General features: G+C 35.0%; 51 protein-coding genes, 5 tRNA genes, 3 rRNA genes and 1 pseudogene (2 of these 60 running past the window's edge). 27 read left to right on the top strand and 33 right to left on the bottom strand.

The genetic code is table 11. From position 1 onward, the window contains the following. The 5 genes from G7A72_RS12535 to G7A72_RS12515 all read left to right on the top strand — a co-directional run. Window positions 1–28 carry the end of a hypothetical protein gene (locus G7A72_RS12535; RefSeq protein WP_165152710.1) on the top strand. The gene continues 467 nt to the left of window position 1, outside the view, so 28 of the gene's 495 nt are visible here — the last part of the coding sequence; the start codon falls outside the window, past its left edge; its stop codon occupies window positions 26–28. Between the two features lie 214 nt (window positions 29–242). Then, a complete protein-coding gene (locus tag G7A72_RS12530) occupies window positions 243–590 on the top strand; it encodes a hypothetical protein (RefSeq protein ID WP_165152709.1) in 348 nt (115 codons plus the stop codon). After that, a complete protein-coding gene (locus G7A72_RS12525) occupies window positions 587–1,510 on the top strand; it encodes an MvdC/MvdD family ATP grasp protein (protein WP_165152708.1) in 924 nt (307 codons plus the stop codon). Before G7A72_RS12530 ends, G7A72_RS12525 begins: the two co-directional genes overlap by 4 nt. Further along, the gene (locus tag G7A72_RS12520) at window positions 1,507–2,253 is read left to right on the top strand and encodes a hypothetical protein (RefSeq protein WP_165152707.1); all 747 of its coding nucleotides are present in this window, start codon (window positions 1,507–1,509) and stop codon (window positions 2,251–2,253) included. Before G7A72_RS12525 ends, G7A72_RS12520 begins: the two co-directional genes overlap by 4 nt. A 153-nt stretch (window positions 2,254–2,406) precedes the next feature. Then, window positions 2,407–3,303: a DUF4365 domain-containing protein gene (locus tag G7A72_RS12515; protein ID WP_165152706.1), complete on the top strand. Its 897-nt coding sequence runs from the start codon at window positions 2,407–2,409 to the stop codon at window positions 3,301–3,303. Between the two features lie 252 nt (window positions 3,304–3,555). On the opposite strand, the gene G7A72_RS12510 is transcribed toward G7A72_RS12515, so the two are convergent. From G7A72_RS12510 to G7A72_RS16610, 6 genes are all read right to left on the bottom strand, one after another. Next, window positions 3,556–4,521: a sodium-dependent bicarbonate transport family permease gene (locus G7A72_RS12510; RefSeq protein ID WP_113666444.1), complete on the bottom strand. Its 966-nt coding sequence runs from the start codon at window positions 4,519–4,521 to the stop codon at window positions 3,556–3,558. Window positions 4,522–4,555: 34 nt separating this feature from the next. Further along, entirely contained in the window at window positions 4,556–5,908 is a 1,353-nt protein-coding gene (locus tag G7A72_RS12505; RefSeq protein ID WP_165152705.1) for a dihydroorotase, read from the bottom strand. Window positions 5,909–5,911: 3 nt separating this feature from the next. Beyond that, the gene (locus tag G7A72_RS12500) at window positions 5,912–6,871 is read right to left on the bottom strand and encodes an L-threonylcarbamoyladenylate synthase (protein WP_165152704.1); all 960 of its coding nucleotides are present in this window, start codon (window positions 6,869–6,871) and stop codon (window positions 5,912–5,914) included. A 3-nt stretch (window positions 6,872–6,874) separates the two neighbouring features. Beyond that, complete coding sequence (locus G7A72_RS12495; protein WP_165152703.1) at window positions 6,875–7,711, bottom strand: DUF6671 family protein; 837 nt, start codon at window positions 7,709–7,711, stop codon at window positions 6,875–6,877. Between the two features lie 3 nt (window positions 7,712–7,714). Then, window positions 7,715–8,005 (bottom strand): hypothetical protein, encoded by a 291-nt coding sequence (locus G7A72_RS12490; RefSeq protein WP_165152702.1) that lies wholly within the window; start codon window positions 8,003–8,005, stop codon window positions 7,715–7,717. A gap of 286 nt (window positions 8,006–8,291) precedes the next feature. Further along, on the bottom strand, window positions 8,292–8,390 hold the full coding sequence (locus G7A72_RS16610; RefSeq protein ID WP_241258512.1) for an isocitrate/isopropylmalate family dehydrogenase: 99 nt from the start codon (window positions 8,388–8,390) through the stop codon (window positions 8,292–8,294). Window positions 8,391–8,478: 88 nt separating this feature from the next. Between G7A72_RS16610 and G7A72_RS12485 the strand changes: the two genes are divergently transcribed. Further along, window positions 8,479–9,420 (top strand): LysR family transcriptional regulator, encoded by a 942-nt coding sequence (locus G7A72_RS12485; RefSeq protein WP_165152701.1) that lies wholly within the window; start codon window positions 8,479–8,481, stop codon window positions 9,418–9,420. A gap of 159 nt (window positions 9,421–9,579) precedes the next feature. Here the strand turns inward: G7A72_RS12485 and G7A72_RS12480 are convergent, their stop codons facing one another. Next, window positions 9,580–11,130 carry a DUF2254 family protein gene (locus G7A72_RS12480; protein WP_165152700.1) on the bottom strand — a complete coding sequence of 517 codons (1,551 nt, stop codon included), beginning with the start codon at window positions 11,128–11,130 and terminating at the stop codon, window positions 9,580–9,582. Window positions 11,131–11,392: 262 nt separating this feature from the next. Then, entirely contained in the window at window positions 11,393–13,498 is a 2,106-nt protein-coding gene (locus tag G7A72_RS12475) for a TonB-dependent receptor domain-containing protein (RefSeq protein WP_113666451.1), read from the bottom strand. Between the two features lie 170 nt (window positions 13,499–13,668). Between G7A72_RS12475 and G7A72_RS12470 the strand changes: the two genes are divergently transcribed. From G7A72_RS12470 to G7A72_RS12425, 10 genes are all read left to right on the top strand, one after another. Further along, window positions 13,669–14,070 carry a DUF2721 domain-containing protein gene (locus tag G7A72_RS12470; protein ID WP_113666452.1) on the top strand — a complete coding sequence of 134 codons (402 nt, stop codon included), beginning with the start codon at window positions 13,669–13,671 and terminating at the stop codon, window positions 14,068–14,070. Window positions 14,071–14,227: 157 nt separating this feature from the next. Next, window positions 14,228–15,124 carry a DMT family transporter gene (locus G7A72_RS12465; protein WP_113635259.1) on the top strand — a complete coding sequence of 299 codons (897 nt, stop codon included), beginning with the start codon at window positions 14,228–14,230 and terminating at the stop codon, window positions 15,122–15,124. A 67-nt stretch (window positions 15,125–15,191) separates the two neighbouring features. Next, window positions 15,192–15,545 (top strand): DoxX family protein, encoded by a 354-nt coding sequence (locus G7A72_RS12460; RefSeq protein WP_165152699.1) that lies wholly within the window; start codon window positions 15,192–15,194, stop codon window positions 15,543–15,545. Between the two features lie 4 nt (window positions 15,546–15,549). Continuing rightward, the gene (locus G7A72_RS12455) at window positions 15,550–16,158 is read left to right on the top strand and encodes an alpha-ketoglutarate-dependent dioxygenase AlkB (RefSeq protein ID WP_165152698.1); all 609 of its coding nucleotides are present in this window, start codon (window positions 15,550–15,552) and stop codon (window positions 16,156–16,158) included. 44 nt (window positions 16,159–16,202) lie between these two features. Beyond that, on the top strand, window positions 16,203–17,030 hold the full coding sequence (locus G7A72_RS12450; RefSeq protein WP_165152697.1) for a sterol desaturase family protein: 828 nt from the start codon (window positions 16,203–16,205) through the stop codon (window positions 17,028–17,030). Between the two features lie 119 nt (window positions 17,031–17,149). After that, complete coding sequence (locus tag G7A72_RS12445; protein WP_066081282.1) at window positions 17,150–17,428, top strand: DUF2805 domain-containing protein; 279 nt, start codon at window positions 17,150–17,152, stop codon at window positions 17,426–17,428. A gap of 65 nt (window positions 17,429–17,493) precedes the next feature. Next, window positions 17,494–17,838: a hypothetical protein gene (locus G7A72_RS12440; RefSeq protein WP_165152696.1), complete on the top strand. Its 345-nt coding sequence runs from the start codon at window positions 17,494–17,496 to the stop codon at window positions 17,836–17,838. A gap of 1 nt (window position 17,839) precedes the next feature. Next, on the top strand, window positions 17,840–18,790 hold the full coding sequence (locus tag G7A72_RS12435; RefSeq protein WP_165152695.1) for an alpha/beta hydrolase: 951 nt from the start codon (window positions 17,840–17,842) through the stop codon (window positions 18,788–18,790). Window positions 18,791–18,842: 52 nt separating this feature from the next. After that, a complete protein-coding gene (locus tag G7A72_RS12430; RefSeq protein WP_165152694.1) occupies window positions 18,843–20,705 on the top strand; it encodes a peptidase M61 in 1,863 nt (620 codons plus the stop codon). Between the two features lie 187 nt (window positions 20,706–20,892). Continuing rightward, window positions 20,893–21,603 (top strand): DUF4369 domain-containing protein, encoded by a 711-nt coding sequence (locus G7A72_RS12425; protein WP_165152693.1) that lies wholly within the window; start codon window positions 20,893–20,895, stop codon window positions 21,601–21,603. A gap of 168 nt (window positions 21,604–21,771) precedes the next feature. Here G7A72_RS12425 and G7A72_RS12420 read toward each other — a convergent pair whose 3' ends face one another. The 7 genes from G7A72_RS12420 to idi form a co-directional block, all read right to left on the bottom strand. Then, the gene (locus tag G7A72_RS12420; protein ID WP_113666463.1) at window positions 21,772–22,236 is read right to left on the bottom strand and encodes a hypothetical protein; all 465 of its coding nucleotides are present in this window, start codon (window positions 22,234–22,236) and stop codon (window positions 21,772–21,774) included. A 128-nt stretch (window positions 22,237–22,364) separates the two neighbouring features. Beyond that, window positions 22,365–22,438 (bottom strand) — tRNA-Thr (locus G7A72_RS12415). A 78-nt stretch (window positions 22,439–22,516) separates the two neighbouring features. Beyond that, on the bottom strand, window positions 22,517–22,783 hold the full coding sequence (locus G7A72_RS12410; protein ID WP_073209770.1) for a hypothetical protein: 267 nt from the start codon (window positions 22,781–22,783) through the stop codon (window positions 22,517–22,519). A 68-nt stretch (window positions 22,784–22,851) separates the two neighbouring features. Then, entirely contained in the window at window positions 22,852–23,814 is a 963-nt protein-coding gene (locus G7A72_RS12405; protein WP_165152692.1) for a type I phosphomannose isomerase catalytic subunit, read from the bottom strand. 152 nt (window positions 23,815–23,966) lie between these two features. Further along, window positions 23,967–24,422, bottom strand: a complete 456-nt coding sequence (locus G7A72_RS12400) for a peroxiredoxin (RefSeq protein WP_113666465.1) — start codon at window positions 24,420–24,422, stop codon at window positions 23,967–23,969. Continuing rightward, window positions 24,422–24,832: a 6-carboxytetrahydropterin synthase gene (locus G7A72_RS12395; protein WP_165152691.1), complete on the bottom strand. Its 411-nt coding sequence runs from the start codon at window positions 24,830–24,832 to the stop codon at window positions 24,422–24,424. The genes G7A72_RS12400 and G7A72_RS12395 overlap by 1 nt, the downstream gene beginning before the upstream one ends. Before the next feature lie 12 nt (window positions 24,833–24,844). After that, complete coding sequence (idi, locus tag G7A72_RS12390) at window positions 24,845–25,393, bottom strand: isopentenyl-diphosphate Delta-isomerase (RefSeq protein ID WP_165152690.1); 549 nt, start codon at window positions 25,391–25,393, stop codon at window positions 24,845–24,847. 288 nt (window positions 25,394–25,681) lie between these two features. On the opposite strand from idi, the gene msrB reads away from it, so the two are divergent. From msrB to G7A72_RS12370, 4 genes and pseudogenes are all read left to right on the top strand, one after another. Next, a complete protein-coding gene (msrB, locus tag G7A72_RS12385) occupies window positions 25,682–26,242 on the top strand; it encodes a peptide-methionine (R)-S-oxide reductase MsrB (protein ID WP_165152689.1) in 561 nt (186 codons plus the stop codon). A 1-nt stretch (window position 26,243) separates the two neighbouring features. Continuing rightward, window positions 26,244–26,858 carry a peptide-methionine (S)-S-oxide reductase MsrA gene (gene msrA, locus G7A72_RS12380; protein WP_165152688.1) on the top strand — a complete coding sequence of 205 codons (615 nt, stop codon included), beginning with the start codon at window positions 26,244–26,246 and terminating at the stop codon, window positions 26,856–26,858. Window positions 26,859–27,067: 209 nt separating this feature from the next. Beyond that, a pseudogene (locus G7A72_RS12375) lies at window positions 27,068–28,375 on the top strand (amidohydrolase). 221 nt (window positions 28,376–28,596) lie between these two features. After that, window positions 28,597–29,382: a CHAD domain-containing protein gene (locus tag G7A72_RS12370; protein WP_165152687.1), complete on the top strand. Its 786-nt coding sequence runs from the start codon at window positions 28,597–28,599 to the stop codon at window positions 29,380–29,382. A 357-nt stretch (window positions 29,383–29,739) separates the two neighbouring features. On the opposite strand, the gene G7A72_RS12365 is transcribed toward G7A72_RS12370, so the two are convergent. Together G7A72_RS12365 and G7A72_RS12360 are read right to left on the bottom strand one after the other, a co-directional pair. Continuing rightward, entirely contained in the window at window positions 29,740–29,919 is a 180-nt protein-coding gene (locus G7A72_RS12365; protein ID WP_113666471.1) for a hypothetical protein, read from the bottom strand. Between the two features lie 564 nt (window positions 29,920–30,483). Then, the gene (locus G7A72_RS12360; protein ID WP_165152686.1) at window positions 30,484–32,049 is read right to left on the bottom strand and encodes an NAD(P)/FAD-dependent oxidoreductase; all 1,566 of its coding nucleotides are present in this window, start codon (window positions 32,047–32,049) and stop codon (window positions 30,484–30,486) included. Between the two features lie 212 nt (window positions 32,050–32,261). On the opposite strand from G7A72_RS12360, the gene G7A72_RS12355 reads away from it, so the two are divergent. Next, window positions 32,262–32,501, top strand: coding sequence for a hypothetical protein (locus G7A72_RS12355; RefSeq protein WP_113666473.1), 240 nt, complete (start codon window positions 32,262–32,264; stop codon window positions 32,499–32,501). An 81-nt stretch (window positions 32,502–32,582) separates the two neighbouring features. On the opposite strand, the gene recQ is transcribed toward G7A72_RS12355, so the two are convergent. Further along, entirely contained in the window at window positions 32,583–34,778 is a 2,196-nt protein-coding gene (recQ, locus tag G7A72_RS12350; protein ID WP_165152685.1) for a DNA helicase RecQ, read from the bottom strand. A gap of 85 nt (window positions 34,779–34,863) precedes the next feature. Here recQ and G7A72_RS12345 point away from each other — a divergent pair, with 85 nt between their 5' ends. The 4 genes from G7A72_RS12345 (at window position 34,864) to lptB (ending at window position 37,835) form a co-directional block, all read left to right on the top strand. Beyond that, window positions 34,864–35,829 (top strand): SIS domain-containing protein, encoded by a 966-nt coding sequence (locus G7A72_RS12345; protein ID WP_165152684.1) that lies wholly within the window; start codon window positions 34,864–34,866, stop codon window positions 35,827–35,829. Continuing rightward, entirely contained in the window at window positions 35,829–36,644 is an 816-nt protein-coding gene (gene tatC, locus G7A72_RS12340; RefSeq protein ID WP_165152683.1) for a twin-arginine translocase subunit TatC, read from the top strand. Before G7A72_RS12345 ends, tatC begins: the two co-directional genes overlap by 1 nt. After that, window positions 36,637–36,990: a carboxymuconolactone decarboxylase family protein gene (locus tag G7A72_RS12335; RefSeq protein WP_113635309.1), complete on the top strand. Its 354-nt coding sequence runs from the start codon at window positions 36,637–36,639 to the stop codon at window positions 36,988–36,990. Before tatC ends, G7A72_RS12335 begins: the two co-directional genes overlap by 8 nt. 104 nt (window positions 36,991–37,094) lie before the next feature. Continuing rightward, window positions 37,095–37,835, top strand: coding sequence for an LPS export ABC transporter ATP-binding protein (gene lptB, locus G7A72_RS12330; RefSeq protein WP_113635311.1), 741 nt, complete (start codon window positions 37,095–37,097; stop codon window positions 37,833–37,835). A gap of 2,291 nt (window positions 37,836–40,126) precedes the next feature. Here the strand turns inward: lptB and G7A72_RS12325 are convergent. From G7A72_RS12325 to G7A72_RS12285, 9 genes are all read right to left on the bottom strand, one after another. Continuing rightward, a tRNA-Leu gene (locus tag G7A72_RS12325) sits at window positions 40,127–40,212 on the bottom strand. A gap of 9 nt (window positions 40,213–40,221) precedes the next feature. Next, window positions 40,222–40,294 (bottom strand) — tRNA-Phe (locus G7A72_RS12320). Window positions 40,295–40,361: 67 nt separating this feature from the next. Further along, window positions 40,362–40,471 (bottom strand): 5S ribosomal RNA (rrf, locus tag G7A72_RS12315). Window positions 40,472–40,623: 152 nt separating this feature from the next. Beyond that, a 23S ribosomal RNA gene (locus G7A72_RS12310) occupies window positions 40,624–43,507 on the bottom strand. Between the two features lie 128 nt (window positions 43,508–43,635). Beyond that, a tRNA-Ala gene (locus tag G7A72_RS12305) sits at window positions 43,636–43,709 on the bottom strand. Window positions 43,710–43,800: 91 nt separating this feature from the next. Continuing rightward, window positions 43,801–43,874: transfer RNA gene (locus G7A72_RS12300), tRNA-Ile, on the bottom strand. A 124-nt stretch (window positions 43,875–43,998) separates the two neighbouring features. After that, window positions 43,999–45,512, bottom strand: a 16S ribosomal RNA gene (locus G7A72_RS12295). The 16S, 23S and 5S rRNA genes sit together here with 4 tRNA genes alongside, the layout of an rRNA operon. A gap of 1,226 nt (window positions 45,513–46,738) precedes the next feature. Beyond that, window positions 46,739–47,602 carry a glycoside hydrolase family 25 protein gene (locus tag G7A72_RS12290; RefSeq protein ID WP_165152682.1) on the bottom strand — a complete coding sequence of 288 codons (864 nt, stop codon included), beginning with the start codon at window positions 47,600–47,602 and terminating at the stop codon, window positions 46,739–46,741. An 8-nt stretch (window positions 47,603–47,610) separates the two neighbouring features. Then, on the bottom strand, window positions 47,611–48,327 hold the full coding sequence (locus G7A72_RS12285) for a phosphatidylcholine/phosphatidylserine synthase (protein ID WP_165153759.1): 717 nt from the start codon (window positions 48,325–48,327) through the stop codon (window positions 47,611–47,613). A gap of 465 nt (window positions 48,328–48,792) precedes the next feature. Between G7A72_RS12285 and G7A72_RS12280 the strand changes: the two genes are divergently transcribed. Together G7A72_RS12280 and G7A72_RS12275 are read left to right on the top strand one after the other, a co-directional pair. Further along, window positions 48,793–49,779 carry a PorV/PorQ family protein gene (locus G7A72_RS12280; RefSeq protein WP_165153758.1) on the top strand — a complete coding sequence of 329 codons (987 nt, stop codon included), beginning with the start codon at window positions 48,793–48,795 and terminating at the stop codon, window positions 49,777–49,779. Window positions 49,780–50,008: 229 nt separating this feature from the next. Further along, window positions 50,009–51,148, top strand: coding sequence for a DUF4105 domain-containing protein (locus G7A72_RS12275; protein ID WP_165152681.1), 1,140 nt, complete (start codon window positions 50,009–50,011; stop codon window positions 51,146–51,148). A 218-nt stretch (window positions 51,149–51,366) separates the two neighbouring features. On the opposite strand, the gene G7A72_RS12270 is transcribed toward G7A72_RS12275, so the two are convergent. From G7A72_RS12270 to G7A72_RS12245, 6 genes are all read right to left on the bottom strand, one after another. After that, the gene (locus tag G7A72_RS12270; protein WP_165152680.1) at window positions 51,367–52,761 is read right to left on the bottom strand and encodes an exopolysaccharide biosynthesis polyprenyl glycosylphosphotransferase; all 1,395 of its coding nucleotides are present in this window, start codon (window positions 52,759–52,761) and stop codon (window positions 51,367–51,369) included. A 161-nt stretch (window positions 52,762–52,922) separates the two neighbouring features. Beyond that, complete coding sequence (locus G7A72_RS12265; RefSeq protein WP_113667039.1) at window positions 52,923–54,263, bottom strand: O-antigen ligase; 1,341 nt, start codon at window positions 54,261–54,263, stop codon at window positions 52,923–52,925. 1 nt (window position 54,264) lies between these two features. Next, the gene (locus G7A72_RS12260; RefSeq protein ID WP_165152679.1) at window positions 54,265–55,338 is read right to left on the bottom strand and encodes a glycosyltransferase; all 1,074 of its coding nucleotides are present in this window, start codon (window positions 55,336–55,338) and stop codon (window positions 54,265–54,267) included. Then, window positions 55,335–56,453 (bottom strand): glycosyltransferase family 4 protein, encoded by a 1,119-nt coding sequence (locus tag G7A72_RS12255; protein ID WP_165152678.1) that lies wholly within the window; start codon window positions 56,451–56,453, stop codon window positions 55,335–55,337. Before G7A72_RS12255 ends, G7A72_RS12260 begins: the two co-directional genes overlap by 4 nt. Then, complete coding sequence (locus G7A72_RS12250) at window positions 56,450–57,427, bottom strand: glycosyltransferase (RefSeq protein ID WP_165152677.1); 978 nt, start codon at window positions 57,425–57,427, stop codon at window positions 56,450–56,452. The genes G7A72_RS12255 and G7A72_RS12250 overlap by 4 nt, the downstream gene beginning before the upstream one ends. Beyond that, window positions 57,424–57,671 carry the 3' end of a glycosyltransferase family 2 protein gene (locus G7A72_RS12245; protein WP_165152676.1) on the bottom strand. 763 nt of this gene lie beyond the right edge of the window, so 248 of the gene's 1,011 nt are visible here — the last part of the coding sequence; its start codon lies beyond the right edge, outside the window; its stop codon occupies window positions 57,424–57,426. Before G7A72_RS12245 ends, G7A72_RS12250 begins: the two co-directional genes overlap by 4 nt.

The following is a 57,671-nucleotide window of genomic DNA, read 5'->3' as shown; positions in this document are numbered from 1 at the left end:
TATTGAAAACAAACAGATGATATCTTAAATATATTGCTTGATAACTAGACTGCAAATCAACACCGTATAACAGCTACTACAACGGATTTGGGCAATTGGCTTAATGGAAAGTTGATTTTGTATTTGGGATGATTGGGCAAATCCGAAAATAGGGCTTAATTTAGTCCCAAACCCGCCGTAGTACCAGAACGTTATGCACAAGCTTAAAAAACCGAAGAGAACCGATAAAAAAATCAGAAATTATGAAATCATTTATACTTGGATTCGCAGAAAAGCCGAAAATTAACAATTTAGACTATTCAATAATTGAATATTCAAAAAAGCAAAATTTATCAGTTTTAAAAAATACAGAAATTCCAGCAATAACATATGTTAATATGGGAACTGAAACTTTTACCAAAACAACTAATGAACCTACAGATTCAGATAATGATTATAGATTTAGACTTAAAAGATTATTAGACACTACTTCTGAAACGTTTACTGCAACAGAACCAAGTGATAGTGACCATAATTATTCATCATTAAAATTGCTTATGGATACGCAAACAATTACAGAATCTCAAGAACCAACAGATTCCGATAAATGATTTTAATTATTACACATAAAGAAGATTTTACTGCTGATTTTGTAATTGAAAAACTTAATAAAAGAAATATTAAATACTTCAGACTGAATTGTGAAGATATTCATACTGATATATATAATTTTGAAAATGAAAATGATTTTCATTTTAATATAAATGGTATAAGTAATTTTACTTCCGTTTGGTTTAGAAGAACCAAATTACCTGAAATCATTTCTAATAATGAAGCCGAAAAACTATATTTGTTAAGTGATTATGAAACATTGTTTGATAATATATATAATCTTATCGACACTGAAAAATGGTTAAGTAATCCACAATATATTTTTAAAGCTGAAAATAAACTTCTACAATTAAAAATCGCTAAATCTATTGGCTTTATAATCCCTCAAACATTAATAACCAACTCTCACAAAAAACTTAAAAGTTTTATCGATAAGTTTCAAAATAACATAATAATAAAACCTATCAGACAAGGTAGAATAAGACAAAAAGAAGGTTTTGAAACTATCTTCACTAATAAATTGAGTTTAGATAATATTAAAACAATAAATGAATTTGATTTAACACCTTGTATTTTTCAAGAGTATGTTGATAAAGAATATGAAATTAGAGTGACAGTAATCGGCGAAAAAGTGTTCTCTGCGAAAATTAATTCTCAAATTTCAAATGAAACTAAAATTGATTGGCGTAAAGAAAAAATGCCTTTTGAAAAATATGAACTTCCAAAAGATATATCCGAAAAATGCATATTAATTACAAAGAAATTACAATTGTCATTTGGAGCGATTGACCTTATTAAAAAACTAAACGGCGAATATGTCTTTTTAGAAATTAATCCAAATGGTCAATGGGCTTGGCTAGAAACTGAATTAGATTTAAAAATATCCGATGAAATAATTAACTATTTAACTTTAAAATGATGATAAAAAAATACTTAGATTATATCGGAATTACAAGTTCAAATAATAAAACAGAAAAGGAAAAAAAAATCGAAATTTACAATCCAAGTGGAGATATTAAAATTGCGGAAAGATACTTAACGTACTTAAAAGAAATTGACAACTATCAGAAAGATAGAAGAACAACTATAGAAAACAAAAATTCTCAGTTGGTTGGACAAGCTAGTATTGTTACATCAATTTTCGCCCTATTTGTTCCTCTTTTATTTGATAATTTTAACGGAATTACAAATTCATTTAAAATACTAATTAGTGTAATTTTTTTAGTTGTATTATTTCATTATTTACTAGCAATATTTCACGCTATAAAAACACTGAAAATTAATAAATACAGATATGCTACAAGAAGTACATCTACAATTACTAAACCACAACGTGCAGTAACTGAATTAGACTTCGTGAATGAAGAAATAAATGATTTAATTTTTACCGTTAATCAGACAGCTCCTATTGATAATTTAAAAGGAGAAAATTTAATTCTTGGTTCAAGATGCTTTGAAATAGCAAATATGGGTTTTGGATTAATGACTCTTCTAATAATATTTTCAACATTTTCAATAAAAAAGGAAGTTTCAGAAATTAAAATTAGTAATCCTCAAGAAATAAAGCTTACTATACCCGACACACTGAATACTAAAATTCATTTTATAAATAAAAATAAGGCTTTAAATAATTCTAAAGATTCAATAAAAGCAAATAAATAAAAAGCCAGTGCAGAACAGCCATTTTTAGCTAGCTGGAGTTTAGTGGAATTACCGTTTCGCATCAAGTTTCCGTTAAGCCGATAACTGAGCGATTACGAACTTCCAGCCATCTCAAAGTGGCATAACGTTGGCAGTAAGCTTAAAACCAAAAATATGGAATTACCAAAAAGAACAAAACAACATATTTCAGAATCTGATTCATATAAACTTTTTCAATCAAAAATTCCTAATAATTGGATAATACGAGAAACAACAGAAAGAGATTATGGAATTGATTGTTACTTAGAACTTGTAAATGCAAATAATCAACTTACTGGAGAACTGGTTCTCATACAACTTAAATCAAGAAAATTAATTGATTGGACAACTTCCGACACTTACACAATATCCGATATAAAAATATCAACTGCCAATTACTGGAACCAATTTGCAGTTCCTGTTTTTATATTTTTAGCAGATATTCAAGCACAAGAGATTTATTTTCTTTCGGTAAAATATTGGATAAGAAGAAAATTTATAGAATATAGCAAACAAGGAAGTTTTTCTTTCCAATTTGAGAAAGACTTTGCTTTTAATCTTAAAGGAGGGTTATCAAATTTTAAACTTTATTTTTATTATGAACATAACAGAAAACAATTTGAAAATGAATTAATTTTCTTTTTATCTAACTTAAAATATTATAAAGAATTTTTATCCGAACATACTAACAGAGATTTTCATCTTGGAATTGAGAGTTCTGATTTGATATATTTTGAAGCAATGCATCGCAATTTTGAATTTCTATGCAGTTACCTGTTTATTAGTTTTACTATTCCAAGTTTAAATAATATTAAAACGAAAAGTGAAAAAACATTTGGTGCAGAATTACATTATGAATTATACGAGCACGATATAGCAGAACTAGTTGAAAGCTTCCAACATCTAACTTCAACAATAATTGCTTGTTTAAAAATATTTTTTGATGTTGAAGCAGAATATTGGATTAGAAAAAACCTAACAGTTTTAAATTACCTAAATAATATCGGAGAAGACGAAAGTTTACCTTACTAAAAAGCCTACTGCCAAAAGCCACTACAATGGATTTGGGCATTTGGCTTAATGGAAAAATTGGTTTTGTATTTGGAAGATTTGGCTAATCCCGCTCGCGAACATTCTCAAGAGTAAACAACTCTAAATTAAACCTACAAGCATAAACTTACAGGTTTTTTTGTTTCAAAAACTTTACATTTATAACAATTCATGCTATTACCAATAGTTTCTGAAACAATTAATAAGTACTACTAAATTCCACAAAGCAACTATTTAAAGGTGACACAATACAATTGAGAAATAAATGGGCATCCCAAAAGTAATGTTAAAAGGAAACGTTACTGCTAAAGCCATGGGCAAAAAGATACCTGGATTGGCTTTTGGCACTGCTATTTTCATCGCTGCTGGAACTGCAATGTAAGAAGCGCTTGCCGCCAGTACTGCAAAAATAAAACGGTTCCCAACATCATCTGTAATAAATTGACTCAAAAAAGCGACGATACAACCGTTGATCAGCGGAAAAACAACTGCAAAGAAAATGCTGAACCAGCCACTCTTGAAAAAATCATTTAATTTTCGGCCACTTACAATTCCCATATCCAATAAAAACAAAGCTAAAAACCCTTTGAAAATATCAGTCGTAAAAGGCTTAATTCCTAAGGCTTGTTGTTCGCTCGCTAAAAACCCAATAACCAAGCTTCCTAAAATCAAAAGCACACTTCCATTAGTGAACGAATGTTTAATAATAGAACTCATCTTGGTTTTTTGAACGTCTTCTTTACTAAACAAACGAATTAAGATTACCCCTATAATAATCGCCGGAGCTTCCATAAGCGCCATTACTGCAACCATGTGACCACTGAAAGTATAGTTTTGAATTTCTAAAAAAGAAACGGCTGTCACAAAAGTCACCGCACTCACGGATCCATAAGCTGCAGCAATAGCCCCAGAATTCTCGATACTAAACTTCCTCTTCAAAATAAAAAAAGTATACAGTGGAATTAATCCTGCAATCAAAACCCCAAAGAGTATCGACCAAATTATATCAATGGTAAAATGACTATGAGCCAACTCCTGTCCGCCTTTGAAACCAATTGAAAAAAGAAGGTATAGCGATATAAATTTAGAAGTGTTTTCCGGAATTTCTAAGTCACTTTTTACATAGACGGCTACAATTCCCAAAACAAAAAATAACAAGGCTGGATTGGTTAAATTCTCGAACAATAAACTGAAATTCATATTTGATTATATTTAATTTTATTTTATTTTTTGATTATCGAATTTTTTCAAACCGCAATCTTTTGCCTTTTATATCGGCCTTAACACTTCCTTTCTCATACACTAAATTTCCATTTACAAAAGTAGCATTGATGCTGCTTTTAAAAACTTGCCCTAAAAAAGGAGACCACTCGCATTTATACAACAGAGAATTAGTCGTTATTTCCTGTTCATTATTTAAATCGACTAATACCAAATCTGCAAAATAGCCCTCCCGAATATAGCCCCGTTCTTTGATTCGATATATTTCGGCTACATTATGGCTCATTTTCTCCACTACTTTCTCCAAAGGAATTTCACCCCGATGAAATAATTCTAAGATTGCTAAAAGGGCGTGTTGTACCAAAGGTCCGCCGGAATGTGCCTGAAAATAATTCCCTGCTTTTTCCGCAATAGTATGTGGAGCATGATCCGTAGCAATTATATCAATGGAATTATTTAACAGTGCTTGCATTAAAGCTTTTCGATCCTGATTCTTTTTAATAGAAGGATTCCATTTAATCTTGGAACCCAGTCTTTCATAATCGGCATCAGAGAACCAAAGATGATGCACACAGGCTTCGGCCGTGATTCTTTTTTCTCGAACTTGGATTTTATTATCGAATAATTGAGCTTCCGCCAACGTTGAAATATGAAAGAGATGCAAGCGTGTATTGTATTTTTCAGCAATTTTCAATACCCGTTCAGTAGCACTTAAGCAAGCTTGCGTATCGCGGATTAGCGAATGATAAAAAAAAGGAATATCATCCCCATATTGAAGTTGAAACTTCTGTGTATTCGCTTTTATAATTGCGTCATCTTCGCTATGCAAGGCGACAAGCGTATCCGTTCTTGAAAAAAGCTGTTCTAAAAAGTCTGGATAATTAGCTAAAATACCGTCATCATTATTAAAATAAAGACCATCATCCGTGATCCCACATACATTTTCAGTATCTGTTTTTAAAGCTTCCTCTAAATTGTTTTTAGAAATTCCCATGAAAAAAGAGTAATTAGCTACTGATTTCTCAGCTGCCATCCGGTACTTTTCTTCTAATAATTCCTGAGTAAGCGTATTTGGAATCGTGTTAGGCATATCCATAAAGGAGGTGATACCACCAGCCACAGCTGCTACAGATTCCGTGAGAAGAGAACCTTTGTGGGTTAATCCAGGATCTCTAAAATGAACTTGATCATCAATCACGCCGGGCAATAGGTAAAGTCCGATTGCGTCAATCTCCTTGTATTTTTTTTGGGGGTCTAACACCCCAGGAGGTTTTATTCTTTGAATCCTTTCATCAGATATGAGTACATCTAATTCAAGTATCTGTCCCTCGTTTACAACTTTTGCATTTCTTATTATGACATCCATATTTTATTTTTGAGTGGCTCTTTTTAATCGGTCATTTATTGTTTTACCCAAGCCAAAATCTGGAAATCGTTCGGCAATAATGCAATCGAGATTGCAATGATCCAATCGATGCAAGGCAGCATACAGTTGTGAAGCTGCTTCTACTAAATTTCCTGTCGGGGATAAAACTTCTTGTTGTACAATTTTGGGATCATTTACCTTGTTTTGGAATACGACAACTCCTATTTTTTGATTCGGAATCGATATCAGTTTCTTTTTTACATTAGCTGCCAAAAAAGTCGTTGTCAAAGGAGCATAATGTTTCGAAAGCATGCCTGGCGCCGCTGGAGCAATATCATCATGGGTAATCATTTTTACTGACCCTACAACTGCTTCTATATCCTCTACAGCCAAAGAACCCATACGATATAAAATAGGCTCCCCATTTTCAAATCCTATGATAGTTGACTCTATTCCTCTTTGACAAGCTCCCCCATCTAAAACCATCGGCAATACCTCTTCAAAATAGTCCGCGACATGTGTTGCCGTAGTGGGACTTATAGAGCCAAAAGGATTGGCACTTGGAGCCGCTAAAGGATAGGCTAACTGATTCAGCAGGGCTAAGATTACTGGGTGATTTGGAACTCTCACCGCCACTGTATCTTTACCACCAGTAACTAAATCCGGAATGGCAATTTGCTTTTTTAAAACTAAAGTTAAAGGTCCTGGCCAGAAAGCTTTCGCTAACAAGGCAGCTTTTTCAGGAATGTCTCTCGCTATTTCAGAAAGCGCAGCTGCGGATTTTATATGAACAATCAAAGGATTAAAAAATGGTCTTTGTTTCATCGTAAAAATACTCTCGATGGCTTTTGGACTATATATATTCCCTGCTAATCCATAAACCGTTTCAGTAGGAATACCTATGATTTGATCTTGATCTAACAGCGCTACGGCCTTGTGAATCGAATTACTAATTGTACTCATATATTAAGGGTTACAGGAATCGCAAAATCCTGGATCTTCGGTTGTTTTTTGATGGGGAAACATTTTTTCGGAACTAAAAGAACACTTCTTGCAACTATAAATAAAACTCAATGTGGAACGAGTGGGTGCTGCACACCAAGAACAAGGCAAGCCTTGTTTCGCATCTGTCACACAAAAACCAGGTGTTTTACAACTTGGGCATTCGCTTTTTATCACGTCTACTAATTTTTGTGCAGCAATTTTGATTACACCCATTCGTGTGGGATTATACATCGCACGCATATCCGTTTCTGCATAGACACTTCCATGAGCAGACATTAAAAGGTGGAACGAATCCTCCAAATGACTGTTTGTCTTAATTCCTTTAACTAGTCCTGTGATGTCATCTGGCTTGGTTCTTAATAGAATGGCATGAGACGGGAATTGTACTTTATTTGCAAAATCCAAGAGCATTTCTGTATTGAGGATGTTTTCTCCGTAAAAATTAGTATTTAGACTCAGTTTGCGGACCACTATTTCCAAATCATTTTTTTTATCGATAAAAATTAAAAATTCGTCATCTGCTTGTGCAAAAAAAATAGAAGGATGTGAACCAAAAGAACCTTCACTGGCAATGCCCAGATCACAATCAAATTGTTCCATAGCTGCCATACACTTTGCTCTTACGGTTTCCAATGCTGTATCTTTTCGATCTATTTCTCCGGAAAAAGTTCCAAAAATATCCGATTCATAGTTCTCAGGTACAAAGCACTGTACTCCTAGTCCTTCCTCCAGAATCGGAGCGATCACTTGTTCTTTTTTATGCTTCGTTGCAATCAATAATCGTCTGCCTTCAAACATTGCTTAATCCTTATTTTTTGGTTTAAGCACTACTTGAATAACACCTTCAATTTGCAAATCCATATCATTTACTGCCGCTTCCTTTATAAGCTCCTTAATGTACGCTGATGCATCTAAAAGTGTCTCTTGCCTTATTTTTGAATGCGGATTCTCTTTATTAAACCGAATCTGATTGCTAAATATTTCTAAATTATGATAGTTAATCTTACTGTTTATCAAAGAAAACAGTACTTTTCCTGCTTCTGATGGTGAAAACTCCCCTTCAACCAACTTAAATTGATATTCTTTTTTCATAGCGCTTTATAATAAAATTTTATTTTTTTGTAATGTATAGGTCGTGAAAAATATTCCTAAACCTAAAAACAGTGTAAAAATCAAGTTGTTAGGTTCTAGGATTGTCAATAGTATTCCAACAATTAGCCAAATCACCGCAAGGAGTAAACTAATTTTTATTTTTTTATTTTTCATAGGGATTAATTTTTTTGTTTCTACTTAATAGAGCGCGTTAGGAATACCCCTCCTCCATTAATTTCTTTTCTGAATCAATTCCAGAGGTCTTTTTTTTAAATAAACTTTTTCACTAAATCCGATTGGCACCCGCTGCTTTGATAATTTTCAGAGTAGCATCCATGATTTCAGGACCTATTACGTCTCCTTTTGCGATTGTTATTCTTTGCATCTGTTTATGGTTTATTTTTTGACAAAGGTATATGGGGCTATTCATAAATTTTTATTTATATTTGTAATGATATGTATAAAAAATATTTATGAACTATACACTCCATCAATTACAGGTATTCTTAAAAATAGCACAAAACGAGAGCATTACTAAGGCTGCGGCAGAACTTCATCTTACGCAACCCGCAGTTTCCATTCAATTAAGAAATCTTCAAGATCAATTTGACGTTCCGTTAACGGAAGTAATCGGAAGAAAGCTTTATGTGACCGATTTTGGAAAAGAAATTGCCATGGCAGCTGAAAAGATTCTTAATGAAGTTCATGCCATCAATTATAAAACAATGGCATTTAAGGGGCAACTTACCGGAAAATTGAAAATTTCAGTCGTATCCACAGGCAAGTATGTTATACCCTATTTTTTATCTGATTTTCTAAAAAAGAATCAAGGTGTCGAATTAAGTTTGGATGTAACGAATAAAATTAAAGTACTGAAAAATTTAGAAAGAAATGAAGTAGATTTCTCCTTAGTATCTGTACTGCCTGATTCTCTGCAAATTGAAAAAGTGGAGTTAATGCCTAATTCGCTGTACCTTATTGCTAATAGTGATCAAAAAATAGCAACAGGAATCCAAGATAAAAGTATTATTGAAACCCTATCAATAATCTATCGGGAAGAAGGATCCGGGACAAGATTCGTAATGGAAAAATTCATTGAAAACAATCAGTTGACGGTTCCAAAAAAAATGGTACTCACTAGTAATGAAGCTATAAAACAAGCTGTATTGGCCGGACTTGGATGTTCTATTATGCCTTTAATTGGAATTAAAAATGAACTCAACAATCGTGATTTACAAATAATCCCTGTAAAAGGTTTGCCAATTCAATCCAACTGGAATTTAATATGGTTAAAAGGCAAGAAATTTTCACCGGTCGCTGCAGCCTATTTAAAATTCATACAAGAAGAAAAAACAAGAATTATCGAGCAAAAATTTAATTGGATCAATGTAATAAAGGATGTTAATCACGCATAGAGCAAAATGATTTTGCACATGAGAACTTTGGCATTTTTTTTTAGTTTTTTAAATTTGCATTTCTGTCTCAAAATCGATTTTGACTACCGAGATCTTTTTAAGACCATAAAATAGGCACCAATCTCGCTCATCAATAGCAGCTCAATTCATTCAAACTTTTTATGATAATTCATTTCCATTGTAATAAATAGTATCGGCTACCGTTTTATATGCTTTCAGATATTCAATCGCCTCAATTTCAGCAGTTGTAATTTCTGAATTATCCGAATAATGATTTGTTTCGTAATGATTTAAAACTCCTTTTAGTTCCAATGCTTTAATTTGTAACTGAGCTTTTTGTCTAAATCGAGACAATTCCTTCTCTACAATTACTAATTTTTCCTTTGATATTTTTAGTTTCCCTTTTTTGTATTGTGACAAGTTATAAATTTCAAGTAAATCCATTTCTTCAACTTGCTGGATTAAAATTTTCAAATTGAAAGGGTTTTCAACTAATGGTAAAATAATCCTTATCGATCTAATAATTCTCTTCACAACGGTAGGATCTTCTTTTCCCCACTGAAAAATCTGATCGTAGCAAAAGTCAATGAATTCCTCAAAATTAAATTCATTTACCTGTATTTTTTTGGAGCCCAAAGTCCTGGAATCCGTTGAAGGAAATTCTCTTAAGGATAATTCTTTTGCTATTTCCCCTATTTGATCAATACAATTCAAACAAGTCGTTGGATCGTTCACCGCAGGAGAAATTGCTTTTATCGCAATATCTACCAATTTTCTCACACCAAAATTTACATCTTGCGTATGACTTCTGAACAACTTAACTTTAAAAGTTGTGCTGACAATAGCTCCTATTTCTTTCTTCAAACGAAGTATCTGATTCATTTGGAGTTCCTCGCTAAAAACTAATACCATAAGCGTAGTGGTATCTTTCATGATAAATTCCCCTACAATAGGTTTTTGATAGGCGTTTTCAAAAAATACACCCACATCAGAACTACTGATATGTTCCGTTATTTTTTCCAGTTTTTTATAGTTTACGCTGTCCAAATAACCTGTTTCAAAAGGACTTACAATTTTTACTTGAAATTTATCCGGGTTAATTTTGGAACGTTTGTAAAGGAGATTCTTTCCCACACTCCAATTTTCCTGATACAAATCATTGATTTCTTCAACCATTTCCGTTTTGATTCCATTTGTAATACTGGAAACATTCATGTTTATACTTAAATAGCTGATCATATTAGGATAAGACCATACCAGACAATAAAAAGCAAGCAGAGAGCCTGTAGTAAGTGTTAAAAGAAAAGAAGTTTGATAAAAAACGGAAGCTAATTGAGGTAATACACACAACGAAATAGTACCCACAAACAATCCGATAAATTGTTGCATCTTGATGTTATTTGACAAAAAATGCCTCAAAATTCGGGGTGAAAACTGAGAGGATGCCAACTGCATCACAACAAAAATAACAGAGAAAGTAGTTAATGAAATTCCAATAAGAATGGAGATTAAAATAGTAGAAACAGGAATCAGCCGATTGTAAATTTCCATTTCATTGATTTTGAATTTCATTCCAAAATCAACATAATAGTCAATCGTCAGTAAAACAGACCCAATAATAAACGCATAAATACCACTGGTAAAGGTACCCATATGTTTTATACGATGTTCTAACATACTTTTGACCCGTTGTCTTAATTTTTGTATCATAATTTAAATTTCAATAGATAAATATAGCCGAAATATGTCTTTATCCGAATGATTTAGCTTGCTTTATACATCAAACAGAAAAGTAGTTGAAAAAGTAAACTTAGCAAAAACTTATCAGAACTCATAAAAAGGGGAAATATTGGCGTATTTCGTAAAGAGAGGTTTTCAGATTATTTGATTAAATTTTAAACCATAAAAAACCTGCAAGCGTAAACTTGCAGGTTCTTTTGTTTAAAATTGTCCAAAAATAAAAACAATATAGTTATTGATTCAAGATATTTCCTTCTTCTTTTTTCTCTTTATTCAATAAATTAGGATCCTCTTTTGCCAATTTGTTTTTGGTTGGAATTTTATAATTTACACTAAAGCCAAAACGACGTGTATCGTTTTTATTTGCTAATAACAAAGGCGTACCCACAGAACTGAACACAAATCGGTTCGAATTAAGGATATCATCCGCACTTATGGAAACCGATAATTGGTCCTTAAAAAACTTTTTAGAAAACGTTAAATCAAGCGTATTATTAAAAGGCTTCTCAGCAATGAAATAAAAATAATTCCCCTTAGACATGATGTAATTAAAGTTAGCTACAAACTTGATGTCTTTTGGCAACAGAATTTGAGACATCAAATTAAACATCCAGAAACCATTGGTCTTAATTTCGGGAATTTGATGAAACTGATATGCGGTATACACATATAAAAAGTTCATTTTATCCGGATTAATATTCATTTTTAAGGTTTCTTTAAGTCCTTTTGTAAACAACATATATGGAATTGGCATTCCCACATTAAAGTTATGAATTTTTATTTGAGGGACATTTACATTGGTATTAACCACGACATCATCCGTAAGCAATACTCTATTGATTACCTGATTTTGAGCAGAACTAACATTATATCCGATAAAAGCATAATCAAAAGCACTCAATTTTGCTTCGTAATTATCAAAAATTGTAGGCTGCAAATTCGGGTTTCCAGAGTAATCAATATTTGGATTCTGATAATTGGTGTTGTTTGGATTTAAAGCAGTAGTGCTTGGCAAACTTATTTTCTTGTTGTAATTCACATTAAAATAAACAGAATTACTGAAATTATATTGGGCACTTGCATTTGGAAAAAAACGGAATTGTTTAAACGGAATTAAATCAGCGGTATTGGTTTTACCGGTGATATTGTAATCCTCAGCTCTACCGCCCACAATAAAATTGAACTTATCAAATTTAGTTTGTAACTCACCGTAAGCTGCTGCTGTTTTTCGTTGATAATCCAAGTTCACAATTTCCATGTTTTGGGTTTCAAAAAGAAGCGCTTCATACAAACCACCAAAGCTTATTTTCCCTTCATCAGAAAATGCAATTGGTTGTGAGTAATCAACTTTAGCATTGTACAACCGCTGCGTCGAAGCATTATCTAATAGTGTAGCATTATTAGTTCTAGAATTCAGTGTGAAATCATTTTGATTGCTGTTGTAATTGAATTTGAAATCTAATTTTTTAGATTTATCCTCAAACTTTTTTTGGAAAGTAATAACAAAATCATGACGCAAAGCATCCGTAAAGGAATCATCATTAGTACTGAAACCGGGACCGTTTCCTAATGTATTGCTATTATTGTTGCTGTAGTTCACATCGTAATTAAATAACAATCGGTCGTTGCCAATATCAAACGTAAGTGCAGATTTTGCAAAATTAGTACGTCCGAAACGATCTGCCTCAGTTGTGGAAAGTAACGAAGTTGTGTTATTTTCATTTTTAGTAAGTGAAGTCCACACAGCGGATTCTCTGTAATTTTGTCCAACATTCAATTGCCATCCAAAATATTTATTCTTAGCGCTCAGCAACAGACTATTATTGATTCTCCATCGCAAATGATCGTAACTCGTAAAATTAGTACTGTTGGTATACGTAGCGCTTAAATAATTTTTAGCGTTTTTATTCGTGATGATATTCATAATGGCACCACCCGAAGTAGCAGGAAACTCAGCTCCTGGTTGCGTGATGATTTCAATTTTTTCAATGGCATTCGCAGGCATTCCTTCCAGAAAAGAATTTAATTCATTTGAGGTAATATTAAGCGGTCTTCCGTCCATAAAAACATCCAACTGTTTGCCTTGATACATCATCCCGGCCACATCTGAAGCGATAAGTCCCGGCAGTTTTTTTATTCCTTCTAATACAGATCCGGAATTCAAACTGGGCTGACTGGAAAAATCAAATATAGTTCTATCCGCTTTTTGCTCAACTGCTTTTTTAGTTTTTACAATCGCAACTTCATTCAATTCAACAGCCTTTTTGGGCTCTTCTTGGGCTGAGAGTGTGAATATTGCTCCTAAAAAAAACATACTTAAAAAATAATTTTTTTTCATCGTTTCTATTTGTGTTACTCCTTTAGTAGCACTATAATTCTAAATGTTACCAAAAAATGAACTGATTTTGGAAAATTGTTATATTTCACAAGACTAAAAGATCGATTTTAACACAGAATACCGAACTTTGCAACTCTTTACTAAAATAAAATTCCAAAACTAAATCCAAAATGATTTTACAAATAGAAACTCCTGCATTACTTTTTGGCGCAACCTCGTTGATTTTATTGGCGTATACCAATCGCTTTTTGACCATTGCCACAATCGTAAGAGGTTTAAAAAAAACCTACAAGGAAAAACAAAATGACATGATTTTATTGGAAATCAAAAACCTTAACTTACGATTGACTTTGATTCGCAACATGCAAATGGCGGGCGTTTTAAGTCTGTTTTTATCTGTTTTTGCCATGCTGTTATTGTTCTTGGAACAGCAAACAGCCGGAATTTATCTTTTTGGTCTGAGTTTATTAGGATTATTAATTTCATTGGGATTGTCGTTCTGGGAAATCAGTATTTCAGTAAATGCATTGCGATTGCATTTGAGTGATTTAGTCGAGAAAGAAGCGAAATGAAACCTACATTCATCTAAAACACCTTAGTTCATACTTTAACCACCTCACTGCGAAGCGAAATCAAAAGAGAATAACAGTCTCAAATATTAAGTACCAATTTATACCTCATAACTAGTAACTAAACCCTATCTTTGCCCGCTTTTTAAAATTGAAAAAAATGATAAAGAATAATGTATTAAAAGGGGTTTTCTTGGTAGGCCTTGGTGCAACGAGTTATGGGATGCTGGCTACTTTTGTTAAAATAGCCTACGGCGAAGGTTTCACCACACCCGAAGTTACCATTGCACAATTTGTATACGGAATCACGGGAATGCTGCTGATTAATATGTTCCAAAAAGCTAAAAAAGGAAATGACGTTGTAAAGGCTTCCAAGAAAAACATAACCCAATTAATGCTGGCGGGAACTTCGCTGGGAATGACGAGTATCTTTTATTATTTAGCCGTTAAATACATTCCCGTTTCTATTGCTATCGTTTTATTGATGCAAACCGTTTGGATGGGTGTTTTATTCGAAATGATTTTAGAAAAGAAATTACCTTCCACTCAAAAAATCATATCGGTAATCATCGTGTTATTTGGAACGGCGCTTGCCACAAATTTGATTCAAAGCAAAGTAGAATTAGACTGGCGCGGCATCGTTTTGGGACTATTGGCTGCAACTTCCTTTACCACAACCATGTTTACAGCTAATCGAGTAGCCACACATGTTTCGTCAGCGCAACGCAGTTTATTCATGCTCCTTGGTGGAGCAGTAATTGTAACCGGTTTTGCAATTGCTACACAAACAACTCCTTTCAATTTTGAGATTTTCATGAAATGGGGAATAATTCTGGCTCTTTTTGGAACTATAATTCCACCTTTATTATTCAACGCTGGTTTCCCACTTACCGGAATTGGACTTGGAAGTATTGTTTCGGCACTGGAACTTCCCGTATCCGTACTGATGGCATATTTTCTTTTGAATGAAAAAGTAATTCTGCTTCAATGGGTTGGAATTGTTTTAATCATCTTGGCAATTGTGATTATGAACGTAAATTTTAAGAAAAAAGCTTAATTTCTATTTAAAACATTTGTGCTAATTTCATTTAAATTTTTATAAATTCGTGATAAATAACTTTATTATGAATTTACCTTGGCATTTATATGTGATGGCTTTTGTTTACTTTATTTTAGGATTAAACCATTTCAGAAACCCGAGATTGTACCTGAAAATCATTCCGCCTTATTTCCCGAATCCAAAATTATTAAACCAAATTAGCGGTTTAGCCGAAATAATTTTAGGGATATCATTGTGTATTCCGGTGCTTTCAAGCTACGCTGCATGGGGAGTTATTGCTTTATTGATCGCAATTTTCCCAACACATTTATACATGTATTTCGATGAAAAAGCAAGAATGGGTTTGCCAAAATGGGTTTTGCTTTTGCGAATGCCGTTACAATTAGCTCTCATTTTCTGGGCGTACCAATACACATAATCCGGTGAAATCACTTTTCGAATCCACATCCGAAACCATCGTTATTGACTTGCCAGAAGCTGAAATTATCTATTACCCTCAGTTTTATGACAAAGAGCAAGCGGATATTATTTTTGCCGAATTAGCAAAAGATATTCCTTGGCAACAAGATGAAATTAGGGTTTATGGTAAAATTCATCCACAACCTCGCTTGACGGCTTTGTTTGGAAACGAAGGAAAACCCTATTCCTATTCGAATATAACTATGCAACCGCATCCTTGGAATTCGCTTTTGCAAAAGCTAAAAACGGAAATCGAAAAGGTTTCGGATACCATTTTCACAACCGTTTTACTCAATCAGTATCGCGACGGAAAAGATAGCAACGGCTGGCACGCCGATAACGAAAAAGAATTGGGAACAAATCCTGTGATTGCTTCGTTGAGTTTTGGCGCCGAACGTATGTTTCAATTGAAACATAATTTGGACAAAGACCTTAAAAAAAATATTGTTTTGCAACATGGAAGTTTGCTGCTGATGAGAGGAAAAACGCAGCATTTTTGGAAACACCAAATCCCGAAAACAGCAAAACCCATTAACCCAAGAATAAACCTTACTTTTCGCGTTATCAAATAGATATTTTCCAAAAATGTATTAAATTTAAAATAAATACTCCAATTATGAATGATATTATTGCTTATTTTTCTACCATTCCATCTTCACACCGAAGCTTAATTCTTGTGAGCGGAATTACATTTTTTTGGTTACTTGAAAATGCTTTTCCGCTTTTCAACTTTACCTACAAAAAATGGCAGCATGCGGGAATAAATATATTTATGACCTTTACTACTATTGTAGTCAATTTTTGTCTCGCATTTATTTTATTAAAAACTGCCGATTGGACTATTGCCAATAATTTTGGAATTCTACAATGGCTGCCTGAAATGTCTTTATGGATTTACGCTTTCATCGGATTACTTCTATTGGACTTAATTGGCGCGTATCTGGTGCATTTAGTGGAGCATAAAACCAAATTCTTATGGCGGTTCCATTTGATCCATCATACGGATACTTGGATTGACACCACAACTGCAAACCGACATCATCCTGGCGAAAGTGTGATTCGGTTTACCTTTACGGCATTAGGTGTTTTAATTATTGGGAGTCCCATGTGGCTGGTTTTTCTGTACCAAACCTTATCGGTTGTGGCAACCCAATTCAATCATGCTAACATTTCACTTCCGAAAAAAGTGGACACTATTTTGAGTTATTTCATCGTTTCTCCGGATATGCATAAAGTACACCATCATCATGTTTTGCCCTACACGGATAGTAATTACGGAAATATATTTTCAATTTGGGATCGACTTTTTGGAACCTTTATGACACTGCCAAAAGAAGAAATCATATACGGTATTGACACTTACCCGGATCCTGAAGACCACAATGAATTAAAAAGTTTATTAAAAATACCCTTTCAAAAACCACCTTTGAAAGAAATTAGGTGAAAAGCATAAAAAAAATGGCCTTTTGAGAAAATCTAATTATTTTTTTTCTTAATATTGGTATCAAATTAAAAATGTAATTTATTAATCATTAACAACTTATTTGAATTAATTTTCACGTGATGAAAAAGAGTAACCGAAAAGAATTGAACTGGGAGCAAACAGAAAAACTTGTTACAATGGCTTTAGAAGAAAAAAATCCTTTTGAAATCATAAAAAAAGAATTTGGTCTGGCAGAAAAAGAGATTCTTGAGATAATGAAAAAGAAGATGCCGGCAGAAAAATTTGAAATGTGGAAAAAGAAAGCTACTGCAAATAAACCAAAACCAAAACCCGTTAAAATTGATGATTTTGATGAAGATTTGGATGGCAAATATTACATAAAAAACAAACTAGACTAAACTATGAAACTCCTGATATCCGGGAGTTTTTTCTTTTTAAAAATACTCGATTTACACCTCAAATTATGGTTTCAATAACATCAAATGAAGATGAATTTATTTTTGATATTCAAGGAAGTCACAAATTTTGGGCTTTCGAAAATAAGATTAGGGTACCAAAAGACAAAATAATTCGCGCATATCAGAGCAAAGATGAATTCACGTTTTGGATTGGATGGAAAATGCCGGGTACCCAATTACCTTGGGTTATTACTGCCGGAACCTACATAAAAAATGGCAAACGTAATTTTTGGGATGTTTGCAATAAAAAAAATGCGATTATTGTCGAACTCAAAGATTCCCACTACCATAAACTAATTATTGAAGTTGAAAATCCGGAATTAACGATGAACGAACTAAATGCAAAATAAAATGAAAAAATCTCTCCTCCTAGTACTATTGTTGTTGTTTTCAATAGTCGGTTTTTCTCAACAAGAAAAAGCCACTAAATCTTTTAATGAAAAAGAAATCGCTATAAATCCATTGATAACTGGTTCGCTGTATTCCCCATTAAAACAAAATAAAAAGACAAATCTTGTGCTACTTATTGCAGGTTCAGGTCCAACGGATAGAAATGGAAATCAAAAAGGATTAACCAATAATTCCTTAAAATATTTATCCGAAGAATTAGTAAAAAATGATATTGCCGTTTTTAGTTATGATAAAAGAATCTTTGCTCAAATGAAAAGTGGAACCGTAAATGAGGCAACGCTTACTTTTGATGACTTCATTACCGATGCTACCTCAGTTTTATTGTTTTTTAAAAATCAAAAAAAATACAACAAAATTATAATCGCCGGACACAGTGAAGGTTCATTAATAGGAATGATTGCCGCAAAAGACAAAGCAGATGGTTTTATTTCTTTGGCTGGAGCCGGAAGAACTATTGATGCCGTTTTAGTTGAACAAATCACAAAACAAGCGCCTTTTCTAAAAGAAGAAACACAAAAAAATCTTGATATACTGAAAAGCGGAAAAACTTTCGAATTAAAAAATCCGATGTTAGCTTCCATTTTTAGAGAAAGCATTCAACCCTATATGATTTCGTGGATAAAATACAATCCGCAAATGGAACTTGCAAAATTACAAATACCAATAGTAATAATAAACGGAACCAAGGATATACAAGTTTCAGTTCAAGAAGCAGAACTACTAAAAAAAGCAAATCCGGAGGCTGAACTCGTTTTGATTGAAAATATGAATCATGTTTTTAAAGAAATCAAAGGTGATGACGCTGAGAACATGAAATCCTATACTAATCCTGATTTACCAATAGCTCCAAAATTAACAAACACAATAACAGCCTTTGTAAAATCATTGTAAACTGTAACATTTTTATGATTGGGAAGACTAACAATTAAAAAAATAACAACAAATGAAAAGAATAATTTTTGCATTAGCATTTGCTTCAGTTCTTTGGAGCTGTAAAACTGGAACCTCAGCTGTAACTGCTGTAGCAAAAGAACAAGTAGAAGTTGCCATTAATTTAAATGATATTAAAGAGGATAAAGTGATGGTTACCATTACCTCGCCAAAGATCACCACCGAAGAAGTAACGTACAGCGTGCCTAAAATTGTTCCTGGAACGTATTCTATTGATGATTACGGGAAATACATCGATGATTTCCAAGCATTTGACAGCAAAGGAAACGTACTTTCTACCACAAAAACCGATGATAACACGTGGAATATTAAGAACGCAAAATCATTGGTAAAAATCACTTATTTAGTAAACGATACTTTCGATACTGAAAAAGGTGGCGGTTTTGGTCAAAACGATATTTTTTCTCCTGCGGGAACAAATATTGATGCGGGTAAAAACTTCATGTTGAACATGCATGGTTTTGTGGGTTATTTTCAAGACAAAAAAGATTTCGCATACACTGTGAGCATCTCACATCCTGAAACGCTTTGGGGCGCAACATCAATGACTGATTTGGATGCAAGTGCGACCAACGATGTTTTTAAAACGCAGCGTTATGCTGAATTAGTTGAAAATCCAGTTATGTATGCAAAACCGGACTACACTACTTTCACAGTAGATGGAATGGAAATCCTGATTGGTGTTTATTCTCCAACCGGAAAAGTGACTGCAGAAAGCATTACTCCAGAAATGAAAACGATGATGATCGCTCAAAAAACGTTTTTAGGAAAAATCAACGCTACTAAAAAATATACTGTTTTACTGTATTTATCCAGCATGACGCCTACTGACGCAAAAGGATTTGGAGCTTTGGAACATCCTACAGCTACAACAGTTGTTTTACCTGAAATGATGCCTAAATCAGAATTGGTAAAATCAATGAAAGATGTCGTATCACATGAATTTTTTCATATTGTAACGCCACTAACGATTCATTCTAAAGAGATTCATTATTTTGATTACAACACGCCTAAAATGTCAGAGCATTTATGGATGTATGAAGGGGTAACAGAATATTTTGCAAATCTTTTCCAAATAAACCAAGGGTTAATTACGGAAGAAGAGTTTTATACACGTATGGCAGAAAAAATTGAGCATGCAAATGCTATGAATGACACGATGCCTTTTACCACAATGAGCGCAAATGTATTGACAGAACCGTACAAAGCACAATATTTGAACGTATATGAAAAAGGAGCACTTATTGGAATGTGTCTCGACATCATCATCAGAGAAAAAAGCAATGGAGAAAGAGGAATTCTTGATTTGATGCAAAAATTATCTAAGGAATATGGCGCTTCAAAACCATTTAATGATAATGAGCTTTTCGCTAAAATCACTTCATTTACCTATCCTGAAGTAGGCGCTTTTTTGACAACTTATGTATCTGGCGCAACTCCAATTCCGTATGAAACATATTTAGCTAAAGTAGGAGTTGCAAAATCTACAGAAAAAGTACCTGGAAATGTATTCCTAAAAGGGCAATCTCCTTACATTACTGTGAATCAAGCCACTAAAGAAATTTTTGTTATTCCAAATATCGAGTTAAATGTTTTTTATACCAATTTGGAATTAAAAGGTGGAGATATCTTAGTTTCTATCAATGACAAACCGTATTCATTAGACAATATCTATGAAATGATTACTGAAAGTCAGAGCTGGAAAGAGAATGATGCTATTGCCGTAAAAATAAAACGTGATGGTAAAGAACAAGTAATCAAAGGAAAAGTTAAACTTCCTTACGAAGAAAAAGAAGGATTAAGAGCAACTGATGCGACAAAAAAAGCGTTGAAAGAAGCTTGGTTTAAAGCATAAATCCTAAAATAATTTTGAGAAATCCCAATTTAGAAATAGATTGGGATTTTTTTTGTAAAATTTGGATGCGTTACCAAAATCTTTCCAACAATTTTCTTTATTTTGCGCCAAAATACAAACACCAATTAAATCGCAATCGTTAGAATAAGAATGGAGATTTCTTTTTCAAAACAAACTTTAACTTCACATGAAAAAATCAATTATTGCATTCGTTACACTTATCCTGATAGCCTCTTGTAACAAGAATGAATCTAAAGGAAATGTTCACATTACCGGAAATATTAAAGGATTAAAAAAAGGAACTCTTTATATTCAAAGAGTTGTTGACACAAGTTTAGTAGCCATTGACACTATAAATATTGATGGAAGCGCTGCTTTTGAAAGCAATCTTGACCTACAATCTCCCGAGATGCTTTATTTGTTCTTAGACAGAGGTGTGAGTAATTCTTTGGATAATAATATCCCGTTCTTTGCAGAACCAGGCAACATCACAATTGAAACTAGTTTAGAAAGTTATTTGTCCGATGCCAAAATCACAGGATCAAAAAATCAAGAGATATTCGAAGAATATAAAAAAATAAATACTCGTTTCACTGATGAAAATCTTTCGCTGATTGAAAAAAAATTCAATGCCATCAAAAACCAAAACACAAAAGCTATAGATAGTCTGGCTGCAAAACAGGATTCTAATATCAAAAGAAAGTATTTATTCGCTACTAATTTTGCCTTGAACAACAGGGATTACGAAGTATCGCCTTTTATTGCACTATCTGAGATTTACGATATCAATGTAAAATATTTAGATACCATTCAGAAATCAATGTCTCCAAAAGTAGCAAAATCACTTTACGGAAAAAAATTAACAGCATATATCGCAACAATCAAAAAACAGCAGTAATTATATGAGAAAACGAAAGTTTCAAAAACTCCAAGTTTTTCTCTAAATGTTACACCAATTTAAAACTAAAATTAAAAAACCATCTTGCTAGGCAAGATGGTTTTTTGCATATATAATTAGGAGTAGATTCAAATTCTCTATAAAAGTGTTTTAGAATCCACAAACAGATTAAACAGTACTGGAAGCAATTCCTGCAACAATCATTCCTACAAACATTAAAAGGTAAAGAGAGAAAACAACCACAGTCATGATTCCAATGTATTTGTAATGTGATTTTAGATATTCTAAGGAAGTTGTCAAGGTATCGGAATCGTTGTTTTTGAAGGCCGCTTTAGCATTTGACGCAAATTTATTCAAGTAATACACCGGAAAGAAATAAAGCAATGCAATTAGAAAGTACACCACTGCCATCACAATCCCAAAAGAAGATCCCATCGCGCCCATGGCAGGATTCATTTTGCCCATAGCGGAGAATAATGTCCCGGCGAATAAAGCAGCAAAAATAATAAAGCCAATTCCTATGTAGCCAAGTATGGATAAAAAATAGGCCCACTTTGCCGTTTCTTTTAAAAAGTCTTTAGCTGACTCATTAAGTTTCATCTCGAAACTTTCAATAACTGAATGCTCTTCCATAATGTATTAGTTTTAGGTTAGATTTCAAATTTAACAAAAAAATTAGCACATTACATAAAAATACAATTAAATTGTTATTTTGTCTAAAACAAAAAACCACCTAACAAAAGTTAGATGGTTTTATTAAGAGCCGGCGGAGGGACTCGAACCCACGACCTGCTGATTACAAATCAGCTGCTCTAGCCAACTGAGCTACGCTGGCGACTCATTACGGGTGCAAATATAAGACTGAATTTCTTTTTTCCAAAACAAATTCAAACTTTTTTTGCGTTTTTTTTGACTACAATTCGTTGATTTTAGCAATCAATTGATTAGCAGTTTGTTCCAATTCAACGTTGATTTGTTTGAAGTGCGCTTTTTTATCTTCTACCTTTTTTGCGTTCACTTTTGTGATCAAAGCGTCAAAAGCAGCGATAGCTTCGTCGATTAAAGCATTAGTTTCTGTTGTTGGTTTTCCTGTAGTAGAAATTTCGAACAAGTAAACTGCTTCAATAATATCTCCTAAAACGTAGTTGATGTCTTTTTTTAAATTCTTAACGTTTGCCATTTTTATTTTTTTAAAATTTGAATTTTAATTTGCGTCTGCAAAAGTACACATAATCTTTCTATTACCGACTATGAAATGTAAATTTCTAAAATCGATGCTTTTCCATTGAGAATGAATGCATTCATTGCCGCAGGAATCAAAACAGTATCTCCTTTTATATATTGCGTTTTTGAGTTGTTGTATTCTATTTCAAAGGATCCCTCAACACACATATAAACCGTAAAGCTTTCTATTGATTTAGAAACTGAAATTGCTCCGTCCAAAGGAATATAGTTAGTGGTAAAATAAGGACAATCTACCACAGTATTGGATTGATTGCTATTATTGGTATATGATTTTTTAGTTTCTACCTTATTGTAATTAATTGCCTCCAAAGCCAAATCAACATGCAACTCTCTAGTATTCCCCTTAGCATCTACACGGTCAAAATCATACAATCGATAGGTAATATCTGAAGTTTGTTGAATCTCAGCCACCACAAGCCCCGCACCAATAGCGTGAACAGTTCCGGTTTCTAAAAAGAAAACATCTCCTGATTGTACTTGTACATCATCTAGAATAGAAAGTAAGGTTTTATTTTTTAGGTTTTCTAAATACGCATCAGCATTTGAATTTTCTTTAAAACCTACAATAATACGTGCATTATCATCTGCTTGCATGATGTACCACATTTCGGTTTTCCCAAAAGAATTATGGCGTTTTTTTGCCAATACATCATTTGGATGAACTTGTATAGACAAATCCTCTCGCGCATCTAAATATTTAAAAAGTAATGGAAATTGCTTTTCAAAACGTGCATGAACAGCAGTTCCCAAAATTTCATCAGGGAACAAATTGATTAATTCTGTCAATGATTTTCCCTTCCATTCTCCGTTTGCAACAATACTTACGTCACCTTCTACGGTAGACAGCTCCCAGCTTTCTCCTGTGATATTAGAAGTAATTGGCTTATGAAGTAGCGTTTTTAGTTTTTCGCCACCCCATATTCTCTCTTTTAAAATGGGCTCAAATTGTAAAGGATAAAGTTTCATTCAGGTAATTTTTTTTGAAGTCGTAAGGTATAAAAAATCCATATTGTTTAAGCCAAAATAAACCTCCATTTATAGAAACCGGGAAATAACGAAAAGACAAAGCATAAATTGACATCCGTCAGAATCGGTTTCCGGTAGCTTTCTGCAATAAATCACACTAATTTTTTAATGGCTTCTAGCGCTTTGGGAATATGTTTTGTTGCCAGCATACTGTCAAAAATCATTTGGACCACGCCATTTTTATCAGTTACATAGGTCACTCTTCCCGGTAGTAATCCGAACATTCCGGTGGGAACACCAAAAAGCTTTCTAATTTTTTTATCTGAATCCGACAAAAGAATAAAAGGGAGCTTGAATTGCTTAGCAAATTTTTGATGTGAGCCAACACTATCACTGCTAATTCCTATCACTTCCGCACCAAGATCCTTAAAATCCTCGTACTGATCTCTAAAACTACAAGCTTGGGCGGTACAACCCGGTGTATTGTCTTTTGGATAAAAATAAATAACAAGCGGTTTATGTCCTACTACAGTTGCACTGTCAAAATCAATTCCATTAGTATCTTTAGCTCTGAAATTGGGAATTGTATCCCCTACTTTTAGTTCCATTATTCTCCTCTATAAGTTACAAAATTACGAGGTGTTTCATAAAGAACCACTTCTAATTCAAATTCAGGATTGATTCTTTTTCTGATTTTATTCCAAATAACCACCACAATATTTTCGGCGGTAGGATTCAAATCCTGAAACTCCGGAACATCTAAATTCAGATTTTTATGATCAAACTGATTCTCAACATCCTCTTTGATAATGTCACTTAGAAATTTCACATCCATTACATATCCTGTTTCAGGGTCTATTGCTCCGGTAACACTAACAATCAATTCGTAATTATGCCCATGGAAATTAGGATTATTACACTTACCAAAAATCGCATCGTTTTGATCAAACGACCAATCTTTTCTGTATAATCTGTGAGCCGCATTAAAATGGGCTTTCCGTGAAATGGTAACTTTCATAAAGTTTATGAATTATAAGTTATTTGGGGACAAAGGGCTTTTATGTTCTTCCAGAAAATGATAAAATTCATCAAAAATAATTTTGAACCAAACCGTATATAATGCCGGCTGAAGGACCATATCCATTTTCACATCTTCAATTTTCATCCATTTCCAATCCTCAACTTCTTCTGGATTGATAACTGGTTCCTCGTTATAATAGCCAATCATCACATGATCAAGTTCATGCTCTGTCAAACCATTATCAAAAGGGGCTTTATAAATAAAATGGAAAAGTTCTTTAAGTTCCGTTTTAAAACCCATTTCTTCAAATAATCTTCGGCTTCCAGCCTGAACATTTGTCTCTCCCTCACGCTGATGACTGCAACATGTATTGGTCCACAACAAAGGGGAATGGTATTTTTGATGTGCGCGTTGTTGCAACATGATTTCGTTTTTGCTGTTTAAAACAAAAACCGAAAAAGCACGATGCAGGACCGCTTTTTCATGTGCTTCAAGCTTAGGCATCAATCCTATTTGCTCATCCTTCTCATTAACTAATATTACGTTTTCTTCTAACATATCGATGTATTTCAGGTCAAAAATACAAAAAAAGAAATGGTATCTGAAGGGTTTTTGAAATTGTGAAAAGTTTAACGAGTGTTGAATATCCTAAAATTCTAATTTTATATTGCTAAAAATACGCTCCTTATTTACAGATTATTATGCTTTAAAGTTTTAAAACTATAAACAATAATTTTTCGTATATACAGAAAAGTCATCACGGAATAAAAATAAAATTCAATTGCAAAGTAAGCGTCATTTTATAATTTAAAACCGCTTTACATTTGTGATTTAAATACAAAAAAAATGAAAACAAGAAATCAGTTACTAAGCGTGTTATTTTTAATACCACTGTTCATGTTCACAGCTTGTGCGCAAACAACAAAAAAAGAAGGAAACACAAAAAAAACAATCACAATGAAAAATACTATTAAAAAACCCGGAAATCCCTATTATTCCAACACGGATACAACAAAACTCAACGTAAGCGATGCCGAATGGAAAAAAGTACTGCCGGAAGATGTATATGAGGTGACCCGTAATGCAGATACGGAAAGACCTTTTACAGGAAAATATTGGAATACTGACGACAAGGGAACTTATTATTGTGCCGCCTGCGGCAATAAACTATTTCGTTCTGGCGCCAAATTTTCAAGCAATTGTGGCTGGCCAAGTTTCTTTGAACAAGACAATAAAAACAGTGTGGTATATAAAACAGATAATTCTCTTGGAATGGAAAGAATCGAAGCACTTTGTGGAAGATGTGACGGTCACTTAGGACATCTTTTTGATGACGGGCCAGAACCAACAAAAAAAAGATATTGTATGAATTCAATTGCACTTGATTTTATCCCTGATAACAAATAATATGAAGAGACTATTTTTAGTGTGCCTTTTGGCAACAACCAGTTTGTTTGCCCAAAGTAAAGCACCCAAACAATCCAATCTTGAATCCATCACTTTAGCCGGCGGTTGTTACTGGTGTGTGGAAGCAGTTTATGAAAATTTAAACGGAGTTCAATCAGCAATATCAGGTTATGCAGGCGGTAAAAATGTGAATCCGACCTATGAAGATGTATCCACGGGAAGGTCCGGTTATGCCGAAGTGGTCCAGATTACTTATGACAAAAACGTAACGAATCTAGATGAAATTTTCAAAGTCTTTTTTACTGTTCATGATCCAACTACGCTAAACCGTCAAGGTGCCGATGTAGGAACACAATACCGTTCTGCCATTTTTTATAAAAATGAAGTTCAAAAGAAAGCTGCACAAACAGTTATCAATGACCTGAAAAAAGCTAAGATTTATGACAGCTCAATAGTGACCACAATAGAACCCCTGACCAAATTTTACAAGGCAGAATCCTATCATCAGAATTACTATGAGAATAACAAAACTCAGCCTTATTGCCAGATGGTAATTCAACCCAAAATGGAAAAGTTTGAAAAACTATTTAAGACCAAATTAAAGAAGCAAAAATAAATTCGTAAGCTGCCGCCTTGTTGTAATAAACAAGGCGGTTTTTTTTTATATTCTACTCAAATAAAGATACTTTACGCCACTATTTAAAATTCCCTTCTAGCAAAATAATTTTGCTATATTTGTTTCAAACCAACTTTATTAAATACCAAAACAGACTAAATTTCAATTAAAATAAAGCTGTTACCCAACCAAAATTCAAACTACAACTAATGAAAAAAACTATTCTTTATGCTGGCTTATTTACGTATTCCATTTTTGCTACAGCACAAAATTCCGAGCTAAAAATCAAAGTAGCTCAAAAAACAGCGACATTAGAACCCAAAGTTATTACTTGGAGAAGAGATTTTCACCAAAATCCAGAATTAGGAAATAGGGAATTTAAAACTGCCGAAAAAATAGCCGCACACATGCGTTCTCTGGGTATTGAGGTTTAAACAGGAGTAGGTAAAACTGAAGTTGTGGGTATTCTAAGAGGAGGAAAACCAGGTCCGGTTGTTGCTCTCAGAGCTGATATCGATGCATTACCTGTAAAAGAACGAACAGACATTCCTTTTGCTTCCAAAGCAGAAGGGGAATATAATGGTCAAGTAGTTCCTGTTATGCATGCTTGTGGGCACGATACACACATTGCAATTTTAATGGGAACAGCCGAAATTTTAGCATCTATAAAAAATGATTTAAAAGGAACCGTTAAATTCATTTTTCAACCTGCTGAAGAAGGACCGCCTGAAGGCGAAGAAGGAGGAGCACCATTGATGATCAAAGAAGGCGTCCTTGCGAATCCCAATGTAGATGTTATTTTCGGATTGCATATTAATGCTCAAACAGAAGTTGGCAAAATAAAGTATCACCCAAAAGGTACAATGGCAGCATCAGATTGGTTTAAAATAAAGATAATGGGCAAACAAACGCATGGCGCTTATCCATGGCTTGGAATTGACCCCATTGTTACCGCTTCTCAGATTATAATGGGATTGCAAACCATTGTTAGCCGAAATGTAAATATAACAGAATCAGCAGCAGTTATAAGTGTTGGACAAATAAATGCAGGAGTACGAAGCAATGTCATTCCAGAGGAACTTACAATGAATGGTACCATACGTTCTCTGGACAGCAAAGTACAGCAGATGGTTCATTTCAGAATAAAACAAATTGCAACGGCAATAGCCGAAAGTGCCGGAGCCACTGCAGATGTAACCATAACCAACAAAACTGCTATTACTTACAACGACCCATCATTGACCGAAAAAATGATTCCAACATTAGAAGCTGTTGCTGGCAAAGAGAATGTTCTACTGACTCCTGCTGTTACAGGTGCCGAAGATTTTTCGTTTTATCAGGAAAAAATACCGGGTCTTTATTTCTTTTTGGGTGGCGCGCCTAAAGGCAAACCAATATCAGAAACTGCTCCGCATCACACTCCAGACTTCTATATTGACGAGGGTGGTTTTGTATTAGGAATGAAAGCGATGTCCGAATTAACAATAGACTACATGGAAATGAATGCAAAAAAATAAAACCTTAAAATTTTAAAAAAAACAACCGAAAAGAGATTTTCGGTTTTTTTATGCCTTTAAGTGAAGATAAAACTACAAACAACTGATTTACATAAACTTAAATATATTTTTCACCATTTTTTTGTAAATTTACTTCAATAACTTGAACTGTTTCCATACAAAGGATTTTAAAAACCGTATAAGGAATTTATAGAAAATCAAATCAATTATTAGCCTGTAAAATGAAAGAACTTGTAACATATTTTAAAACCAGAAAAAGTGCTTTGAACCTCATTTTGGAAAAAGCACCCGAATCATATACTGTCGAAAATTTTCATGAACTCCGAGTTGAAATCAAGAAAATGAAAGCATTATTTGAGTTGACTGCCTTTTGTAACAGGAATTTTAAACCAAGAAAAACCTTTAAACCTTACAGCGTTATTTTCAAACAAGCCGGAAGAGTACGAGAACATCAACTGCAACAAACCATTCTTGAGGAACAACCCTGTTTTAATTTACTAAAAAAATATCCGAATCAACTAAAAAAGCTTGAGACCAAAGAAATACAAAAATTTTTCTTGCTGGCAAATAAACGCTTGACCAAAAAGTTGAAAGAAAAATACCCAATAATCATCGATTTTCTAGCAAAAACAGGCAAAAAAAAAGTAAATCGCTACCGGAATAGAATGAGAAAGGAGATAAAAAAACTAATCCGTAAAGATATTTTTAAAAAGAATGAAATGCACCATTTTCGGAAACGATTAAAAGTGTACCAATACAATGAGAAAATCTTTCCTTTCGACCCATCAAGAAAACTGATTTCAACTCAAACGGTATTGTCGGATATGCTTGGAGAATGGCACGATTACGAAGTTGCTATCCTCCATTTGAAAAAAACAATCCCATTTTATAAGACAAATTCAAAAGAAACAAAGCATCTTAAAACTATCAAGGCGGTGGTAAGTTTAAAAAGAGAATTGTTATTTCATAAAATAAATGCAAATTTACCTTGCAATGCTTTGGTGTAATAAATAGAATTCAAAAAACTATCCACTAAGCTAATCCTGCAGTGTTTTCATAAATAATATCAAAATCAATAATAGCATGCGCCAAAACGGAATTAAACGCTGGAGCATTTAGAACAGTTATGCTTGAAATTGATGAACCACTGCGGAATAAGATTAATAATACGTCCTTATATTAGTATTTATTCTGCTACTAAACTTTCTAGATATGCCAAGAATCTGGATATTATACCCCTACTATTTTCGCTTGTTAAATTTTTTTTTTCAACTTTTTCAAATTCGTTAAAAGTAGAAATAAAGAAGGTAACGAAACATAAAATTACCACTACTGTCATGATAATTAATTCTACATTTTCCATATTATTTTTTGAGTTTAAGGTTTAAAAATATTAGAAACCCTAAAATTGTTGGGGGCCATAAACCAATAAAAATAGCACGCTGAGGATCTTTTAATACAATGTAAAAATATTCAGAAGTAAAAATCAACGCCACAACCAGTACTAAAATTAAAATTTCAGATTTTTTAAATTTTTCAAACATATTTATACTTTTATGATTTCTTATTAAATCTACTTCCTAAAAGATAGATTCGGTAGTAAAATTAAAGTGCTTTAAAAATAAATCAATTATTATTTTACTAATAACTATTGATTGTAATCGAAATAAACAAAGAAGATAATGTATAAAAATTAGGATTAAAGAAAAACATAAATAAACATGACCATCAGTATACAAAATTATCGTATTGTATTACGGACAAAAAAAGATACTGACAGTCCAAAACTGCCTATAGAAACAGAGAATAAATCATTATTTTGGAAAATAAAAAACAGTATGAGCACGCAATCAATCACTATTAGTTTTTAACATCTGAGAATCTAAAAATCTACAACGTAACGAAAAAGCATAACATCCAATTTAAAAAAACTAAACAAACGCTATAAAAAACTGATAGATTTAGTAGAAAAACTGAAAGTCAGTGGCTATAATGCTAAATATAAGCCACCACTACCAATTAATTAATAATAAATGATAGTGGTGGCAATTCGCGAAATTCATGTCAAAGCTGAAAAATATGTAGTACAACCTAAATTTCTATTCCGATTATTTTTGGTTCAAAATCGCACCAATCATCAAGGCACATTTTTCGCCATCAATAGCGGCAGATATAATCCCACCCGCATAACCCGCGCCTTCTCCACAAGGATAAAGTCCTTTTATTTGAACATGCTCGTAAGTCAATGGATCTCTGGGAATACGTACCGGCGACGATGTTCTGGATTCCGGAGCATGAAGTACCGATTCATTGGTCAGATAACCACGCATCGATTTTCCAAATTCAGTGAATCCTTCTCGCAATATTTGTGTTAGAAATCCGGGAAAAACCTGTCCCATTTCTACTGAAGTCGTTCCGGGTACATAAGATGTTTTAGGAATATCTGATGAAACCCTATTTTGCGTAAAGTCGATCATGCGTTGTGCAGGAACTTTTTGACTTTCACCTGCCAAATGCCAAGCGCGTTGTTCGATACTTTTTTGGAATTCCATTCCGGCCAAAGCACCAAATTTGGCAAAAGGTTTAAAATCCTCGAGTTGCAGTTCAATTACAATTCCGGAATTGGCGGTAGCCTGATCCCTTTTGGATGGCGACCAACCATTCGTCACCACTTCGCCGGGACTCGTTGCACAAGGTGCAATTACGCCGCCAGGACACATACAAAACGAATACATTCCCCTTCCTCCTACTTGTTTCACAATAGAATATGGAGCTGGAGGTAAAAAATCTCCACGATAATCACAACTGTATTGAATACTGTCAATCAATGATTGTGGATGCTCTGCCCGTACGCCCAAGGCAAAAGGTTTGGCTTCGATAAAAATCTTTTTTCGATCCAATAATTCGAAAATATCCCGAGCTGAATGTCCAGTGGCTAAAATAATTTTATTAACAAGAATCGTATCGCCTTTTTGGGTAACAATACCTTGCACTTCATTATTTTTCAGTAAAATATCTGTCAAGCGTGTTTCGAACAGAACCTGTCCGCCAAATTCGATAATTTTCTCGCGAATATCCTGAATAATTTGAGGTAATTTATTGGTTCCAATGTGTGGATGTGCTTCAATCAGAATATCGGCTGAAGCTCCAAAAGCAACAAATAATTCCAAAATTCTGGTTACATCACCTCTTTTTTTAGAACGCGTATAAAGCTTTCCGTCCGAGTAGGTGCCTGCTCCGCCTTCGCCAAAACAATAATTAGAATCTTCGTTCACAAGATGATCCACATTGATGGCTTTCAAATCGCGTCGTCTGCCACGAACATCTTTTCCACGTTCAATAACGATTGGTTTCAACCCTAACTCTATCAATTGTAATGCAGCAAAAAGTCCCGCAGGCCCTGCGCCAACAACAATTACTTCTTGAGCCGAAGAAACGTTTTTATACTCCGGAAGTTGTAGTTTTTGCTCTTGAAAAGGTTCACCCTTCATGAAAATCAAAACCTTAAGATTGATTTTAATGGCTTTTTGGCGGGCATCAATCGATCTTTTTAGGATAGAAACATGCTGAATTTCATTTACAGAAACGCTAATTTGTTTGGATAAATGATTTTTTAACAACAAATCATTTGCTGCAATTTCCGGTGATACTTGTAATAAGAGTTCTTGAGGCATTTTCTAAATTATTCGATTTTTAAATTATTAGACTTTGATAAACCGTCCAACAATCAGGGTACAAAAGTAGTATTTTGTGGTGAATTCTTGTTATTGAAAGTAGATTCCGTTGTTCAACTTTTCAAATTAGCTTGTTTTCAATTTAGACTTTGTAACTTTGTCCTTTAAAACAGGCAACCATTTAAACCGTTAACCGATTAATCTTAGAAAAAATGTCTAGAAAAATAAAATTGATTTGGGATTTTCGTGGACCTGCTTCCGCAAAAACAGCCGAACATCATGAGATTCACTTAAAAGAATATATCGCAATTGAAAAACTACCGTTGAGCATTACCGGTTTTGAAATTCAAGGCGAAATGCAAGCCATTGCTTTTATGGTTGTCACCGATGAAAACATGATTCAGGTTCGAGATGCTTTGAAACCGCATCGTGGAGAGTTATATGTAGTCTAAAGTCATAAAGTCGAATAGCTAAATATCCAAAGAAATACCAAAACGGTAAAACTTTTGACTTTAAAACTTTCGACTTTATGACTAGTTTGCCACTTCGCTGATAAATTTGATACGCATCAGACGCAACTCGTCCAAATCATAATCTCCATCAAATTCTTTTAGGGCCGATTCAATATTATCGGATTCAGATTCCATAAAATAATCGTGAATTTCTTCCTGCTGATCGTCATCAAGCATATCATCAATCCAATATTTGATATTCAGTTTGGTTCCAGAATAAACAATCTGTTCCATTTCTTTAATTAGTGCATCCATATTGATTCCTTTTGCGGAAGCAATATCATCGAGAGATAATTTTCTGTCAATGTTTTGAATTATATACAGCTTATTGACTGAGTTCACTCCGGTCGATTTTACCACTAAATCCTCCGGACGAATGATGTCGTTTTCTTCCACATAGCGACTAATTAATTCTAAAAATTCCTTGCCGTATTTTTTGGCTTTCCCTTCTCCAACCCCATGAATATTGATCAATTCTTCTTGAGAAACGGGATATTTCAATGCCATATCTTCCAAAGATGGATCCTGAAAAACCACAAATGGCGGAACGCCAATTTTTTTGGCTACTTTTTTACGCAAATCTCGTAACATTCCCATAAGAACTTCATCAGCAACTCCTGTAGATTTTGAAGCAGTGACTATCGCCTCATCCACTGATTCATTGTACTCGTGATCTTCGGACATCATAAACGATTGCGGATTTTTTATAAAATCCAATCCTTTATCCGTAATTTTTACAATACCATATGTTTCAATATCTTTCGATAAAAATCCGGCAACCAGAACTTGTCGCAACAAGGCCATCCAGTATTTTTCGTCATGATCGGAACCACATCCAAAAAACGACTGCGCATCCGTTCTATGTGCTTTGATTACCGCATTGACACGACCAATCAATGTAAAGACAACCTCTTTTGATTTGTATAAATGTTTCGTATCCCTAACTACTTGCAACAATTGTACTACTTGATCCTTAGCCTCAATTTTTGTTTTCGGATTTCTCACATTGTCATCCATATCAGCGCCTTCGCCTGTAACATCATTAAATTCTTCGCCAAAATAATGCAACAGAAACTTTCTTCTAGACATCGAAGTCTCGGCATAAGCCACTACTTCCTGTAACAAAGCAAATCCTATTTCCTGTTCGGCAACGGGTTTCCCAGACATGAATTTTTCTAATTTCTCGACATCTTTATAGGAGTAATAGGCTAGACAATGTCCTTCGCCACCATCACGACCGGCACGACCTGTTTCTTGATAGTAACTTTCCAGTGATTTAGGAATATCATGATGAATAACAAAACGCACATCAGGTTTATCAATTCCCATCCCAAAAGCGATGGTCGCCACCACCACATCAACATCTTCCATAAGGAACATGTCCTGATGTTTGGCTCGGGTTTTAGCATCCAATCCTGCATGATACGGCACGGCACTGATTCCGTTCACCTGCAAAACTTCGGCAATTGCCTCCACTTTTTTGCGGCTCAAGCAATAAATAATACCGGATTTTCCTTTATGTTGTTTGATAAACCGAATAATATCCGATTCGATATTCTTCGTTTTAGTACGTACTTCGTAATATAAATTAGGTCTGTTGAATGATGCTTTAAAAGTTGTTGCATCAGTCATATCTAAGTTTTTCAGAATATCTTCCTGTACTTTTGGTGTCGCTGTAGCTGTCAAACCTATAATAGGAACATCACCCAATTGCTTGATAATATGTTTTAGATTGCGGTACTCCGGTCTAAAATCATGTCCCCATTCTGAAATACAGTGTGCTTCATCAATGGCTACAAAAGATATTGTGACGTTTTTTAGGAAATTCACATATTCCTCTTTGGTCAATGATTCAGGGGCTACATATAGCAACTTGGTCAGTCCAGAAGTAATATCTTTTTTTACTTGGGCAATTTCAGTTTTGGTAAGAGAAGAGTTTAAAACATGAGCCACACCATTTTCAGAAGACAAACTCCTGATGGCATCCACCTGATTTTTCATTAAAGCAATTAAAGGGGAGACCACAATGGCAGTTCCTTCCTGAATTAAAGCAGGTAATTGATAACAAAGTGATTTTCCTCCGCCAGTGGGCATTATCACAAATGTATTCTGTTGATTCAGGATGCTTTTTATGACTTGCTCCTGCAATCCTTTAAATTGGCTAAAGCCAAAATACTTCTTTAATTCTTTGTGTATGTCAATTTCGTTTGGATTCATTCTTTATTATGTGGTATTTTGTATAAATTTGCAACACCTAAAGGTACAAATTTCTTTTACACATACAAATTTTAATCATTCTGTTTTGATCACCAAAGAAAATATATTGGCTAGTGCCAAAAAAACTATCTTATCGGAAAGCCAATCTATAGCTAAACTAACTGATTTTCTGGATGAAAACTTTATCGAAGCGACACAAAAAATCTATAATTCGAAAGGACGATTAGTAGTAACAGGAATTGGAAAAAGTGCTATTATTGCCCAAAAAATAGTAGCTTCTTTTAATTCTACCGGAACGCCGTCACTTTTTCTGCATGCTTCTGAAGCCATTCACGGTGATTTAGGCATGATTCAAAACGAAGATGTGATCATTTGCATTTCAAAAAGTGGCAATAGCCCTGAAATAAAAGTACTGGTTCCGCTATTAAAACGTTTTGGAAACACCTTAATTGCAATCACCGGTAACATGACATCGTTTTTAGCTAAAGGTTCTGATTTTGTTCTGAACACTACGGTAGATGCAGAGTCTTGTCCGAACAATCTGGCGCCTACAAACAGCACCACTGCACAACTTGTAATGGGAGATGCCCTTGCTGTTTGCCTGATGGAAATGCGTGACTTCAAACCAGAAGATTTTGCCATATACCATCCGGGAGGTGCATTGGGAAAAAAATTACTGTTGCGTGTCAAAGACATGTTGGAACACAGCCTAAAACCTATGGTTTCACCGGATGCATCCATCAAGAAAGTAATTTTCGAAATTTCCGAAAAACGTCTTGGAGTAACAGCAGTAGTTGAAAACAACAAAGTAATCGGAATTATTACCGATGGTGATATTCGAAGAATGTTAAGCGACAGAGATACTTTTGCCGATTTAACCGCCAAAGATATCATGACTAAAAATCCAAAGATGACAACTTCCAGCGCTATGGTAGTGGATGCATTGAATATAATGGAAGATTTTTCCATCACACAATTAGTAGTTGTTGACGAAAGCGAATATAAAGGCGTATTGCACTTACATGATATTTTAAAAGAAGGAATAGTATAATGACAAAAAAGAACTTAAACGAGATGTCGTTTTTAGATCATCTTGAAGAATTAAGATGGCTACTAGTTAGAAGCACAATTGCAATATTAATCTTGGCCACCGTCACTTTTTTTATAAGTGATTACATTTTTGATGTTGTTATTTTTGGCCCCACAAATGCCAATTTCATAACCTACCGCTTCTTTTGCGACCTTTCCAATCAATTGGGTTTTGCTGAAAGCATCTGTGTAACGGACATGCCTTTTATTATCCAAAATACAAATATGGAAGGCCAAATCAACGTTTTGATTTGGACCTGTATCACCGCTGGTTTCATTTTGGGTTTTCCCTTTATACTGTGGGAGGTTTGGAAATTCATCAGCCCTGCTTTATACGATTCAGAGAAAAAACATGCTAAACTTTTTATTTTTTCGTCTTCGTTACTTTTCTTTCTGGGTGTACTTTTTGGCTATTATGTAATCGTACCCATGTCTGTCAACTTTTTCGCTACATTCACCATCAGTGATGTAGTAAAGAACCAATTTAGTATTGATTCGTATATAGGATTGGTAAAAACAAGTGTGATCGCTTGCGGGTTGTTCTTCGAATTACCAATAATTATCTATTTCCTGACCAAACTAGGTTTAGTAACTCCGGTTTTCTTAAGGAAATACTGGAAATATGCTGTAATTATCATTCTGATAGTGGCGGCAATTGTAACACCGCCGGATGTGGTAAGCCAAATCATTGTAACCATTCCGATGTTGTTAATTTATGAAGCGAGTATCCTTATTTCAAAAATAGTAGTAAAAAATCAAAAAAAAGTAAATGGCTGATATAATAGAAGAATTCAACGAATATCGTTCTAGAATGAACGAAAAATTATTGGCAGACAATAATAAAATAGTAAAACGTATTTTTAATCTAGACACGAATGCTTACGCAGCCGGAGCCTTGGATGTAAAAACGAAAGAATTACTGGGATTAGTGGCTTCGGCAGTTTTAAGATGCGATGACTGCGTAAAATACCATTTGGAAACCAGCCATAAAGAAGGCGTTACCAAAGAAGAAATGATGGAAGCTATGGGAATTGCAACCCTTGTGGGCGGAACAATTGTAGTACCACATTTACGTAGAGCCTATGAATTCTGGGAAGCATTAGAAGAAACTGCAACCAAATAATTTGTTAAGAAACAGAATCGTTTAATTGTTTATTCGTTTATTTGACACGAGTAAGCAATTAAATGAGTAAGCAGTTTTACAGTTAAACGATTAAACCAAAAAAAATGAAATTAAGAGCCGAAAATCTGATTAAAACCTATAAAGGACGTAGTGTTGTCAAAGGCATTTCGGTGGAAGTGAATCAAGGTGAAATCGTTGGACTTTTAGGACCAAACGGTGCTGGAAAAACAACTTCATTTTATATGATTGTAGGATTGGTTAAGCCAAATTCAGGCAATATATTCTTGGATGATTTGAACATCACCGATTATCCAATGTACAAAAGAGCACAGCAGGGAATTGGGTATTTGGCTCAAGAAGCTTCTGTTTTCAGAAAACTAAGTATTGAGGACAATATCCTAAGTGTGCTTCAATTAACAAAATTATCCAAAGCCGAGCAAGAAGCAAAAATGGAAAGCTTAATTGCCGAGTTTAGCCTAGAGCACATACGTACTAACAGAGGTGATTTACTTTCCGGTGGAGAACGTCGTCGTACTGAAATTGCACGCTGTCTGGCCACAGATCCAAAATTTATTTTACTGGATGAGCCTTTTGCGGGTGTCGATCCAGTTGCCGTAGAGGATATTCAGAGAATTGTAGCCCAGCTAAAAAATAAAAATATCGGTATTTTAATTACTGATCACAACGTACAGGAAACTTTAGCGATTACAGACAAAACCTATCTGATGTTTGAAGGCGGAATTCTAAAAGCGGGCATTCCGGAAGAACTTGTTGAAGATGAAATGGTCCGTCGCGTCTATCTTGGACAAAATTTCGAGTTGAGAAAAAAGAAATTGGAGTTTTAAAATCCCAATATTCACTTGTAGAACTTTATAGAAAAAATATCATCCTTGAATAGTTTTTTGTTATTCCTATTAAGATAATAAAGAAGTCTAGTATAGAAAATTCTCGTCATTTCTTTTTATAAACAGCGTCGTATCAAGACATTCTTATTTTTTTTCAAGTCTACAAATTTTTTATCAGCGGCTTTTTTTGAGTCACAAAAAGAGTATTTTTCGCCGCAGTAAAATCTAATATCTTGAGAACTTTGAAAGTTTATATTTTTGTATATTTCTTTTAATTACTTTCTGATATCAATTCTTAAAAAAACAAAACCTAGAAAAAAGTTTTATACAGTAAAATTAGTCTCAACTAGATTTTTAGATAAAATTACTATTCTATATTCCGCCTGTAAAGATACGTTTGTGTTTAATTCAAACGTCGTAATAGTACTAATAAACTCACTGAAAATCATTAGGATATACATTAATTTACGTGTGTTTTCTTTAAGAAATTAATCGATAATACAACTATCGATTGTAATACAATTATAGGCTTCTTTGGGGTTAATGGTGAAAATTGAAAGACAATACAAAAAGTACCTACGTTCTTTTAATACATGGGAATCTAAAGAATTTGATCTTCAAAGGATTATTTACAATCAAAATATGGGGACTCGTTTAGCCAACGTTGAAGTACCTATGTCCCAAGTAAAACTTCACACTATTGCACGAATAAAGAAAGTAAAGATAAGAAAAAGGTGGTAAATGGTTAAAATGAATGAAATAAGACCGAAAAAAGCTCAAATCTAAATGCTGTGGGGAAATGTAAAATTTTGATATTTGTATTTCGGAATTAGAAATAAATGCAAGATTCTTACAGCGAACTCATTAAATTATTAATACCATAACCTATGTTCAAATACTTTGAACGGTCTCCGTATAAAAAAGGAGAAGAAATACTTTATCTTTATTTAAAGGATATCTATTGAATTCAGCAAGAAGATAGACAAAATAATTTGAGATCACAAGGACTCTTAACGGGATTTTACTTTATAACTTTCAAATTCGAGGACTTATAACCATCATGTACATGTAGCATAAGATGAATTAATGAAGACAATAAACAAATTGTTTTTAGAGACTTCAATTTAATAACTGAAGGAACTCAGATAACACAAGAGTTGGAGACTTTTTTAAAGAAATCAACACTTTCCAATAATGACTTTAATCCTATTACTTCTTTTAAGAGGTTAACGGCATAAAAATGTAACTTCCATACAAAGATACCCTTAGTGATTCTTATAAATCGGGATCAAGTTTCACACCTAAAGAGTATTTTTCTTTTATCTATAAACAAACGCTTGGCACTAGATAAAACTTCCTTATTTAGTAGAGAACCCCTTACCATTTTTAACCAGCTAAGCTGAAAGGAAAAAGCGTTTAATAGTTCCGATAATTACTGGAATCAGAACTGATACTGTAATCGCTATAATACAAAAATAGTCATTCACAATAAAGATATCGATGTAGCAGTTGTGGTGAATACAAATATAGGATGGGTTAAGAAGAAATATTTTCTAAACTGGATAAGTAATGACCTACTTCCATATTCAAAAACTTGATATAAAAGCTTTACAAAAAATCTAAATCAAATACTAATTACATACTAAAAACTCACAAAAAGAGCTTATTTAGAAATCCAAGAAAGAAAAAAAATTAGAATCAAAAGTCTTAACTAATGAAGACACACATAAAACAATAACTAACCAGAAGGTGCTACTTTCTGTGCCAAAACAACACTAAATGGTCAGGAAACTGTTAGAAAAAGCTGATTTATTATTTAATTGTATTATGATAATCGTAAAACATAAAATATAAGATAAGCTTTGTACTCTATGTTTAAAAAAAATAATGAAATAATTGGCCTTGCAAAATTACCCAAGTAACACTAAAAATAACTAAAACTAGACTAATTCATTTAATCCAATAGCTCGAACAATAATAAATCATTACCAAAAAATATTCAATAATTTTGATAACAAAAATACAAATGCTTCAGCGGAAATGAAATTCATAAATTCTAATAACAAAAAATAGAAGTCATTTTTTAATACAAAAATAAAAACATTTATAGTACAATTCAGAGGGGTAGCAAATATAGAATTCTATCTTTTCAGACTCACTAATTTATATTCATAACTTATCTAATCCACAAACTTTAGACTTGATCCTATTAATTGTAGAATAAAAACATAAGCAAAAAGCACTACAAAATAAAAAAAATTCAGCTAGCGTTTGCCAACTAAAGTTTTTAGTACTCAGAGCGGGACTTGAACCCGCACGAACATTGCTGTTCACTGGATTTTAAGTCCAGCGTGTCTACCAATTTCACCATCCGAGCATAATAATGTGGTACCTCCAGGGATCGAACCAGGGACACATGGATTTTCAGTCCATTGCTCTACCATCTGAGCTAAGGTACCTTTTACCTTTGTAATAATGAAAAGGATTAATAAAAAACCCTATTCCGAAAGGAACAGGGTTTTCAAAGAAAGGCGACGACATACTCTCCCACATAACTGCAGTACCATCTGCGCAGGCGGGCTTAACTACTCTGTTCGGGATGGGAAGAGGTGAGCCCCGCCGCAATAACCACCTTAAGAGGTTATAATTGCTTTGGGCAATTACTGTAATGTTGTTTACATTGTATTATAAACATCAATCACATAATATCTTAACATACTGAGATAAAGAAAAAGTTTTTTTATTAGAAAGTTTCTTCTCTCCCGTCTTTTGGACGGGAGAGAAAAGCGTACATAAGCTTACGGGTTATTAGTACTACTCGACTATGACATTACTGCCTTTACATCTATAGCCTATCAACGTGGTCATCTCCCACGACCCTTAAAAGAAATCTCATCTTGTGGTGGGTTTCGCGCTTATATGCTTTCAGCGCTTATCCCTTCCAAACGTAGCTACTCTGCGATGCCACTGGCGTGACAACAGATACACTAGAGGTTTGTCCAATTCGGTCCTCTCGTACTAGAATCAGATCCACTCAAATTTCTTGCGCCCACAGTAGATAGAGACCGAACTGTCTCACGACGTTCTGAACCCAGCTCGCGTGCCACTTTAATGGGCGAACAGCCCAACCCTTGGGACCTTCTCCAGCCCCAGGATGTGACGAGCCGACATCGAGGTGCCAAACCCCCCCGTCGATATGAGCTCTTGGGGGAGATCAGCCTGTTATCCCCGGCGTACCTTTTATCCTTTGAGCGATGGCCCTTCCATGCGGAACCACCGGATCACTATGCTCTACTTTCGTACCTGATCGACCTGTATGTCTCTCAGTCAAGCTCCCTTATGCCATTGCACTCTACGCACGGTTACCAAGCGTACTGAGGGAACCTTTAGAAGCCTCCGTTACTCTTTTGGAGGCGACCACCCCAGTCAAACTACCCACCAAGCAATGTCCCCCGCATTACGGGGTTAGGCCTCAGATAAACAAAGGGTTGTATTTCAACAATGACTCCACAACGCCTAGCGACGCCACTTCACAGTCTCCAACCTATCCTACACATCATTTATCCAAGGTCAATACTAAGCTATAGTAAAGGTGCACAGGGTCTTTTCGTCCCACTGCGGGTAAGCGGCATCTTCACCGCTACTACAATTTCACCGAGCTCATGGCTGAGACAGTGTCCAGATCGTTACACCATTCGTGCAGGTCGGAACTTACCCGACAAGGAATTTCGCTACCTTAGGACCGTTATAGTTACGGCCGCCGTTTACTGGGGCTTCATTTCAATGCTTCTCCGAAGATAACATCTCCACTTAACCTTCCAGCACCGGGCAGGTGTCAGGCCCTATACTTCATCTTACGATTTTGCAGAGCCCTGTGTTTTTGATAAACAGTCGCCTGGACCTCTTCACTGCGGCCAGCATTGCTGCTGGCGACCCTTCTCCCGAAGTTACGGGTCTATTTTGCCTAATTCCTTAGCCATGAATCTCTCGAGCACCTTAGGATTCTCTCCTCGACTACCTGTGTCGGTTTGCGGTACGGGTACTTATTACCTGAAGTTTAGAGGTTTTTCTTGGAAGCCCTTAGGCGCACTATCTCTTTGTCCGAAGACTCCGAGTACTATCGTATTTCCCCAAAACCCGTGGATTTGCCTGCGGGTCTTATAGGTAGGTACTTCAACGAACTATTCCGTCAGTTCGCGGCGCTTTCATCACTCCGTCACCCCATCACAGTAATAACTAGTACGGGAATATTAACCCGTTGTCCATCGACTGTCCCTTTCGGGTTCGCCTTAGGTCCCGACTAACCCACAGCTGATTAGCATAGCTGTGGAAACCTTAGTCTTTCGGTGTGCGGGTTTCTCGCCCGCATTATCGTTACTTATGCCTACATTTTCTTTTCTAACCAGTCCAGCATGCCTTACGACACACCTTCTACCCTGTTAGAATGCTCCCCTACCACTTAGAGTAAACTCTAAATCCATAGCTTCGGTAATATACTTATGCCCGATTATTATCCATGCTCGTCCGCTCGACTAGTGAGCTGTTACGCACTCTTTAAATGAATGGCTGCTTCCAAGCCAACATCCTAGCTGTCTATGCAGACAAACCTCGTTCTTTCAACTTAGTATATATTTGGGGACCTTAGCTGATGGTCTGGGTTCTTTCCCTCTCGGACTTGGACCTTAGCACCCAAGCCCTCACTGTTATGAAACATTATATAGCATTCGGAGTTTGTCAGGAATTGGTAGGCGGTGAAGCCCCCGCATCCAATCAGTAGCTCTACCTCTATATAACTTTACGCATAACGCTGCACCTAAATGCATTTCGGGGAGTACGAGCTATTTCCGAGTTTGATTGGCCTTTCACCCCTACCCACAGGTCATCCGAAGACTTTTCAACGTCAACCGGTTCGGACCTCCACACTGTGTTACCAGCGCTTCATCCTGCCCATGGGTAGATCACACGGTTTCGCGTCTAACACTACTGACTAAAGCGCCCTATTCAGACTCGCTTTCGCTACGGATCCGTGGCTTAACCACTTATCCTTGCCAGCAACGTTAACTCGTAGGCTCATTATGCAAAAGGCACGCCGTCACCCCACGAAAGGGCTCCGACCGCTTGTAAGCGTATGGTTTCAGGATCTATTTCACTCCGTTATTCACGGTTCTTTTCACCTTTCCCTCACGGTACTGGTTCACTATCGGTCTCTCAGGAGTATTTAGCCTTAGCGGATGGTCCCGCCAAATTCAGACAGGATTTCTCGTGTCCCGCCCTACTCAGGATACCACTATCGTTATCTTCTTTTACTTATACAGGGCTATCACCTTCTTTGGCTCTACTTTCCAGTAGATTCTAATTCAATCCGCAACAAATGTCGTGGTCCTACAACCCCAATATTGCCGTAACAACATTGGTTTGGGCTAATCCGCGTTCGCTCGCCACTACTTACGGAATCACTTTTGTTTTCTTCTCCTCCGCCTACTTAGATGTTTCAGTTCAGCGGGTTTGCCCACCTATCGGTGTACTATGTCTTCAACATAGTGGGTTGCCCCATTCAGGTATCTACGGATCATATCGTGTGTGCCAATCCCCGTAGCTTTTCGCAGCTTATCACGCCTTTCATCGCCTCTGAGAGCCAAGGCATCCCCCATACGCCCTTATTTTGCTTATTGTACCAATCTTAAAATTAATTAAGACCGTTTCTTTTACTTGTCTAATGATAAACAAGCAAAAAATGCTTTCTACTTTTTATTATTTTCTTATCTCAATATGTCAATGAACTTTTATCCTTTCGGATCTGTGGAGAATAACGGAGTCGAACCGTTGACCTCCTGCGTGCAAGGCAGGCGCTCTAGCCAGCTGAGCTAATCCCCCAATCTAATTATGAATTGTGAATTATGAATTATGAAATATTTTCATAACTCCTCAACTCTAGAATTTCTTCTTTTCTTTTAAGTGTAAATTGTTGTCTCGGACAGACTCGAACTGTCGACCCCTACATTATCAGTGTAGTACTCTAACCAGCTGAGCTACGAGACACTCTTATTCTTAAATGGTATTATTTGAACTAACAGCAAGAGTAATAAAATGTTGGTATCTGTTTCCAACTTGAACTTTCGTCTTCTTTCCCTAGCGTGTATTGCTACTAACACTAAGGCTCTAGAAAGGAGGTGTTCCAGCCGCACCTTCCGGTACGGCTACCTTGTTACGACTTAGCCCTAGTTACCAGTTTTACCCTAGGCAGCTCCTTGCGGTCACCGACTTCAGGCACCCCCAGCTTCCATGGCTTGACGGGCGGTGTGTACAAGGCCCGGGAACGTATTCACCGGATCATGGCTGATATCCGATTACTAGCGATTCCAGCTTCACGGAGTCGAGTTGCAGACTCCGATCCGAACTGTGACCGGTTTTATAGATTCGCTCCTGGTCGCCCAGTGGCTGCTCTCTGTACCGGCCATTGTAGCACGTGTGTAGCCCAAGGCGTAAGGGCCGTGATGATTTGACGTCATCCCCACCTTCCTCACAGTTTGCACTGGCAGTCTTGTTAGAGTTCCCGACATGACTCGCTGGCAACTAACAACAGGGGTTGCGCTCGTTATAGGACTTAACCTGACACCTCACGGCACGAGCTGACGACAACCATGCAGCACCTTGTAAATTGTCTTGCGAAAAGTCTGTTTCCAAACCGGTCAATCTACATTTAAGCCTTGGTAAGGTTCCTCGCGTATCATCGAATTAAACCACATGCTCCACCGCTTGTGCGGGCCCCCGTCAATTCCTTTGAGTTTCATTCTTGCGAACGTACTCCCCAGGTGGGATACTTATCACTTTCGCTTAGCCACTGAGATTGCTCCCAACAGCTAGTATCCATCGTTTACGGCGTGGACTACCAGGGTATCTAATCCTGTTCGCTACCCACGCTTTCGTCCATCAGCGTCAATCCATTAGTAGTAACCTGCCTTCGCAATTGGTATTCCATGTAATCTCTAAGCATTTCACCGCTACACTACATATTCTAGTTACTTCCTAATAATTCAAGTCAGACAGTATCAATGGCCGTTCCACCGTTGAGCGATGGGCTTTCACCACTGACTTACCTGACCGCCTACGGACCCTTTAAACCCAATGATTCCGGATAACGCTTGGATCCTCCGTATTACCGCGGCTGCTGGCACGGAGTTAGCCGATCCTTATTCTTACGATACCGTCAAGACTCTACACGTAGAGTTGTTTCTTCTCGTATAAAAGCAGTTTACAATCCATAGGACCGTCATCCTGCACGCGGCATGGCTGGATCAGGCTTGCGCCCATTGTCCAATATTCCTCACTGCTGCCTCCCGTAGGAGTCTGGTCCGTGTCTCAGTACCAGTGTGGGGGATCTCCCTCTCAGGACCCCTACCCATCGTTGCCTTGGTAAGCCGTTACCTTACCAACTAGCTAATGGGACGCATGCTCATCTTTCACCGTTGTGACTTTAATATCATGTTGATGCCAACTCGATATACTATGAGGTATTAATCCAAATTTCTCTGGGCTATCCCTCTGTGAAAGGTAGATTGCATACGCGTTACGCACCCGTGCGCCGGTCTCTAATTCCGAAGAACTATACCCCTCGACTTGCATGTGTTAAGCCTGCCGCTAGCGTTCATCCTGAGCCAGGATCAAACTCTTCATCGTATATTGTTTGCTTGATTACTCAAGCTATTGTTATTCGACTAAATTCTAGTGGTTTTTTCAAATCTTCCGATTCTATTACTCTTATTCTTTTGTTCTAAGATCTCTCTTAAAACGGCTGTCAATTCAATATGTCTAGGAACGTGTTCTTATCTTGTTTTTTAACTCCTTTTAACACTTGTTAAAGTGTTTCTCGAAGCGGGTGCAAAAGTACAACTTTCTTTTTAACTGACAAGAAAAATTTGAAGTTTTTTTTAAGATAAATTTTATCTCGTTTACTTCTCTTTTCTTATCAATCTGTCAAGGAACTTTGCGCGTTTTGCGGGGTGCAAAGGTAACATCCGTTTTCTAATCTCACAAGCTTTTTTAATCTTTTTTTGAAAATAAATTTTCTACTTTGATTAACTTTACTTGCCAGTATTTGAAAGAACCTCTGCGTCATTGCGGGTGCAAAACTAGCACCTTTATTGCGTTATTCAAGCTTTTTTAAACCTTTTTTTTACCCTTTTCTTAACTTTATCTTTAAACTGCTGAAAACATGGTTTTTGAATGCCAAAGTTTTTTAAACAAAACAGCAATCTATTAGCCGATACACGACATTTCAATCCAAAATCGCCGATTTCAGTACGATCGGAAGCTTTCAACTTCCCTCTTTTATTTACCAAAGCTTTCAAAATTCAATCTCTATTCATGTTTTAGCAGCTCTTCAACGCGCATTACTCCTTCAAAGCAGTCTGCCTTGACAGTATTCGAACAAAAAAATTACTCTAGATCAATAAAATGGTTTTATCCTATACCTTATATAGGACATAGCTTTTCTATTCGCTCCTATATATTAGGTAACACAATATGTCCAAACTATATAAAGACACGTTATTAAAATATCAATTGATGTAATAAGCAATTGTTACATTGCTAAACGAATGATTCTTTATTGCGTAGAAATAAAAATAATTAAAAAAGAGTCGTAAAAGCGAAACTTAAAATAATTGAAGAAGCAATAATTAATAGAACATTAATAACCACAGTTCATATTATGTCAAAATTACGGATGTAAATACACTAATTGGATTGAGAAACTAGGTCATTCATACCTACGATAACAAATCTGAAAAAACTATTTGAGCTATACTAGACAGCAACAATATTAAAAATCAATTAAAGCATTATTTACTAATACTTTAAAAATAAATAATGAAAAATACAACATTACTATTGTTCACTGAAAACTACTCCACAGTAATATACCTCAACTGCTGCAAATCTCCATTATAAATATTCACATCGACATTTCCTTTAATACCAGCGACGGTTGCTTTCTCTGTGAATTGCCAAAACAACCAGTCTTCGCCGATTTGCTCCCGATAAAAATTATAATTGGCAATCCAAAAAAGATAATCACCGAATTCTTCTTTCAAAAAATCATCATAATACCGCTCGCCAGTGTAAATAATTGGTTTAACACCATAATGAGATTCTACAGCTTGCAACCATCGTTTTAATCCTAATTTAAGATTGGCAACAGACTGATTTTTAGGTAATTTTTCTATATCCAAAACAGGTGGCAAATCGCCTTTTTCCAACGTCACGGTTTTAATAAAAAGTTCGGCTTGTTCCAATGAATTCTCGTTGGGGCGATAGTAGTGATAGGCTCCCCGAATCATTTTATTTTCTTTGGCGCCAAGCCAGTTCCGTTCAAATTTTTCATCTTTTCGATCTTTCCCAACGGTTGCGCGGATAAAAACATAATGTAAAGGATATTTTTGTTCTAAAGTATCCACATACGACCAACTAATTTTTCCTTGATATTCTGAAACGTCAATACCAATACTTTTGCCCTCATGTTTTTCTAAAACCTTAAAATTCCGAACGTCCGAAATGCGTTTAGCCTCTCGATCAGCTCTGATGATTTTATCCGATTTGAAACCAAAATAATAAGACAAACCATTTCGATAATGAAAACCTACTCCAAGTAGCACTACAATCAAAAAAGTGACAATCAAATAGCGCAATAGCTTCCCAGAGAGAAAAGAAGCTTTCTTTTTGGATTTACGAACTGCGTTTGACTTTCTTCGAACGGTTTGTTTTCTCATTCAAAAGATTACTTTTTAAGTACTTTATTATTCAGAACCGATAGTAGAACATAAAATAGTATCAACAACGGAATTCCTAAATAGCGAAAGAAAATCAATAACAAAAGTGAACATGTCAAAAAGACAACTTGAAGTGTATTCTCATTAAAACTAAACTTCTTGATTTTCAAAGAGAATAATGGAATTTCAGCATTCAGCATATACGCGCTCAAAACCGTCAGCACCAAAAGAAACCAAGGATTAGTAAGGAGTTCTATAATAATTAATGAATCAGTATATTTCAACACCAAAGGCAGACTTAGGACAAACAGCGCATTAGCAGGTGTTGGCAAACCAATGAAAGAATCTGTTTGACGAGTATCAATATTAAAATTTGCCAGACGATAACAAGACCCCAACGCAATTATAAAACCTAAATAAGGAAAAAACTGCAAATGACCTGCCGCTGCCGTTGATGCATGGCTAATCATCATTTGGAACATCACTAAACCCGGAACAACACCACTTGTCACCATGTCTGCCAAAGAATCCAACTGCAATCCCAGCGGACTGGAAACGTTGAACAATCGTGCAAAAAAACCATCAAAAAAATCCAAAAATATACCCAGACAAACAAAATAAAAGGCCATTTCAAAATCTTGATTGAATGCAAATACCAGCGCGATACAGCCACAAAAAAGATTAAGAAGCGTAATGAAATTCGGAATATGTTTTTTAATAGTCATCATAATACAGTTTAAGGAATCAAAGTTGGCAAATTTAGTATAATAAGTCAATGAAAAGTATGTTTTTTAGTAGAGATTTTTAACAGGAGTAGCAATCCTTATATCACCGCGAATTCGCAAATTAAAACCTTCCATTATAAGCAAAAAATTAGCAAATTAGCGGTAAAACCTAAACTCGAAAACTTTCAATTTTAAACAAATCAGTAAAAATACTTTACATCCGTAGCATCCGTGTTCCATTTTTTACTGAAGTAATACTCTGTTAAATCTAAACCACATGACCAACACACTAAATTCAATAGCAAAATGAAATAACCTCAATTAAAAATTATATTTTTGATAAAAAATCAAACAGACTCTTCGTTTGTAAAAATGATACCCTTGAAAAAAAGCTTTTTAGTATTAACACTTTTTGTATGTACCCTGATGTACAGCCAGACCGTTAGGAAATATTCAAATGAGTTTATGAATATCGGCGTGGATGCGGCTGCATTGGGCATGTCAAATACTGTCGTGGCTTCCACCAATGATGTGAATTCAGGATATTGGAATCCAGCGGGACTTATTCGGATGAAAGACCACCAGGTATCTTTTATGCACGCCAATTATTTTGCAAATATTGCTCAATACGATTATTTAGCCTATGCCAGTCCTATCGATGATCGCAGCGCTTGGGGAATTTCATTAATCCGTTTTGGGGTAGATGACATTTTGAATACTACGGAACTAATCGACAGCCAAGGCAATATTGACTACAACCGAATCAGTCTTTTTTCGACTGCTGATTACGGATTTACTTTTTCCTATGCGAGAAAATTACCGGTTCCCGGATTTCAATATGGCGTAAACGCAAAAATCATCCGACGTATTATTGGGAAATTTGCCAATTCTTGGGGATTTGGTTTTGATGCCGGAATCCAATTCGAAAAAAACAACTGGCAATTTGGATTAATGCTCCGCGACATTACCACTACCTATAATGTGTGGAATATTGACGAAGATGAATATCAGAAAATTGCAAACGCCATACCCGGTGAAAATCAAGACTTACCAGAAAGTACCGAGATTACAGCTCCAAAAGCTCAGCTGGGTATTGCTAAAAAGTTCATCATTCGTTACGATTACAGTATTCAGGCTGCAGCCAATGTGAACATGCGTTTTGCCAGAACCAATGATGTAATTGCTACTGATTTTGTCAGCATCGATCCGGCTTTAGGATTGGAATTTGGGTATACTGATTTGGTTTTCGTTCGTGCCGGGGTAGGTAATTTTCAGAATGTACAGCAATTGGACAGTACTGAAAAAGTGGGTTTCCAACCGAATATTGGTCTGGGATTCAAATACAAAGGCATTCAGATTGACTATGCGTTGACCGATTTAGGGAATCAAAGCGCTGCTTTATATTCCAATATTTTTTCAGTAAAAGTGGATTTGGGAATGTTTCGCAATTAACTAGAAAAAATCATCCGAATCAAGTAGCAACATCAAATCAGAAGCAGCTTTTCTGAAGCTGATTCCACGTTGCACGAACCCGTTTCAATAACGCCCTTTCTTTAACAGAGAAACTTTGTTCGCCTTTTTCTTTCTTTGAGTATCTTTGTCAGATAAATTCAATCAATGAAATCGTACATGAGTTTTTTTTAAACAAAATCACATTTTATACCCTTTTAACAGCAAACGAATGCATACATCATTTTTCAAAAAAATAGCGCTACTCCTCTTCGTATTATCAACGGTACATTTAAGTTTCGGACAAAACATTCAATTATCAAAAAATACGCACGTCAGCGTAATCACTTGTGGAACGGGTAATGAATCGTATTCTCTTTTTGGACACACAGCAATACGAGTGCAGGATACAACCAACGTCATTGATGTGGTGTATAATTATGGTGCATTTGACTTCAATACGCCAAATTTTGTAATGAAATTCATAAAAGGAGATTTGCAATACTTTGCTGTTGCGCATTCCTACGCTGATTTCATCAGTCAATATCAATATGAAAAAAGATCAGTTTATGAGCAGGAATTAAACATTCCAGTAGATTTAAAACAAAAATTATTTGACAACCTGAATACCTCTTTGGCTTCGGGAGAAAGTCACTATACCTATAAATTCATCGACAAAAATTGTACATCGATGGTAGTTGACATCATCAATAAAACACTGGACACAATTGCAATTGTAAAAAATACCGATACTAATATCACGTACAGAACCATATTGTACCCGTATTTTGACGGTCATTTTTATGAAAAATTAGGCACCAGCATTATCTTCGGTAAAAAAGTAGATCAATTAGGAACCAAAATATTTCTACCATTTGAATTACAAAAAAGCCTCGAGAAAGTTTCCTTTCAAAATCGTCCGCTGGCACTGGGAAACAAAACTATAATCGAATTCAAAAATGAGGTTCCTATGTCTTGGTGGAATAATCCCTATACGTACTTCATAGTGCTAAGTTTCATCGTGTTTATAAACAAGAAAAGCATCGATTTGTTCTACCTCAGCATACTGGCCGTAATTGGAATATTCTTTTCGTTTGCAGGGTTTTACTCGTTACATCTGGAATTAGGATACAACTACAATATCTTATTATTCAATCCAACCTTAATAGGCCTACTCTATTTTTATTGGACGAAAAACAAAAAAGTAATTTACAATCTGGCGCTATTAAATATCGCATTATTGGTGATTTATTTCTTTTTGATAATCAACAAAGCACATCTGGTGCTGGTAATGCCAATGGTAGTTTGCAGCGGAGTTGTTTTAGTGAGACTGGCCATTCAAAACAAAAAACGAATTCCAATTATAATATAAGGAATCCTTCTATTAATTTACTTGAATTGTATATGACATCTAATCTTTTAGCCGCTAATTTTTTTAATAAAATAAAAATTAGCGAATTAGCGGTTGAAATAATTATTTACTAGACGTTACAGAAAGAACTAAATTAGAAAAAAATCACTCTATAATCCGTGCAAATCTGTTCAAAAAAGCAACAATACTGTTTTCCACAATAAATAATATAATAATAGCTACTGCCCCCTATAAAACAATACAGTCGTTATCGTTTTGAAAGCAATATTCAAATCCAGATAAATACTGCGATGCTTGATGTAATACAAGTCATATTGCAACTTGATTAAACTATCATCTATCGTTTCGCCATACGAATAATTGACTTGTGCCCAACCAGTAAGTCCAGGCTTGATGATGTGCCTAGTCTCATAAAAAGGCATTATTTCGGCAATTTCTTTTACAAAAATAGGACGTTCTGGTCGCGGACCGATAACGGCCATATCACCTTTTAAAATATTAATAAACTGAGGAAACTCATCCATTCTTGTTTTTCGCATAAACTTCCCAAAGACAGTTATTCGTGAATCATTCATTGCAGTAAAAACCGCGCCGTTCGATTCGGCATTTTTCACCATCGTACGGAATTTCAAAATTTCAAAAACAACACCATCCTTACCAACCCGCTCCTGTGAATAAAACAAGCGCCCCCTGTTACCTATTGCATTTCCAACCAATATAAGCGGAAAAAGAACCAATCCGACAACAAGACCAAATAAGGAAACTACAATTTCAAAAATACGGATGGTCAACAAGTATAATTTATTCTGATTGCTTCGGCTGAAAGGAAAAAAACGATAAAAATCACGGGACATATACTGCACAGGAATACGCTGTGTTTTACTTTCATACACCTGTGTATACTCTCGTATAATATTTCCAGATTCTAATAAATGTAACAATTGTTGGTATAAATCAGCGGTGATTCCTTCTGTATTCTGAGAAGCAATCACAATTTCAGAAATCCCATTTTCTTTTACAAAAGAAAACAAATCATCTCTTTTTATTAGTTTCACATAATGGTAATCCAAAACCGTATCTTCTGCAATATCAGTGTTAACAAATCCAACTATTTTATAATGTGGATCAATGTTTTCTAATCCCAAAATCAGCTCTTGAACTTGCTCTTTATCACATATCAATATGGCTTTCTGAACAAATCGATTGGACGCTAAAAAGAGCACATAAAACATTCGCCATAAGAACAGCACAACAAACATTACTAAAAAAAACAATACAACTTGAAGTCTGTTAGCCGGTAACTCTGGCGAAAAAAAAGGGGTAAAAAGATAAACAAAAACAGTTGTCGAAACCGTGAGTAATATGTTTTGCAAAACTAAAAGCTGATTACTGGCGACTTGTAGGTTATACATTTCGAAAATTGATGCAAAAAAAATAAGATAAACAACTAGGAGAATAGTCCAGGAAGGTCTACTGGCAGCTACCGTTAAATATTCTTGATCAAAAAAAGTCCCAAAAAGATACAAACCCAAAAGAACAAAAAAAACATCAAAAAAACGAAGAATGATTTTTCGCTCAGAAATTTCAAAATGTATTTTCCTTTTAGTAGACATGCTTTGTTTTTGGTATTTTGGCAATTTAGCAATTTTGCCTTCAAATAAATAGAAAGATGCAAATTAATCCGATAAAAACCTTATTTATTCTATTCGTTCCTAAATTGATAAAGCTTCAAACTACGAAACGTTTAGTATAAAATACTATTCTAATCACGATCCTAATTTACTTCTTTTGAAGATTTTTCAAAACGAATAATTAGCAGCGATAAGGCATAAACAAATGCTGGCGCAGCCGTACGCATAGCGGCATGGTTAATTGTCAAAAACCAAAAGATAACAAAACACAATAAGAAAACATTAAACTTATATTCTAGATACAGAACAAAAGGGGTGACAATAAGAATCAATAATCCAATTACTCCCAACATCCCATGTTCTGCTAACATGCGAGTAATTTCGTTGTGGGACGCCGTAGTTTCTCCCGTTTCGGATTGCCTGATTTCGATTACTTTCCCAACACCGGCACCAAAAAAAGGATTGTCTAAAAAAATATCAATTTCTTCATCTGCTAAATTCTCCCTTCCAGTAAACTGACTCGTTTTTACTCGTCCAGAAGCATCTTGATTGGCATACCGCTTATTGATAAGCCCTCCAGTTTGAAAAGAAGTGTACATCCACACTCCAACAATTGCTAAAACAATAAGCAAAAAACCATAATTCAATTTAACTCTTCCTGCATCATTCGAATTAAAATATAGAAATGTTAAAAGTATAATAATCATCACGATACCCGTTATCATACCTCCTCTGGAAAAAGTAATAAAACCCCTATAACTAATATTCAAGGCAAGGAATAAATTGATAAAAACAATCAATTTTGTTTTGGATGCTAACAGTACCCGTGAGAAAAAAATAAACATACCAAGCCCTAAAGCGGTTGATACTTGATTGGGTCCAAAACCTCCTGAAGTCTGAAAATTAGATTCTGTTCCTGTAATTACATCTTTTATAATGGGTGTATAAACAGTCAAATAGACCATGCAAGTAACAATAGGCAAACCCATATTGAGCAAGACACGATTCATCTGTTCTAAGGAAATACTTCGCCTAAAAGTGTATATGGAAGCAATCCCTAAACATAGCGGTCCCGAAATATTAAAGGCTATCCTAGTTCTAATATTGGTATCTAGATCTAAAGCAAAAGTAGCAATGACAAGGCCAGGGATTAATAAAAACAAAAACAGCCAGTACGAAATGGCTCCCCTTGAAAACCCACTGAAATACATTCCTAGGAGCAAAAAAAACAGTACTCCATATTTAGATATTTCATAAAGGGGATTTCCGCCGGTCATTCTCAAAAAAACCTCGCTTCCAACTACATAAGCTGCAACAAGAAGGGCTTCGTTATTTTTATTGCTGCTTTTAATGACATAAATAGTCCCAAAAATAAAAATGGAATATCCGTATATCTTAGCGGTAAATGGCAATGCATACACCAAAAGTCCAATCAAAACATGAACAAGTAACAAACAGATATAGGAGATTTCCTCTTTTTTCATTTTAAATAGTTTCTAACCAATTTAAATAGTGTTTAATAATGATATTTTCTGAATTTCCCTCAACAACACTGGCATACAATGCATGACCAAAATTAACTTTAAGAGTATCATTTTCTACTAAAGTTAGTAGTGCAGTATAAAACAGATTGACATTCTGGGCTGGAACAATAAAACCATTTTTACCGTCCTGGACCAAAGCAGCTATTTCTCCGACATTTGTAACTACTATAGGTTTCTTATGCCAGCCATATTCTAAAAGTGCAACGGGTAACCCCTCAGATTTTGAAGTTAGGACTGCAACTGTCGATTGATCCAGAATGTTTTTTATATCTTGTTTCGAGCCGTAAAGAAACACATTTTTTTCTAAATCAAACGCAACAATTAAATCCCTGATTCCCTTGGAATAATCATCTCCAAAATCTTTACCAATAAGATGAAAAGTCCAATTAGCATCATACACTTTTAATTTCTTGGCAACTCTTAATAATGTGAAATGATCTTTCTGTTCTCTTAAATTAGCAACACAAACAATCCGTTTTCCTTCGATTCCCCTTAAAATTGTTTGCTCGAAAACAGTATTCTCTTCCGAAGGGAAGTTAGGCAGATAAATAGTATTCCTAAGGTTGAGCCGCTCATCAGCCCAGTCTTTTAATTTTTGGTTTACGGCAATTATTCCATTAAAAAACGGAAGGATTATTCGTAAAATCCCTGATAGTCTTTTTGACAAAAACTCACTGTTTCCGTAATGGTCGTGCCAAATTAACTTTAAGGAAGGCAACGTTAACTTTAGTAAAAAAGCAAGAAAAAAGGAAGAACTATGCGCATGTACAACTGTTACGTTGTGCTGCAGCACATAATTTCTCAAGGCAAAAAGAGCTTTAAAATCAATTATTTTTTTCTTTTTGAGGTACAAATAGGATACTTTAGTATCAATCTGAGAACATAGCGCACCTTCCTTTCTAGTTACCACTAAACCTGAAAATGCTATATACTTAGTTAATGCATTGGCATAATGAACCGCCATGCGCTCTGCTCCTCCTGGCTCTAAGCTATCAATTAATTGAATAATTCTCATGATCGAAGGAGTTTTTCAATTTCATTTTCAAATGCATCTAAAGTATAGGTTCTGGACCAATCACTGCCCTTTTTAGACATCATTTGAAAACAACTTTCATCATCCAAAACCGCTTCTAATTGTCGGATATCATTTCCTAAATTCATTTCCAGCAAAATACCGCTATTCCCATTATCCAACATAAACGGAACACAAGACACCGCTGTTGCCACTGGCACACAACCCCAAAACATGCCTTCGGCAATTGCTTTCGGCCAACCTTCGCTTTCAGATGGCAAAACTACAAAATGACTGTTTTGATAGGCTTTTTTTATAATTTCCTGATTTTGATTGCCTTCCAATACAATTATTCCTTCTAATTTATGCTTCAAAATATAAGATTCCAATTGGGCTCGCTGAACCCCTTCTCCATAAATCCTTAACACAACATCGTATCCTTTTTGAAATAACTCTGCAACCAATTGAACTGCATACAACGGGTTTTTTCCTTTTACCAAAGTCCCAACAAAAACAAAAGTAATACTGCCTTTTAATACTTTTGGCAGTAACGGCGATGTATCGCGATCCGGATAAGTAGCCGTAAAAAAAGATTTAATATTTTTAGTCTGATTGGGCCATTCACCATAAACTAAAACCTGCATATTTCTGGTCAGGAAGGAATTGCTTAAAATCCATTTCTGCAAACGATAAGTCCAAGGCTGTTTTGATTTTGGATCCCAATTCCCAGCATATTTGGCGGTTTTCGGTGTATTCGGGAATAGCATTTGAACAAAACAACCCAATAAACCTATATTTCCTGGACATCGCAAATGAATGTGATCGGCATAATACATCGCTTTATAAAGCGCTAAACTAATTTTAGGAACATTAAAAATGGTTTTAAACAGCCCTCCTAAACTCAAAATATTAAAACTGTCAACAGGAACAAACCTAATATGGGTATGAACATAAAAACTGTCTATAGGCGTTCTTTCTTGCTTTGCCATCGGGGCAACAACAATTAATTCTTGCACCTGTTTTGCCCAAACATTCATTTCTCGTACATAAGGGGCATATGCATAATATTGATTGCCTTGCTTTTTATGGATAACATGAGTGAAAATGGCGAATTTCATAAAAGCTTATTTATTATAACTTTAGGATCTAAATTTCTTATGAAATAATCACGGCTATTAATTTCTAGTTTCCTTTTAAAATCTAAATCAGACATTATCATCCTTATTTTTTTTTCAATATCATCTGAATTTCTAACATATACCAAATGAACATTATCTTCTAATAGCTCGGACATTTTATTTTTATGTGGAGTTGAAATAATTGCTTTCCCTAATGCCAAAAACTCTGCTAATTTCCATCCATGGCAAGAAAGTACTGCGGGAGTATTAAAAACGAAAACCGATTTTTTGATATTAATCAAATATTGTTTTAAATCAATTTTACTAGAATATAATAATGAGTCAAAACAACAATTATTACCATCTTTCCTTGGTGCAAAACCACCTTCAAAATCTACATTTTTATTGTTCAAACATGCCTCAATAAATATAGCTCTAAAATCATTTGTCTCTTTTTCTTTTTTCCATATACTACTAATAAAAAAAACACTTTCATTTGTTGATTTATTAGGAAAATAACTCTTTAAAGGTAACCGTTTATATTGTCTCCAATAATTTGCAACAAACTCTCTTTTATTGGTAATTTTAGGATTAAATTTAATCAAATTAAATAAAGCGAAATAAATAGTCTCAATCAAACTCCAAATTTTTATACCGAAACTGGGGCCAATTGCTATAACTTTATGAAAATTATCTAATGGCAATGTCGTAAAATTGTAATTTACTTTACCATATTTATCACACCAATTAAAAGCCATAAAATCAATTTCATTTGTATCTCTAGAATCAATTATAATCTTAGTTTCTTGCCCGTTTTCAGTTAAAATAATCGCAAAAGTACCTTGAACAAAATTTGGAAATTTGGAAACATTAAATTCAATATCCGAAAAAATTTCATTCAAGCCTTGGATATAGAATGAATCATAATAAACATTACATAATCCGTAAATGTAAACCTTTGTATTTTTCATCATTCCTCTTTAGGCTTATTAAAAAATAAACTCCACCAACCTAATGTTCTACCAAAGGCTTCAATAAAGGCTTCCTTCCGTTTTTTTGTTGTAAATATATTGCTAAATCGAATCAATGTCAAAAGTATCGTAATGGAATGCCACTTCATTTTAGCATCAAATGAAGGCTTCCTATTTTTTGTCCTCCAAACATACCAACCGTTTCGCACTACCATTTTTCCATATTGATATTGATTGGGTCTTCCTG

Source organism: Flavobacterium sp. Sr18, from assembly GCF_011064265.1.
GTDB lineage: Bacteria > Bacteroidota > Bacteroidia > Flavobacteriales > Flavobacteriaceae > Flavobacterium > Flavobacterium petrolei.
Note: the sequence above shows the minus strand (reverse complement) of the source record. Positions and strands in the feature narration are given on the sequence as shown.

Coding starts and splice junctions, on each gene's coding strand:
- recQ (WP_165152685.1), bottom strand. CDS start 34,778: ATGAATCCAAACGAAATTGACATACACAAAGAATTAAAGAAGTATTTT.
- G7A72_RS12530 (WP_165152709.1), top strand. CDS start 243: ATGAAATCATTTATACTTGGATTCGCAGAAAAGCCGAAAATTAACAAT.
- G7A72_RS12475 (WP_113666451.1), bottom strand. CDS start 13,498: ATGAAAAAAAATTATTTTTTAAGTATGTTTTTTTTAGGAGCAATATTC.
- G7A72_RS12365 (WP_113666471.1), bottom strand. CDS start 29,919: ATGTTTGAAAAATTTAAAAAATCTGAAATTTTAATTTTAGTACTGGTT.
- G7A72_RS12285 (WP_165153759.1), bottom strand. CDS start 48,327: ATGACTATTAAAAAACATATTCCGAATTTCATTACGCTTCTTAATCTT.
- G7A72_RS12520 (WP_165152707.1), top strand. CDS start 1,507: ATGATGATAAAAAAATACTTAGATTATATCGGAATTACAAGTTCAAAT.
- G7A72_RS12490 (WP_165152702.1), bottom strand. CDS start 8,005: ATGAAAAAAGAATATCAATTTAAGTTGGTTGAAGGGGAGTTTTCACCA.
- G7A72_RS12260 (WP_165152679.1), bottom strand. CDS start 55,338: ATGAGAATTATTCAATTAATTGATAGCTTAGAGCCAGGAGGAGCAGAG.
- G7A72_RS12445 (WP_066081282.1), top strand. CDS start 17,150: ATGAAAAAGAGTAACCGAAAAGAATTGAACTGGGAGCAAACAGAAAAA.
- G7A72_RS12515 (WP_165152706.1), top strand. CDS start 2,407: ATGGAATTACCAAAAAGAACAAAACAACATATTTCAGAATCTGATTCA.
- G7A72_RS12510 (WP_113666444.1), bottom strand. CDS start 4,521: ATGAATTTCAGTTTATTGTTCGAGAATTTAACCAATCCAGCCTTGTTA.
- G7A72_RS12430 (WP_165152694.1), top strand. CDS start 18,843: ATGAAAAGAATAATTTTTGCATTAGCATTTGCTTCAGTTCTTTGGAGC.
- msrB (WP_165152689.1), top strand. CDS start 25,682: ATGAAAACAAGAAATCAGTTACTAAGCGTGTTATTTTTAATACCACTG.
- G7A72_RS12480 (WP_165152700.1), bottom strand. CDS start 11,130: ATGATACAAAAATTAAGACAACGGGTCAAAAGTATGTTAGAACATCGT.
- G7A72_RS12500 (WP_165152704.1), bottom strand. CDS start 6,871: ATGAGTACAATTAGTAATTCGATTCACAAGGCCGTAGCGCTGTTAGAT.
- G7A72_RS12395 (WP_165152691.1), bottom strand. CDS start 24,832: ATGAAAGTTACCATTTCACGGAAAGCCCATTTTAATGCGGCTCACAGA.
- G7A72_RS12485 (WP_165152701.1), top strand. CDS start 8,479: ATGAACTATACACTCCATCAATTACAGGTATTCTTAAAAATAGCACAA.
- G7A72_RS12290 (WP_165152682.1), bottom strand. CDS start 47,602: ATGAGAAAACAAACCGTTCGAAGAAAGTCAAACGCAGTTCGTAAATCC.
- G7A72_RS12275 (WP_165152681.1), top strand. CDS start 50,009: ATGCATACATCATTTTTCAAAAAAATAGCGCTACTCCTCTTCGTATTA.
- G7A72_RS12435 (WP_165152695.1), top strand. CDS start 17,840: ATGAAAAAATCTCTCCTCCTAGTACTATTGTTGTTGTTTTCAATAGTC.
- G7A72_RS12465 (WP_113635259.1), top strand. CDS start 14,228: ATGATAAAGAATAATGTATTAAAAGGGGTTTTCTTGGTAGGCCTTGGT.
- G7A72_RS12440 (WP_165152696.1), top strand. CDS start 17,494: ATGGTTTCAATAACATCAAATGAAGATGAATTTATTTTTGATATTCAA.
- G7A72_RS12495 (WP_165152703.1), bottom strand. CDS start 7,711: ATGTTTGAAGGCAGACGATTATTGATTGCAACGAAGCATAAAAAAGAA.
- tatC (WP_165152683.1), top strand. CDS start 35,829: ATGACAAAAAAGAACTTAAACGAGATGTCGTTTTTAGATCATCTTGAA.
- G7A72_RS12410 (WP_073209770.1), bottom strand. CDS start 22,783: ATGGCAAACGTTAAGAATTTAAAAAAAGACATCAACTACGTTTTAGGA.
- msrA (WP_165152688.1), top strand. CDS start 26,244: ATGAAGAGACTATTTTTAGTGTGCCTTTTGGCAACAACCAGTTTGTTT.
- G7A72_RS12460 (WP_165152699.1), top strand. CDS start 15,192: ATGAATTTACCTTGGCATTTATATGTGATGGCTTTTGTTTACTTTATT.
- G7A72_RS12400 (WP_113666465.1), bottom strand. CDS start 24,422: ATGGAACTAAAAGTAGGGGATACAATTCCCAATTTCAGAGCTAAAGAT.
- idi (WP_165152690.1), bottom strand. CDS start 25,393: ATGTTAGAAGAAAACGTAATATTAGTTAATGAGAAGGATGAGCAAATA.
- G7A72_RS12335 (WP_113635309.1), top strand. CDS start 36,637: ATGGCTGATATAATAGAAGAATTCAACGAATATCGTTCTAGAATGAAC.
- G7A72_RS12360 (WP_165152686.1), bottom strand. CDS start 32,049: ATGCCTCAAGAACTCTTATTACAAGTATCACCGGAAATTGCAGCAAAT.
- G7A72_RS12270 (WP_165152680.1), bottom strand. CDS start 52,761: ATGTCTACTAAAAGGAAAATACATTTTGAAATTTCTGAGCGAAAAATC.
- G7A72_RS12450 (WP_165152697.1), top strand. CDS start 16,203: ATGAATGATATTATTGCTTATTTTTCTACCATTCCATCTTCACACCGA.
- G7A72_RS12250 (WP_165152677.1), bottom strand. CDS start 57,427: ATGATGAAAAATACAAAGGTTTACATTTACGGATTATGTAATGTTTAT.
- G7A72_RS12425 (WP_165152693.1), top strand. CDS start 20,893: ATGAAAAAATCAATTATTGCATTCGTTACACTTATCCTGATAGCCTCT.
- G7A72_RS12470 (WP_113666452.1), top strand. CDS start 13,669: ATGATTTTACAAATAGAAACTCCTGCATTACTTTTTGGCGCAACCTCG.
- G7A72_RS12525 (WP_165152708.1), top strand. CDS start 587: ATGATTTTAATTATTACACATAAAGAAGATTTTACTGCTGATTTTGTA.
- G7A72_RS12420 (WP_113666463.1), bottom strand. CDS start 22,236: ATGGAAGAGCATTCAGTTATTGAAAGTTTCGAGATGAAACTTAATGAG.
- G7A72_RS12255 (WP_165152678.1), bottom strand. CDS start 56,453: ATGAAATTCGCCATTTTCACTCATGTTATCCATAAAAAGCAAGGCAAT.
- G7A72_RS12355 (WP_113666473.1), top strand. CDS start 32,262: ATGTCTAGAAAAATAAAATTGATTTGGGATTTTCGTGGACCTGCTTCC.
- G7A72_RS12505 (WP_165152705.1), bottom strand. CDS start 5,908: ATGGATGTCATAATAAGAAATGCAAAAGTTGTAAACGAGGGACAGATA.
- G7A72_RS12280 (WP_165153758.1), top strand. CDS start 48,793: ATGAATATCGGCGTGGATGCGGCTGCATTGGGCATGTCAAATACTGTC.
- G7A72_RS16610 (WP_241258512.1), bottom strand. CDS start 8,390: ATGCAAAGAATAACAATCGCAAAAGGAGACGTAATAGGTCCTGAAATC.
- G7A72_RS12405 (WP_165152692.1), bottom strand. CDS start 23,814: ATGAAACTTTATCCTTTACAATTTGAGCCCATTTTAAAAGAGAGAATA.
- lptB (WP_113635311.1), top strand. CDS start 37,095: ATGAAATTAAGAGCCGAAAATCTGATTAAAACCTATAAAGGACGTAGT.
- G7A72_RS12265 (WP_113667039.1), bottom strand. CDS start 54,263: ATGAAAAAAGAGGAAATCTCCTATATCTGTTTGTTACTTGTTCATGTT.
- G7A72_RS12370 (WP_165152687.1), top strand. CDS start 28,597: ATGAAAGAACTTGTAACATATTTTAAAACCAGAAAAAGTGCTTTGAAC.